Annotated in this window: 55 protein-coding genes (2 of these 55 running past the window's edge); 30 read left to right on the plus strand and 25 right to left on the minus strand. The window is 57.2% G+C overall.

Annotated features, from left to right (window positions below; all coding sequences use genetic code 11):
- A protein-coding gene (locus AABB29_RS05825; protein ID WP_373636821.1) for an acetylornithine deacetylase/succinyl-diaminopimelate desuccinylase family protein crosses the window boundary here: on the plus strand, window positions 1-597 show its final stretch. The gene continues 693 nt to the left of window position 1, outside the view; 597 of the gene's 1,290 nt are visible here — the last part of the coding sequence; its start codon lies off the left edge, out of view; it ends in the stop codon at window positions 595-597.
- Between the two features lie 102 nt (window positions 598-699).
- On the opposite strand, the gene AABB29_RS05830 is transcribed toward AABB29_RS05825, so the two are convergent.
- Complete coding sequence (locus tag AABB29_RS05830; RefSeq protein ID WP_341367833.1) at window positions 700-1,098, minus strand: Rrf2 family transcriptional regulator; 399 nt, start codon at window positions 1,096-1,098, stop codon at window positions 700-702.
- 205 nt (window positions 1,099-1,303) lie between these two features.
- On the opposite strand from AABB29_RS05830, the gene AABB29_RS05835 reads away from it, so the two are divergent.
- The 7 genes from AABB29_RS05835 to AABB29_RS05865 are packed head-to-tail and all read left to right on the plus strand — an operon-like array spanning window position 1,304 to window position 7,118.
- Window positions 1,304-1,576: a DUF6525 family protein gene (locus AABB29_RS05835; protein WP_341367832.1), complete on the plus strand. Its 273-nt coding sequence runs from the start codon at window positions 1,304-1,306 to the stop codon at window positions 1,574-1,576.
- 10 nt (window positions 1,577-1,586) lie between these two features.
- Window positions 1,587-3,110 (plus strand): ABC transporter substrate-binding protein, encoded by a 1,524-nt coding sequence (locus AABB29_RS05840; RefSeq protein ID WP_341367831.1) that lies wholly within the window; start codon window positions 1,587-1,589, stop codon window positions 3,108-3,110.
- Window positions 3,107-3,790, plus strand: a complete 684-nt coding sequence (locus AABB29_RS05845; protein ID WP_341367830.1) for an ATP-binding cassette domain-containing protein — start codon at window positions 3,107-3,109, stop codon at window positions 3,788-3,790. The genes AABB29_RS05840 and AABB29_RS05845 overlap by 4 nt, the downstream gene beginning before the upstream one ends.
- Window positions 3,784-4,509: an ATP-binding cassette domain-containing protein gene (locus AABB29_RS05850; protein ID WP_341367829.1), complete on the plus strand. Its 726-nt coding sequence runs from the start codon at window positions 3,784-3,786 to the stop codon at window positions 4,507-4,509. The genes AABB29_RS05845 and AABB29_RS05850 overlap by 7 nt, the downstream gene beginning before the upstream one ends.
- A 38-nt stretch (window positions 4,510-4,547) precedes the next feature.
- Window positions 4,548-5,444, plus strand: a complete 897-nt coding sequence (locus tag AABB29_RS05855; RefSeq protein WP_373636822.1) for an ABC transporter permease — start codon at window positions 4,548-4,550, stop codon at window positions 5,442-5,444.
- Window positions 5,437-6,231: an ABC transporter permease gene (locus AABB29_RS05860; RefSeq protein ID WP_341367827.1), complete on the plus strand. Its 795-nt coding sequence runs from the start codon at window positions 5,437-5,439 to the stop codon at window positions 6,229-6,231. Before AABB29_RS05855 ends, AABB29_RS05860 begins: the two co-directional genes overlap by 8 nt.
- Complete coding sequence (locus AABB29_RS05865) at window positions 6,228-7,118, plus strand: DMT family transporter (RefSeq protein ID WP_341367826.1); 891 nt, start codon at window positions 6,228-6,230, stop codon at window positions 7,116-7,118. Before AABB29_RS05860 ends, AABB29_RS05865 begins: the two co-directional genes overlap by 4 nt.
- Here AABB29_RS05865 and panC read toward each other — a convergent pair.
- From panC to AABB29_RS05880, 3 genes are all read right to left on the minus strand, one after another.
- Window positions 7,115-7,957 carry a pantoate--beta-alanine ligase gene (panC, locus tag AABB29_RS05870; RefSeq protein WP_341367825.1) on the minus strand — a complete coding sequence of 281 codons (843 nt, stop codon included), beginning with the start codon at window positions 7,955-7,957 and terminating at the stop codon, window positions 7,115-7,117. The genes AABB29_RS05865 and panC overlap by 4 nt on opposite strands.
- Entirely contained in the window at window positions 7,954-8,778 is an 825-nt protein-coding gene (gene panB / locus AABB29_RS05875; protein ID WP_341367824.1) for a 3-methyl-2-oxobutanoate hydroxymethyltransferase, read from the minus strand. Before panB ends, panC begins: the two co-directional genes overlap by 4 nt.
- A 174-nt stretch (window positions 8,779-8,952) precedes the next feature.
- Window positions 8,953-9,495, minus strand: a complete 543-nt coding sequence (locus AABB29_RS05880) for a hypothetical protein (protein ID WP_341367823.1) — start codon at window positions 9,493-9,495, stop codon at window positions 8,953-8,955.
- Window positions 9,496-9,681: 186 nt separating this feature from the next.
- Between AABB29_RS05880 and AABB29_RS05885 the strand changes: the two genes are divergently transcribed.
- Genes AABB29_RS05885 through AABB29_RS05920 form a run of 8 tightly spaced genes read left to right on the plus strand, consistent with a single transcriptional unit; the run spans window position 9,682 to window position 18,168 of the window.
- Window positions 9,682-11,154 (plus strand): ABC transporter substrate-binding protein, encoded by a 1,473-nt coding sequence (locus AABB29_RS05885; RefSeq protein WP_341367822.1) that lies wholly within the window; start codon window positions 9,682-9,684, stop codon window positions 11,152-11,154.
- A gap of 3 nt (window positions 11,155-11,157) precedes the next feature.
- Window positions 11,158-11,655 carry an N-acetyltransferase gene (locus tag AABB29_RS05890; RefSeq protein WP_341367821.1) on the plus strand — a complete coding sequence of 166 codons (498 nt, stop codon included), beginning with the start codon at window positions 11,158-11,160 and terminating at the stop codon, window positions 11,653-11,655.
- On the plus strand, window positions 11,655-12,599 hold the full coding sequence (locus AABB29_RS05895) for an ABC transporter permease (protein ID WP_341367820.1): 945 nt from the start codon (window positions 11,655-11,657) through the stop codon (window positions 12,597-12,599). The genes AABB29_RS05890 and AABB29_RS05895 overlap by 1 nt, the downstream gene beginning before the upstream one ends.
- Window positions 12,596-13,411, plus strand: a complete 816-nt coding sequence (locus tag AABB29_RS05900; RefSeq protein ID WP_341367819.1) for an ABC transporter permease — start codon at window positions 12,596-12,598, stop codon at window positions 13,409-13,411. Before AABB29_RS05895 ends, AABB29_RS05900 begins: the two co-directional genes overlap by 4 nt.
- Entirely contained in the window at window positions 13,408-15,003 is a 1,596-nt protein-coding gene (locus AABB29_RS05905; protein WP_341367818.1) for a dipeptide ABC transporter ATP-binding protein, read from the plus strand. Before AABB29_RS05900 ends, AABB29_RS05905 begins: the two co-directional genes overlap by 4 nt.
- A complete protein-coding gene (locus AABB29_RS05910; protein ID WP_341367817.1) occupies window positions 14,984-16,426 on the plus strand; it encodes an aldehyde dehydrogenase family protein in 1,443 nt (480 codons plus the stop codon). The genes AABB29_RS05905 and AABB29_RS05910 overlap by 20 nt, the downstream gene beginning before the upstream one ends.
- A gap of 4 nt (window positions 16,427-16,430) precedes the next feature.
- Window positions 16,431-17,168 carry a glucose 1-dehydrogenase gene (locus AABB29_RS05915; RefSeq protein WP_341368998.1) on the plus strand — a complete coding sequence of 246 codons (738 nt, stop codon included), beginning with the start codon at window positions 16,431-16,433 and terminating at the stop codon, window positions 17,166-17,168.
- The gene (locus tag AABB29_RS05920; RefSeq protein WP_341367816.1) at window positions 17,152-18,168 is read left to right on the plus strand and encodes a P1 family peptidase; all 1,017 of its coding nucleotides are present in this window, start codon (window positions 17,152-17,154) and stop codon (window positions 18,166-18,168) included. The genes AABB29_RS05915 and AABB29_RS05920 overlap by 17 nt, the downstream gene beginning before the upstream one ends.
- On the opposite strand, the gene AABB29_RS05925 is transcribed toward AABB29_RS05920, so the two are convergent.
- The 10 genes from AABB29_RS05925 to AABB29_RS05970 all read right to left on the minus strand — a co-directional run bounded on the left by AABB29_RS05925 (window position 18,153) and on the right by AABB29_RS05970 (window position 27,780).
- A complete protein-coding gene (locus tag AABB29_RS05925) occupies window positions 18,153-18,761 on the minus strand; it encodes a ferric reductase-like transmembrane domain-containing protein (protein WP_341367815.1) in 609 nt (202 codons plus the stop codon). The two genes, AABB29_RS05920 and AABB29_RS05925, sit on opposite strands and share 16 nt — an antisense overlap.
- 20 nt (window positions 18,762-18,781) lie before the next feature.
- Window positions 18,782-19,261 (minus strand): twin-arginine translocation pathway signal, encoded by a 480-nt coding sequence (locus AABB29_RS05930; protein WP_341367814.1) that lies wholly within the window; start codon window positions 19,259-19,261, stop codon window positions 18,782-18,784.
- A gap of 109 nt (window positions 19,262-19,370) precedes the next feature.
- Entirely contained in the window at window positions 19,371-20,195 is an 825-nt protein-coding gene (locus tag AABB29_RS05935; RefSeq protein ID WP_373636823.1) for a hypothetical protein, read from the minus strand.
- 180 nt (window positions 20,196-20,375) lie between these two features.
- Complete coding sequence (locus tag AABB29_RS05940) at window positions 20,376-21,368, minus strand: ABC transporter substrate-binding protein (RefSeq protein WP_341367812.1); 993 nt, start codon at window positions 21,366-21,368, stop codon at window positions 20,376-20,378.
- A 44-nt stretch (window positions 21,369-21,412) separates the two neighbouring features.
- Window positions 21,413-22,264, minus strand: a complete 852-nt coding sequence (locus AABB29_RS05945) for an ABC transporter permease (RefSeq protein WP_341367811.1) — start codon at window positions 22,262-22,264, stop codon at window positions 21,413-21,415.
- Window positions 22,261-23,181 (minus strand): ABC transporter permease, encoded by a 921-nt coding sequence (locus AABB29_RS05950; RefSeq protein ID WP_341367810.1) that lies wholly within the window; start codon window positions 23,179-23,181, stop codon window positions 22,261-22,263. Before AABB29_RS05950 ends, AABB29_RS05945 begins: the two co-directional genes overlap by 4 nt.
- Complete coding sequence (locus AABB29_RS05955) at window positions 23,178-23,609, minus strand: GNAT family N-acetyltransferase (RefSeq protein WP_341367809.1); 432 nt, start codon at window positions 23,607-23,609, stop codon at window positions 23,178-23,180. The genes AABB29_RS05950 and AABB29_RS05955 overlap by 4 nt, the downstream gene beginning before the upstream one ends.
- Window positions 23,602-24,375, minus strand: a complete 774-nt coding sequence (locus AABB29_RS05960; protein WP_373636903.1) for an ABC transporter ATP-binding protein — start codon at window positions 24,373-24,375, stop codon at window positions 23,602-23,604. The genes AABB29_RS05955 and AABB29_RS05960 overlap by 8 nt, the downstream gene beginning before the upstream one ends.
- A 372-nt stretch (window positions 24,376-24,747) precedes the next feature.
- Entirely contained in the window at window positions 24,748-26,202 is a 1,455-nt protein-coding gene (gene hydA, locus AABB29_RS05965; protein WP_341367808.1) for a dihydropyrimidinase, read from the minus strand.
- 327 nt (window positions 26,203-26,529) lie between these two features.
- A complete protein-coding gene (locus AABB29_RS05970) occupies window positions 26,530-27,780 on the minus strand; it encodes a Zn-dependent hydrolase (protein WP_341367807.1) in 1,251 nt (416 codons plus the stop codon).
- Window positions 27,781-27,951: 171 nt separating this feature from the next.
- Between AABB29_RS05970 and AABB29_RS05975 the strand changes: the two genes are divergently transcribed.
- Window positions 27,952-28,554: a TetR family transcriptional regulator C-terminal domain-containing protein gene (locus tag AABB29_RS05975; protein ID WP_341367806.1), complete on the plus strand. Its 603-nt coding sequence runs from the start codon at window positions 27,952-27,954 to the stop codon at window positions 28,552-28,554.
- A gap of 100 nt (window positions 28,555-28,654) precedes the next feature.
- On the opposite strand, the gene AABB29_RS05980 is transcribed toward AABB29_RS05975, so the two are convergent.
- Complete coding sequence (locus tag AABB29_RS05980) at window positions 28,655-29,560, minus strand: Gfo/Idh/MocA family oxidoreductase (protein ID WP_341367805.1); 906 nt, start codon at window positions 29,558-29,560, stop codon at window positions 28,655-28,657.
- Window positions 29,560-31,317: an L-arabinonate dehydratase gene (gene araD / locus AABB29_RS05985; RefSeq protein ID WP_341367804.1), complete on the minus strand. Its 1,758-nt coding sequence runs from the start codon at window positions 31,315-31,317 to the stop codon at window positions 29,560-29,562. Before araD ends, AABB29_RS05980 begins: the two co-directional genes overlap by 1 nt.
- A gap of 384 nt (window positions 31,318-31,701) precedes the next feature.
- Between araD and AABB29_RS05990 the strand changes: the two genes are divergently transcribed.
- Window positions 31,702-32,565 (plus strand): SDR family oxidoreductase, encoded by an 864-nt coding sequence (locus AABB29_RS05990; protein WP_341367803.1) that lies wholly within the window; start codon window positions 31,702-31,704, stop codon window positions 32,563-32,565.
- A 22-nt stretch (window positions 32,566-32,587) separates the two neighbouring features.
- Here the strand turns inward: AABB29_RS05990 and AABB29_RS05995 are convergent, their stop codons facing one another.
- The gene (locus tag AABB29_RS05995) at window positions 32,588-33,343 is read right to left on the minus strand and encodes an SDR family oxidoreductase (RefSeq protein WP_341367802.1); all 756 of its coding nucleotides are present in this window, start codon (window positions 33,341-33,343) and stop codon (window positions 32,588-32,590) included.
- 141 nt (window positions 33,344-33,484) lie between these two features.
- Between AABB29_RS05995 and AABB29_RS06000 the strand changes: the two genes are divergently transcribed.
- The 7 genes from AABB29_RS06000 (at window position 33,485) to AABB29_RS06030 (ending at window position 41,777) form a co-directional block, all read left to right on the plus strand.
- Window positions 33,485-34,516 carry an L-idonate 5-dehydrogenase gene (locus AABB29_RS06000; RefSeq protein WP_341367801.1) on the plus strand — a complete coding sequence of 344 codons (1,032 nt, stop codon included), beginning with the start codon at window positions 33,485-33,487 and terminating at the stop codon, window positions 34,514-34,516.
- Between the two features lie 280 nt (window positions 34,517-34,796).
- Window positions 34,797-35,810, plus strand: coding sequence for a TRAP transporter substrate-binding protein (locus AABB29_RS06005; RefSeq protein WP_341367800.1), 1,014 nt, complete (start codon window positions 34,797-34,799; stop codon window positions 35,808-35,810).
- A 97-nt stretch (window positions 35,811-35,907) separates the two neighbouring features.
- Complete coding sequence (locus AABB29_RS06010; protein WP_341367799.1) at window positions 35,908-36,756, plus strand: TRAP transporter small permease; 849 nt, start codon at window positions 35,908-35,910, stop codon at window positions 36,754-36,756.
- On the plus strand, window positions 36,756-38,384 hold the full coding sequence (locus tag AABB29_RS06015; protein ID WP_341367798.1) for a TRAP transporter large permease subunit: 1,629 nt from the start codon (window positions 36,756-36,758) through the stop codon (window positions 38,382-38,384). Before AABB29_RS06010 ends, AABB29_RS06015 begins: the two co-directional genes overlap by 1 nt.
- Before the next feature lie 25 nt (window positions 38,385-38,409).
- Entirely contained in the window at window positions 38,410-39,900 is a 1,491-nt protein-coding gene (locus AABB29_RS06020; RefSeq protein ID WP_341367797.1) for an altronate dehydratase family protein, read from the plus strand.
- A gap of 103 nt (window positions 39,901-40,003) precedes the next feature.
- Entirely contained in the window at window positions 40,004-40,882 is an 879-nt protein-coding gene (locus tag AABB29_RS06025) for an NAD(P)-dependent oxidoreductase (RefSeq protein WP_341367796.1), read from the plus strand.
- 7 nt (window positions 40,883-40,889) lie between these two features.
- Window positions 40,890-41,777 carry a DMT family transporter gene (locus AABB29_RS06030; RefSeq protein WP_341367795.1) on the plus strand — a complete coding sequence of 296 codons (888 nt, stop codon included), beginning with the start codon at window positions 40,890-40,892 and terminating at the stop codon, window positions 41,775-41,777.
- On the opposite strand, the gene AABB29_RS06035 is transcribed toward AABB29_RS06030, so the two are convergent.
- Entirely contained in the window at window positions 41,774-42,511 is a 738-nt protein-coding gene (locus AABB29_RS06035) for an SDR family oxidoreductase (RefSeq protein WP_341367794.1), read from the minus strand. The genes AABB29_RS06030 and AABB29_RS06035 overlap by 4 nt on opposite strands.
- 37 nt (window positions 42,512-42,548) lie before the next feature.
- Window positions 42,549-43,487: a 2-hydroxyacid dehydrogenase gene (locus tag AABB29_RS06040; protein ID WP_341367793.1), complete on the minus strand. Its 939-nt coding sequence runs from the start codon at window positions 43,485-43,487 to the stop codon at window positions 42,549-42,551.
- 159 nt (window positions 43,488-43,646) lie between these two features.
- On the opposite strand from AABB29_RS06040, the gene AABB29_RS06045 reads away from it, so the two are divergent.
- Together AABB29_RS06045 and AABB29_RS06050 are read left to right on the plus strand one after the other, a co-directional pair.
- Window positions 43,647-44,822 carry an L-rhamnonate dehydratase gene (locus AABB29_RS06045; RefSeq protein WP_341367792.1) on the plus strand — a complete coding sequence of 392 codons (1,176 nt, stop codon included), beginning with the start codon at window positions 43,647-43,649 and terminating at the stop codon, window positions 44,820-44,822.
- 78 nt (window positions 44,823-44,900) lie between these two features.
- Window positions 44,901-45,605 (plus strand): GntR family transcriptional regulator, encoded by a 705-nt coding sequence (locus AABB29_RS06050; RefSeq protein ID WP_341367791.1) that lies wholly within the window; start codon window positions 44,901-44,903, stop codon window positions 45,603-45,605.
- A 41-nt stretch (window positions 45,606-45,646) separates the two neighbouring features.
- Here the strand turns inward: AABB29_RS06050 and AABB29_RS06055 are convergent, their stop codons facing one another.
- The gene (locus tag AABB29_RS06055) at window positions 45,647-46,204 is read right to left on the minus strand and encodes a hypothetical protein (RefSeq protein ID WP_341367790.1); all 558 of its coding nucleotides are present in this window, start codon (window positions 46,202-46,204) and stop codon (window positions 45,647-45,649) included.
- 129 nt (window positions 46,205-46,333) lie between these two features.
- On the opposite strand from AABB29_RS06055, the gene AABB29_RS06060 reads away from it, so the two are divergent.
- Entirely contained in the window at window positions 46,334-49,675 is a 3,342-nt protein-coding gene (locus AABB29_RS06060) for a chemotaxis protein CheB (RefSeq protein ID WP_341367789.1), read from the plus strand.
- Entirely contained in the window at window positions 49,672-50,055 is a 384-nt protein-coding gene (locus AABB29_RS06065; RefSeq protein ID WP_341367788.1) for a response regulator, read from the plus strand. The genes AABB29_RS06060 and AABB29_RS06065 overlap by 4 nt, the downstream gene beginning before the upstream one ends.
- Window positions 50,056-50,063: 8 nt before the next feature.
- On the opposite strand, the gene AABB29_RS06070 is transcribed toward AABB29_RS06065, so the two are convergent.
- Entirely contained in the window at window positions 50,064-52,610 is a 2,547-nt protein-coding gene (locus tag AABB29_RS06070; protein WP_341367787.1) for an HWE histidine kinase domain-containing protein, read from the minus strand.
- Window positions 52,611-52,721: 111 nt separating this feature from the next.
- Between AABB29_RS06070 and AABB29_RS06075 the strand changes: the two genes are divergently transcribed.
- A complete protein-coding gene (locus AABB29_RS06075) occupies window positions 52,722-53,144 on the plus strand; it encodes a response regulator (RefSeq protein ID WP_341367786.1) in 423 nt (140 codons plus the stop codon).
- Between the two features lie 52 nt (window positions 53,145-53,196).
- On the opposite strand, the gene gspD is transcribed toward AABB29_RS06075, so the two are convergent.
- The 4 genes from gspD to AABB29_RS06095 all read right to left on the minus strand — a co-directional run.
- Window positions 53,197-55,551: a type II secretion system secretin GspD gene (gene gspD, locus AABB29_RS06080; RefSeq protein WP_373636824.1), complete on the minus strand. Its 2,355-nt coding sequence runs from the start codon at window positions 55,549-55,551 to the stop codon at window positions 53,197-53,199.
- An 83-nt stretch (window positions 55,552-55,634) separates the two neighbouring features.
- Window positions 55,635-56,267, minus strand: coding sequence for a prepilin peptidase (locus AABB29_RS06085; protein WP_341367783.1), 633 nt, complete (start codon window positions 56,265-56,267; stop codon window positions 55,635-55,637).
- Window positions 56,267-57,118, minus strand: a complete 852-nt coding sequence (locus AABB29_RS06090) for a hypothetical protein (protein ID WP_341367782.1) — start codon at window positions 57,116-57,118, stop codon at window positions 56,267-56,269. Before AABB29_RS06090 ends, AABB29_RS06085 begins: the two co-directional genes overlap by 1 nt.
- On the minus strand, window positions 57,103-57,671 hold the 3' portion of the coding sequence (locus tag AABB29_RS06095) for a hypothetical protein (RefSeq protein WP_341367781.1). The gene runs 100 nt beyond the window's last position; 569 of the gene's 669 nt are visible here — the last part of the coding sequence; the start codon falls outside the window, past its right edge; its stop codon occupies window positions 57,103-57,105. Before AABB29_RS06095 ends, AABB29_RS06090 begins: the two co-directional genes overlap by 16 nt.

Below are 57,671 nucleotides of genomic sequence, written 5' to 3' on the forward strand. Positions count from 1 at the left end.
ATGGGGGCGGTGCTGAACGAATTTGAAGATAAGCTCTTTCCGGCCATGGCAGCACGGACAACGGATATGCCCGTCGTACCCGAGGGGGCGCGGTCTTCGACGATGAACATCAATTCGGTGCATGGCGGCCAACCCGAACAGGACGAAGACTATACCGGCCTGCCGGCGCATTGCGTCCCCGATAGCTGCCGGATCGTGATCGACCGGCGCTTTCTGGCAGAAGAAAATATCGAAGATGTCCGGGGCGAGGTGACAGCCCTGCTCGACGGTCTCAAGGCCGAACGGGCCAAGTTCAACTACGACTTGCGCGAAATTAACCTGGTGCTGCCCAGCATGACAGACCGGGACGCGCCCGTGGTGCAAACCATCGCCGCGCAGATTGAGTCTGTCCTGGGCAAACCCGCCGAATTCGTCGCCTCACCCGGGACGTATGACCAAAAACACATCGACCGGATCGGCAAGCTGAAAAACTGCATTGCCTATGGGCCAGGGATTTTAGAACTGGCGCATAAACCCGACGAATATGTCGGGGTTGAAGACATGTTGGACAGCGCCAAGGTGATGGCTGGTGGGCTAAGGGATATTTTGTTGCCCTAGGACGATCCAGCTTTCAACGCAACGTAGGGTGGGTAAAACCCACGCGTCTCAACGCTGCCGCGCGAAACATGCGATCCCGTCCAATTTGCAAAAGCTGCGCCCTTACTGGACCTCGGCGATCGTTGTGGATGACAGGCGGTCAATCAGGCTTTGCTCAATTTCATCCATCACAGACTTCACCCTGCGGTGCAGCCGGTGTTCAACGGCGCAGGTTGGGACGTCTTCATCGGCGCGGCCAGCCACAAGCTGTTCGTCAAGCGCCAGATAGACATCCGCCAGCGTAATATCTTTCGGAGAACGGGCCAGGCGCCAGCCGCCCGCATGCCCCTTTTCCGAAATCAAAAGCCCCGCATTGCGCAATTTTCCCAAGACCCGGCGCACAACAACGGGGTTGGTGCCCGCATGATCAGCGATGTCGCTTGAGGTCCGCAGCTCGCCGGGGTTTCCTGCCATGTGACCAAGCGTATGCAAGGCCAGTGACAAGCGCGAATTTCGTTTCATAGGCGCTCTTCCTTCATCACAATGCAACTTGTAACTGCAACTGTTGCATTTATCTAGTAACTACGTATGTTACGTCTCTTGAGTAACACCGGTTGGGGTCAAACATGTCGGATCAGCGTCTTCTTGTCACTGTTCTTTCCGGCTTACGTGGCAGCATAACAGCGACCTTTGCACCTGAGCGGCCGCACAATCCGGAGGATACGAGATGAGCGGAAATCTCGGGGCCACATCATTGCGGCGCAAACGGCGCGCGTCCGATCCGATGCGCAGCTATGATGCTTTGCCAACACCGTTGCGGCATTGGCTGGCCAATGCAGCGCTGCCCTGGTCGCCAAGTTCGGCACGCAAGCTTTGGAAACAGGCACAGGCGCGCGGGCTCAGCACCGAAGACGCCCTTTCGCTTTTATCCCAGGCCGAGGCCAAGACACTCGCCCGCGACACCCAAACAAAACCAAATACGATCCATCCAAACCACTAAAGGACCCTTTATGTCACGCTTCATTCGTTTGGCAGCGACTGCTTCCATCCTGCTTTGTGCTGCTCTGCCGGCGGCCGCACAGGACGATACCCTGACGATCGCTGTCACTTTCGGCCCAAATGCCGAGATCCCAGACCCACGCGTTGGGTATAATGGCTGGATGTCCAACCAAACCGGCGTCACCGAAACGCTGATGGGAATTGACTACGATCTGAACCTCTATCCGCGTTTGGCCGAAAGCATCGCGCAGACCGCGCCAACGACTTGGCAAGTAACGTTGCGCGAGGGCCTGCGCTTTCATGACGGGTCCCCCGTGACGGCACAATCAGTGGTCGATGCAATTACGCCGATCTCGGACGAAGACCATCCAGCCTATAACGCACGTCTGGCAGGGCTGCTTCACCTGGCCGGGATCACAGCTGATGGCGATCAAACGGTGATCTTTGAAACAAATAGCCCCAATGCGGCGTTCCAATGGACACTTTCCGCACCTGGCGTGGCGATCCTTGGCGATGCGTCCGCGGATTTCCCGATCAACGCAACCGGCCCATATGTCTTCCGCGAAGCGATCCCTGATCAGCTTTATCGGGTCGAAGACAATGCTGATTATCGCCTTGGCATACCCGGGTTTGATGAAATTCACGTGCGCGCCGCTGCCGATCCGGCAACCGCCGCGCTGGCCTTTGAAGCAGGCGAGGTGGATATGGTGATCAACTACCCCGAAACCGATTTTGAGCGCATTCAGGAAACTGGCGCCTTGGGTTTTGCCTCACCAACCTCGCGGCTTTATTTCTATGCGCTCAACGCTGATAGCGGCCCCTTGGCCAATCCGCTGATCCGCAGGGCGGTTTCGATGGCGATTGACCGTCAGGGGATCGTGGATGCGGTTCTGTCGGGGGTCGGCGGTGTGCCTGCTGGCGCGATGTATCCGCAAAGCAGTGTCTGGGCGGTTGAAACCGATGTGACCTATGATCCGGTCAAAGCCGAGGAACTGCTGGCCGAAGCTGGCGCCGTCAAAGAAGGTGGGCGCTGGATGTTGGACGGGGCACCGATTGAGCTTGATATCGTGACTTACGCTTCGCGGGCGCCTTTGCCACCCTCGGCCGAGCTGACCCAGGCCTTCCTGCAGGCAATCGGCATCACATCGACCATCAGCATCGGCGAATATGGGGCCAGCCGGGACGCATTGGCCGCAGGCGAGGCCGACATGTTCTTGCAAGCCTGGGTGACCCTGCCACAGGGTGATCCCAGCGCGATCATGGAACTGCTATTGGCGTCCGAGGGCACATCAAATGCCGGGCAATACGCGAATGCAGCGCTTGATCAATTGCTTGCCGAAGGGCGCACCACATTCGACAGCGCCGCGCGGCAGGACATCTATGCGCAAGTACAGCAGATCGTGGCCGCCGAGGCGCCAATCATCCCGGTGTTTCATGTGGCCCAAGTTGTCGTGGCGCGTGACGGGCTGACTGGTTATCAGGTGCATCCAATTGAAAACTACTGGATTACACACGAGACCCGCTTCGCCGAATGACCATTATCGCGACTGGCCTGCGCTATGACTGCGCGGGCCGGACCATTCTACATCCGACCACTTTCAAGGCCACGCGTGGTGAACGTGTTGGTCTTGTTGGTGCGTCGGGGTCTGGAAAATCCACCTTGGGACATATCTTGGTCGACGCGTTGCAAGCAACCGGCAAAAGGGTGGCACATGTCCCGCAAAGCCCGGACGAAGCGCTCGACCCGCTGCGCAGCATGGCGTTTCACTGGCGCGAAGCAGAAAAGGCGCTGGGTCAGCCACCAAACCCGCTGCGCCAATCGGCACTGTTCACGGCGCTACGCATCACAGGCGGTGATCTGCGCAAACGCCCCTGGGGCTGGAGCCGCGGGATGCAACAGCGCTTTGTCATCGCCATGGCATTGCTGGGCACACCGGATCTTTTGGTCATGGATGAACCCACATCAGCGCTGGATCCGGTTGTCGCGGCACAGACGATGGGCCTTTTGGATCAAACGCTAGATGGGACTGATACGGCGCTGCTGTTGATCACACATGATCTTGGTCTCGCAGCCAGCCGGGTCACGCGGCTGATGGTGATGGATCAAGGCAGGATTGTTGAGGATGCGCCGACATCAACATTGCTCTCGGCACCGCAATCACAAGCCGCACGGGCGCTCTGCGCACATCGCAATTGGCTGGCCTTGCCATGTTAAGTGTCGATAACATCACCGTCATGCGGGGTCAGTCCGCAGTGTTGCAAGGGATCTCCCTGTCGCTTGCTGCGGGTAAAACACTGGCCGTTGTCGGGGAAAGCGGCGCGGGTAAATCAACACTGATCCAGGCCGTTTTGGGGCTTATTAGACCCACAACCGGGCACATTACCTGGCAAGGCACGCAGGTTCGAAACTGCCGGCCCGCCTTGGTCATGCAAGAGCCGCGCAGCGCGCTCAACCCCACGCTTTCGCTTTACCGGTCAGTCTGCGAACCGCTGGCGGCGCAACGAAAGCCTGTCGATGCAGACTGGCTTGAACGCCTGTGCAAGGGTCTTGAAATTGCGCCGGATTTGCTCAAACGCAAACCAACCGACGTGTCCATTGGGCAGGCCCAACGGGTTGGCATTTTGCGCGCATTGATCGCTGCTGCGCCACTGGTGCTTTTTGACGAGCCGCTCTCTGCACTTGATGCAGTGACCCAAAAACATACCGCCCGCCTCATCGCCGAGCTGCAAGCAGAAGAAGGGTTTGCCGCCCTGATCGTCACCCATGATCTGGGCTATGCAGCCGCCTATGCTGACGACATCGCCGTGCTGAAATCGGGGCGGCTCGAAGAGACGGGCAGCGCCAAAGCCTTCATCAGCGCGCCCCAAACCGCCTATGGCACAACATTGCGCGACGCCGCCTTTGCCCTTGGCGCATTGGAGCGGGTTGCGTGATAGGTCTGTTACTCAGCCTGATTTTACGGGCAGTGACCGTGTTAACCGGAACCGCGCTGGCCACATTTACGCTGCTATGGCACGCGCCCGGTGACCCGGCGCTCACCATCGCACTTGCGCGGTTCCAGGCCCAGGTTCCAGATGCCGTGATCGAACAGGTCCGGGCCGAGGCTGGTTTTGACGCAGGGTTTTGGCCTGCGTTCTTAAATTGGTTCGGGCCACTTCTGCGGGGCGATCTTGGGCAATCATCGGTGACAGGGCGGGACGTTTGGCCGGACCTGCTAACCGCAATGTTCTACACGATGCCGCTGGCACTGACGGCGTTGATCATCGGCATCTGCGCCGCGATCCCTCTGGCGCTATTGGCGACCCGCCATCCCGGGGGATGGCTTGACCGTTTTGCCATTGCGATTGCCTCTGTCGGCGCAGCCATCCCGCAATACTGGCTGGGTCTTCTGCTGATTCTGCTATTCGCAGTGCAATTGCAATGGCTGCCCGCCATCGGGGCCCGGACGACGGCGCATCTGGTCCTGCCTGCACTGACCCTTGGATTAACAGTGGCAGCCTCGTTGACGCGGATCATGCGCTCAGGCATTCTTGAGGCGCGCGGCCAGCCTTTTTTGCCCGCATTGGAACGCCGCGGCATCACCCAGCGGGGGATCGGGCGGGACCATATCGCACCACATGCAGCAATTCCGGTGATGACAGTGCTTGGCCTTGAGCTGGCCTTTCTTCTGGAAGGGGCCGTTCTGGTTGAGATCATCTTTGCCCGGCCGGGTCTCGGCAGCTTTCTTGTGCAAGCCATCCTGACACGGGATTTTCCCAAAGTGCAGGCGGTTGTGATCGTGGCTGCTTTGCTTTTCGTGATCATCAACCTGCTGATCGATCTGATCTACGCCCTGCTTGATCCCCGGATCGGGGAAACGCATGCGTAGCGTCGTCATTCTGGCAATTGTCTTGGCGGCGTTTGCGGGGCTGGGACCCATGCTCGCGCCTTATGATCCAACGGCGATCGACATTCCACACAGGCTCAGCGGCCCGCATGGCGCACACCCTTTGGGGACGGATGCGCTGGGGCGGGATATCCTGTCGCGATTGCTTTACGGGGCACGTTGGTCACTGGGTCTGGCCTTTTTCATTTCCGTGATGGGTCTGACAATCGGGACCATCATGGGGCTTGTGGCAGCGCAAGGCGGCAGGCTGGCTGATTGGATCGTCATGCGAACAACCGATACATTTCTCGCCTTCCCCGAGCTTGTTGCGGCCGTGGTCATCGCAGGGGTACTGGGCGCAGGCACAGGCAGCCTGATCTTTGCGCTGACAGTCACAGGCTGGATGCGCTACGCCCGGGTGGCACGGGGGATTGGCCTGTCGTTGCAAACGCGCGGCTATGTGGTGCAGGCAAAACTGGCAGGAATGTCCGCAATCGCGATCGCACGCTGGCATTATCTGCCTGCGCTGCTGCCATCTTGGGCGGTGGTGTGGACGGGCATGTTCGCGCGGGCCATCTTGGGGATCTCGGCATTGGGGTTTTTGGGCTTCGGGATGCAACCGCCACTGCCCGAATGGGGCACAATGCTGCTGGACGCACGCATCCACATGCGCTCCACCCCGTTACAAATGATCTGGCCGGGACTTGCGGTGGTGATCTGCGTGCTTGCAATCAACCTGACCGGAGACGCGCTCCGCGACGCGCTTGCAAAGGAAGACCAACAAGGATGAGCATCTCTGACCGCCCCAGCCTGGGCATCGGCCTGCGGGTTCTGTCGGGCATCCTTTTCACCGCGATGGTAGTTTGCGTCAAAGCGGTCAGCGACAGCGTGCCCGTGGGGCAAACCGTCTTTTTCCGATCATTCTTTGCACTGATCCCATTGGTGATCTTTCTGGCACTGCGGCAGGAATTTCCAAGTGGGCTTGCAACCCAAAGACCCGTTGGGCACCTGATAAGGTCTGGTTTCGGGGCAGCGGCAATGTTTGCATCCTTCGCATCCGTCGCGCGATTGCCCGTGGCCGAGGCCATCCTGATCGCGCAACTCGCGCCGCTCTTTACAGCAATCGCAGCTGTCGTGTTCCTGTCGGAAAAATTGACAGACTGGCGCATCGCGGGATTGGCGCTTGGGTTCACCGGGGTGATCGTCTTGGTCTGGCCAGAGCTTGGGGGCGGCACGCTGGATGGACGCCGCTTGTTTGGGATCGGGTTTGGGCTGCTGACGGCGGTTTTAACCGCATTTGCATTGATCATGGTGCGAAGCCTCAATCGTACCGAAAGCCCCGGCGCCATCGCATTTTACTTTGTTGTCGTCGCAATGATCGGCGGGCTGCTGAGCCTGCCATGGGGATGGGTGCTGCCGGATATGCAAACCATTCTGCTGCTGGTCCTGGCCGGGCTTTTCGGGGGGTTCGCGCATATCGCAATGACATTGTCATTCCGCTACGCCGAAGCATCCCGGCTGGCGCCGTTCGAATATATCACCCTCCTTTGGCCGGTCCTGGCTGACCTGTTGATATTTGGACTGACCTTAAGCAGCAGCTTTCTGTTCGCGCTTCCGCTTGTGCTAGGCGGGGCCGCCGTTGCTGCGGCCGAAAAACGACCTGCGAAAGCGCCCTAAACGGCAATATTGTCGATCAACCGGACCCCAGCCAACCAGGCGGCCGCGAATAGGCGCGCATCAGGTTTGGCATGCGGCAGCAGTGACAAATCTGTGCCATCGCGTAGTTCCAGATAATCAATGTCGGTAAAACCAGCGGCCTGAATGCGGGCCGTGGCATCTGCGATGATACCCGTCATCGCCGCCCCGCCGCGCAGCGCGTCGCGCATGTCGGTCATCACCTCGGCCAAGACAGGGGCGTGAATGCGCGAACGATCCGATAACAGCAGATTGCGCGATGACATGGCCAAACCATCCTCTTCGCGGATCGTGGGGCAGCCGATGACCTCTATCGGGATGTCCAGATCAGCGGCCAGGCGGCGGACCACCTGCAATTGCTGGTAGTCCTTTTCACCAAAGAATGCGTAATCAGCCGATGTTTGCAAGAACAGCTTTGGCACCACAGTCGCCACGCCATCAAAGTGGCCCGGGCGTGTGGCACCGCAGAGCATATCCGTCAAACCCGCAACCGTGACCGTCGTCGCGAACCCATCAGGATAGATCTGATCGGGTCCGGGGACATAGATCAGATCCACGCCGATGCTTTCCAGCTTGCGGGCGTCATCCTCTTCGGTGCGCGGATAGTTTTCCAGATCATCGGGATTATTGAACTGCTTGGGATTCACGAAAATCGTGACAATGACGCGGTCACATTTTTCCCGCGCCGCCCGGGCGAGCGACAAATGCCCCTGATGCAGCGCGCCCATCGTGGGCACCACGCCAATGGTCTGCCCAGCCTTGCGCCAGCCGGCGGTCACCGCACGCAGCCCGGCAAGCTGCCGTTCAATCGGGGCGATCACTTTGGGGCCTCATCGGCAAAGATATGTTCCGCGGCCGGAAAGGTGCGGGCGCGCACCTCGGCAGCATAGGCGGCAATCGCGGCAGCCCCCTCATCGCCCAGATGGGCATAGCGCTTGACGAATTTCGCCTTGAACGCCGTGAACAGGCCCAACATGTCATCGACAACCAAAATCTGACCGTCACAGCCTGCGCTGGCCCCAATACCAATGGTCGGAATGGGCAAAAGCGCCGTGATCTCATCGGCAAGGCTGGCCGGGACCTTCTCCAAAACGACCGCAAAAGCACCTGCGTCACTGACCGCCTGCGCATCGGCGATCAAAGCATCACGGGCGGCACCGCGCCCCTGCACCTTATAGCCGCCCAGCGTATTCACAGATTGCGGGGTCAGACCCACATGAGCCATCACCGGAATGCCGCGGGCCACCAGAAAGGCGATGGTGTCGGCCATCGCGACACCGCCCTCCAGCTTCACAGCACCCGCCCCCGTCTCGGCCATCAGGTGGGCCGCATTGCGAAACGCATGTTCGCGGCTTTCCTCATAAGACCCAAAGGGCATGTCGATGACCATCATAGCACTGGACAGGCCGCGGGCGACGGCCTGTCCATGCATGATCATCATCTCCATGGTCACACCCAGGGTCGAGGGCAGCCCATGCAGCACCATCCCCACGCTATCGCCCACCAGAACAAAATCGCAATGGTCATCCATCATCTGGGCCATGGGCGTTGTATAGGCGGTCAAACTGACCAACGGAGTCCCACCCTTCGCGGCCCGAATATCATCCGGCAGCGGGGCACGTTTCTTGGCTGTGGCGCTCATCTGAGGATCCCTCTTTTTGGCTGCGGGTCAGATAACAGGCAATCTGCGGGCTTGCTAGGCGGAAGCGGAAAAGCACCTTGGCGAACGTGGCGTCGGTGTTGCCGACAAAGCCACCGTCGGGAAAATGTCGTCCTAGTACTGTGAACCTGATCGACACCGATCAGCAACGCAGCTTTAGGCCTCGCGGGATAAGTCAGAGTGTCGGGGTGCGCTCGATTGAAACGTGAGACGAAAACCGTTGTCAAAGAGAGATTTTGCCTCCTGCCCCAAGTAATAAGAACCGGTCCGTTTGAACTGTTTCTTTGTCATCCTAGAAAGCGCACTAAAGACCGACTTCGACCAGTCATCCGTGAACGTGTTGGCCAATCGCCCTGAGATTAGACAGTCTTCTTGAGCAAAAATTCCACCTTCCTGCAGAACAACACATCTATCAACGTCCATAGGGGACAAGTCATACCTAATGCCGCCAGCTTTCAGCTTTATCGGCCGTGAGTTAGGCTCGTCTCCTTTTGGCACTAGTAGAATTGAACGACCTAAAAAGCCGCTTGGAGAAGTCCAGAAAAGGTCTATTTCAGAAGCTTCTGCACATACTTTGACTTTAGGACAATCGTAGCTCTCTAAGAAGGCATAGTTGTACTCGAAACTCTCTTCGAACTCTTTGCAAAGCTGTAGCATGTCGGTTGAGGTTGCATAAACCTCTACGGTTTGTCCGCGCATTCTTCGAATTCTCTCGGTTAAGAGTTTGATCCAATTGCTTTAGCCTTTTGGTCACCCTCACTCAATCGTCAAGGAGACCGTGGGCTCAAACCCAACTGCAGACCAAAACGCCTCTTCCTACCACCCCACTTGATTTGCCGCACGCTTCCGTCAAGACTGATCCCCGACAACCGGGGATGATTAACAATGACCTACGCACGCACTGGCCTGACAGCCGCACTCGCCCTTTGCGCCACAACGGCGCTGGCGCAAGACAGCATTACCGTGGCCATTCAGCTCGAGCCACCGAACCTCGACCCCACGGGCGGGGCGGCGCAGGCAATCGACAGTGTGCTTTATGCCAATGTCTTCGAAGGTCTGACCCGGTTTGATGCCAACGGGGCCATTCTGCCCGCGCTGGCGCGCAGCTGGGATATATCCGAGGAAGGTCTGGTCTACACCTTCACGCTTGCCGATGGGGTCAGCTTCCATGACGGCACCACCATGGACGCCGAAGACGTCAAATTCAGCCTTGATCGCGCCCGGGCCGAAGATAGCACCAACGCGCAAAAGGGCCTGTTTGAAGGGATCACCGATGTAACGGTCATCGACCCACAAACGGTGCAGGTCACGCTTGCCCAGCCGAATGGGAATTTCCTGTTTAACCTCGCATGGGGTGACGCGGTGATCGTGGCGCCGGAAAGCATTGCCGATATTGCCAGCAGTCCCATCGGGACCGGCCCGTTCACCTTCGCCGATTGGGTACAAGGCGACCGGATCGAACTGACGCGCAACGCCGATTACTGGGGTGCTGCCCCTGCACTGGAAAGCGCCACCTTCCGGTTCATCGCCGACCCGACCGCCGCCTTTGCCGCCGTGATGGCCGAGGACGTGGACGCCTTCATCGGTTTCCCCGCCCCCGAAAACCTGCCGCAATTCGAGGCAGACCCCCGGTTCCAGGTCCTCGTTGGGAACACCGAGGGCGAAACGATTCTGTCCACCAACAACAAGATGCCGCCCTTCGACAACGTATTGGTCCGACAAGCCGTGGCGCACGCCATAGACCGGCAAGCGATCATCGACGGGGCGATGTTCGGGCTCGGCACGCCCATCGGCACGCATTTCGCACCGCACAACCCCGACTATGTCGATCTGCTGGGCAACTCCCCCTACGACCCCGAACGGGCCAAGGAACTGCTGGCCGAAGCAGGCTTCGCCGACGGCTTCACCACCACCCTGAAACTGCCCCCACCCTCCTACGCACGGCGCGGGGGCGAGATTATCGCGAGCCAATTGCGCGCGGTCGGGATCGAAACCGAAATCAGCAACGTCGAATGGGCGCAATGGATCGAGGACGTCTTCACCAACAAGGACTTCGGCCTGTCCATCGTCAGCCATACCGAACCCATGGATATCGGGATCTACGCCAACCCGGACTACTATTTCCAATACGATAACCCGGATTTCCAGACCCTGATGGAGACACTCAACGCCACAACAGACCCTGCAACGCGCAGCGATCTGCTGAAACAAGCGCAAACCATCATCTCAGAAGATTACGTCAACGGCTACCTCTTCGAACTAGCGGTCGCCACTGTTGCTAAGGCAGAAATCCAAGGGCTCTGGGTCAATCAACCCACCGCAGCGGTTGACCTGACCGGCGTCAGTTGGGCGAATTAAACCTTGCTGATCCGCCCCGAAACGCCCGCCAACATCGATGTGATCCATGACCTGACCCAAGCGGCCTTTGCCCCAAAGGCGTTCAGCGACGGCACCGAAGGGCCGATCATCAACGCCATGCGCGACGCAGGTGATCTGACGCTGTCACTGGTGGCAGAAGACGCCGGCACCATCATCGGCCATGTGGCCTTCTCGCCCGCCCACATCAGCGAGGCGGCGGGTGACTGGTACGGGCTTGGCCCGATCTCCGTCCGCGAAGACCGACAGGGGCAAGGCATCGGGCGCGCGCTGATCGAGGCAGGCATCGCCACGCTTGCGGAACAAGGTGCCGCCGGATGCGTGTTAACCGGGAACCCGAATATCTACCAACGCATCGGCTTCCGCTCTGATGGGAACTTGCATCACGCAGGCACCGAAGACCGGCACGTCCATTGGCGGCTGATCAACGGTGCCGCACCCAAAGGGCAGCTTCGCTTTGCCCCAGCCCTAGACGCGGCCTGATGATCCGCTACGCCGCAGGCCGCCTGACATCGCTTGTGATCAGCCTCTTCGTGGCCTCCATCGTTATTTTCGCCGTGATCGAGGTGATCCCCGGCGACCCCGCGGCCTTCATGCTGGGGGTGAACGCACGGCCCGATACCATCGCGGCACTCCGGGCCGAAATGGGGCTGGATCAGTCTCTAACACGGCGATATTTCGATTGGATCACGGGATTACTGCAAGGCGACTTCGGCCAATCCTGGACCTATAAAACCCCCGTCGCGGACCTGATCAGCGACCGGATCTGGGTCTCGCTCCCCCTCGCTGTCTACGCCCTGATCCTGTCCACACTCATCGCCTTCCCTGCCGGAATCTACGCGGCCAGCCGCCGTGGGGGCGCAGGCGATGTGACCATCATGGGGGCCACACAACTAGGCGTCGCCATCCCCAATTTCTGGTTTGCGATGATCCTTGTGCTAATTTTCGCCATCAACCTGCGCTGGTTCAGCGCGGGCGGCTTCCCCGGCTGGGACAACCCCGTTCAAGCGCTGAAATCCCTGACCCTCCCCGCCATCGCCTTGGCGCTACCGCAAGCCGCGATCCTTGCACGGGTCATGCGCTCATCCCTCCTGGATATGCTGGGCGAAGACTTCATCCGCACCGCCCGCGCCAAGGGGCTGTCCCGCCGCCAAGCCCTCTGGAAACATGCGGTACGCAACGCGCTGATCCCGGTGCTGACCATCATCGGATTGCAATTCTCATTCCTGCTGGCAGGCGGGATCATCATCGAACAAATCTTCTTCCTCCCGGGCCTCGGACGGCTGATTTTCCAATCCATCAGCGCGCGTGACCTGATCGTGGTGGAAAGCGTGGTGATGCTGCTGGTCTTCACCGTGATCATGGTGAATTTCCTGGTCGATCTGGCCTATGCGGCCGTTGATCCGCGCTTGCGATCCAAAGCATGAACCGCAATCTGATCATCGGCACGGCCCTGACGGCGGTCTTCATCACGCTGGCGATGCTGTCGTTCATCTGGACGCCTTACAACATCGAAACCCTCGACATCGCAAACAAACTACAATCGCCAAACAGCGCCTATCTGCTTGGCACCGATCACTTTGGGCGGGACATCCTGTCGATGATCATGATGGGCGCGCGCACCTCGCTGGCTGTGGCCTTTGTGGCCGTGGGCATCGGCATCGGGCTCGGCGTCCCGTTGGGACTTCTCGCGGCGGCACGGCATGGATCACTGTTGGACGAGATCATCATGCGCGGCAATGACCTTGTCTTTGCCTTCCCGTCACTGGTCATCGCGATCCTGATTACCGCCGTCTTCGGGGCCTCGGCAACCAACGCCATCATCGCCATCGGCATCTTCAATATCCCCGTTTTCGCGCGGCTGACACGCGGGGCGGCACTGCCTTTGTGGGAGCGTGACTTCATCCTCGCCGCCCGCGTCTGCGGCAAGTCCGCTACGCGCATATCGGTGGAACATATCATGCCGAACATCACGAACCTGATGATCGTCCAAGGGACCATCCAATTCTCGCTGGGCATCCTGGCCGAGGCCGCCCTGTCCTACATCGGCCTTGGCGCGCAACCCCCCACCGCCAGTTGGGGGCGGATGCTGGCCGACGCACAAACCTTGGTCAGCATCGCGCCCCACACAGCCCTCGTGCCCGGCTTTGCGATCCTGCTGATGGTGTTGGGGCTGAACCTGATGGGCGACGGTCTGCGCGACTGGCTCGACCCGCGCCTCCGGGTGATGCGGACATGAGCCTGCTGAGCATCAAAGACCTGTCCCTGTCCATCAGCGACACCGATATCCTGCATGACGTGGATATCGCCATGGCCGCCGGAGACATCGTGGCGATCACCGGCGAAAGCGGCTCTGGCAAATCCATGACCGCGCTCAGCGTGATGGGCCTGCTGCCGCGCGCGGCCAAAACCGGCGGCAGTGTCGTGCTGGATGGTGTCGATATCCTGCAAACGTCCGAACCCGATCTGTGCCAGATGCGCGGGAACACCATGGGGATGGTGTTCCAAGAACCCATGACCGCCCTGAACCCGGTGCAAACCATCGGCGCGCAGGTGGCCGAAACGATCCTGATCCACGAAAAGACAAGCAAGGCTGCCGCGCACGAACGCGCGGCGCAAATGCTGGAACGGGTCGGGCTGAAAGTCCCATCCAGCCGCTACCCGCACGAACTCTCCGGTGGACAACGCCAGCGGGTCGTCATCGCCATGGCTATCGCACTGCGGCCCAAACTGCTGATCGCGGATGAGCCGACAACCGCGCTTGATGTGACCACCCAGGCCCGCATCCTCGACCTGCTCCGCGACCTCGTGCGTGAATTTGACATGGGGCTGCTGATCATCACCCACGATCTGGCCGTGGTGGCCGATATCGCTGACACAATCGTCGTGATGCAAAACGGGCGCGTGGTCGAAAGCGGCCCGACGGCGCATTTGCTGCAAAATATGCAGCATCCCTACACGAAAGCGCTGTTTGCCGCCTCAACCCATCAGGTTTCGCTGTCTGTACGTACAGATTCTGTACAGCTTTTGTACGCCAAAAATATCGTCCGGGATTATCCGTTGCCACGGCAAAATATCCTCGGAGAACGCCCTAAATTTCGGGCGCTGGACGATGTCAGCTTCCACATCGCACACGGCGAACGGGTGGGTCTTGTCGGCGAAAGCGGATGCGGAAAATCGACACTCACACGGGCTATTTTAGGGTTAGAAGACGTCCAAGACGGCGAAATCCGACTGGACGGCGTACCCGTGTTCACCGGCAAAAAGCCCAACCTCTCGGTCCGCCGCAAAATGCAAGTCGTCTTCCAAGACCCCTACAGCAGCTTCAACCCCCGCCACAAGGTCGACCGACTGATCACAGAACCCTTCCACCTGCTGGAAAATCCACCCACAGGTAAGGCGCGTGAGACCGCGATTTCCAAAGCATTACAAGACGTTGGCCTGTCTTCTGACGACGCGGGAAAGTACATCCACGAATTCTCGGGCGGCCAACGACAGCGCATCGCCATCGCGCGCGCATTGATCATAGAGCCTGCGTTGATCATCTTCGACGAAGCCGTCAGCGCGCTGGATGTCTCCGTTCGGGCACAAGTGCTTGATCTAATTGCAGATATCTGCGGAAAACGGCAATTGGCCTATCTGTTTATCAGCCATGATCTGTCGGTAGTGCGCAGTGTCACAGACCGCGTCCTGGTCATGAAATCAGGGAAGATCGTGGAGCAAGGCGACACCGAAATCGTCTTTTCCAACCCGCAACATGCCTACACAAAATCGCTTATCGCAGCGGCACCGCAACTGCCAGAGGTCACCCATGCCACTGAAAATGTTTGATATTCCAGAGGTCTCGCATTTGATCGGCGGGGCTTGGATTCGTGGCGAGGCCCCGATCCAAGTCATGGATCCATCAACCTCTGTGCCCATATCCACCATTGCCCGGGGTACTGCGCAAGACATCGACGCAGCCGTGCAGGCCGCGCAAGATGCATTGGCGTCCGATTGGGGCCGCATGACCGCACGTGATCGGGGGCGGATATTGACCAGGATCGGACAGGCCGTGCTGGAACATATTGAAACCCTTGCCGAAGTTGAGGCACGGGACGTTGGTAAACCCCTGACACAGGCCCGCGCCGATGCGGTCGCTTTGGCCCGTTACATGGAATTTTACGGCGGCTCGACCGATAAAATCACAGGCGAAACAATACCTTATCTGGATGGCTATACCGTTTACACCCTGCGCGAGCCGCATGGTGTGACCGGCCATATCATCCCATGGAACTATCCGATGCAGATCATCGGGCGCTCGGTCGGGGCGGCGCTGGCCATGGGCAACGCCTGCGTGCTGAAACCGGCCGAAGACGCCTGTTTAACAGCGCTCGCCTTCGCCCAAATCGCCTTGGATGCAGGCCTACCGCCCGGTGCGTTGAATGTGGTTACGGGGCTGGGGTCCGAGGCTGGTGCTGCCCTCGCCGCGCATCCCGGCATCGCGCATATGTCCTTCACCGGATCGGTGCGCACCGGTGAGATGATACAGGCAGCTGCCGCCAAAAATGTGATCCCCGTCACGCTGGAATTGGGCGGGAAATCCCCGCAGTTGGTCTTTGATGACGCAGACCTTGATCGGGCGCTCCCGTTCCTTGTGAGTGCCGGCATTCAGAATGCGGGGCAGACCTGTTCGGCCTCCAGCCGTATTCTGGTGCAGCGCGGGGTCTATGACGACGTGGTCGCCCGTATGTCTGAGGCATATCAATCGCTTAAGGTTGGACCCGCCATAGATGATCTGGATGTCGGCCCGCTGATTTCGGCCCGGCAAAAAGAGATCGTGACCGGCTTTTTGGCGCAAGGCCGCGACCGGACGATGGCCGCCCAGGGGCAGATCGTGACGGATGCCAAAGGGCACTATGTCGCGCCGACTTTGTTCAAAGACGTACCCTATGATCATCCGCTCGCCCGTGACGAAATCTTTGGTCCGATCCAGGTGATCATCCCCTTTGAGGATGAGGAAGACGCGTTGCGGATCGCCAACAGCACCGATTACGGCCTTGTCGCTGCGGTCTGGACCAAAGACGGCGGGCGGCAGATGCGGCTGGCGAAGGCGTTGAAATCGGGACAGGTCTTTATCAACAATTATGGCGCAGGCGGCGGGGTAGAGCTGCCCTTTGGCGGGGTCGGGAAATCGGGCCATGGGCGCGAAAAAGGGTTTGAGGCGCTTTATGGCTTCTCTACCCTAAAAACCGTGGCGGCATGGCATGGGTGATAATATGAGGCTGGCAGACAAAACAGCACTCGTGACCGGTGGCGGGTCGGGGTTTGGCGCGGGTATTGCCCGGAAATTCGCGGCCGAAGGGGCCAAGGTTTATGTGGTGGATATTGACGCCGATGCGGCGCAGACTATCGCGACCGAGATCGATAGCGCGGCGATTGCCTGCGATGTCTCAGACGCGAAATCAGTCTCTAACATGGCCAAAACCGTATTGCAGACAGGCAATCTGGATATCCTAGTGAACAACGCGGGCGTCACCCATTTACCCAGTGCGTTAGAGGATGTTAGCGAAGCGGACTTTGATCGGGTTTGCAATGTGAACATGAAATCCGTCTACCTGACCGCCCGTGCCTTTGTGCCGCATTTCAAAGCGCGCAAATCGGGTGCGATCCTGAATATCGCTTCAACGGCCGGGGTGTCGCCGCGTCCGCGATTGAATTGGTATAACGCCTCCAAGGGCTGGATGATCACGGCGACCAAGACAATGGCGGTGGAACTGGCCCCCGATGGCATCCGCGTCAACGCGTTGAATCCGGTCGCGGGCGAAACGCCGTTACTGAAATCTTTCATGGGCGAGGATACCCCTGACATGCGCGCCAAGTTCATATCGACCATCCCCATCGGGCGGTTTTCAACACCGGAAGACATGGGTAATGCGGCCTGTTTTCTCTGCTCGGATGAGGCCAGCATGATCACAGGCGTGGCAATGGAGGTAGACGGTGGACGCTGCATATAAAACGGGCCCAAAGAACCTGATCACAGATGTCGCCCGCCTGAAGGTCGGCAATGCGCAGGATGATCTGCTGAAATCTGGCACGACGGTGCTGACAGCGGACGCTCCGTTTACGGCCAGCGTGCATGTGATGGGCGGTGCGCCCGGCACGCGCGAGACGGATCTTCTGGCCCCCGATCGGACAGTCACCCGAGTGGATGCACTGGTGTTGTCGGGTGGCTCCGGCTTTGGGCTTGATGCGGGGTCTGGTGTGGCGGATGGGTTACGCGATATGGGGCGCGGATATCAGATTGGTGACATGCATGTGCCGATTGTACCGGGGGCGATTATCTTTGATCTGATCAATGGCGGCGACAAAGGCTGGACCGAAAACCCCTATCGCGCGCTGGGAAAAGCGGCCTTGGCAGATGCTTCATCGGACTTTCCGCTCGGCACCACTGGCGCAGGCACCGGCGCGCTTTGCGCGATGCAGAAGGGCGGGCTGGGATCGGCCTCAATGGTGTTGCCGGATGGGGTGACCGTTGGCGCGTTGGTTGTGACCAACCCGCTTGGCAGCGTGACCACGCCCGGTGATCGGCATTTCTGGGGTGCTGCCTTTGAAATGGATGGCGAATTTGGCGGCGTTGGCCCGGACACCGCCAGCGGGCTTGTCGCGCAGGAGCCCAGCCGGAAAAACGCGGCCATGATGCAGGCCGTCACCGAGCGGATGAACACGACCATTGCCATCGTCGCCACCGATGCCCCGCTGAGCAAGGCGCAATGCCATCGCTTTGCCGTTACTGCCCATGACGGGATCGCCCGTGCGGTGGTCCCAGCCCATACCCCGCATGACGGGGATCTGGTGTTTGGCGTGGCAACCGGGGTGCCTGAGGGCGTTGATCGGGATGTGATGCGCGCGGTAGGTGCTGCCGGGGCGGTCTGCCTGACCCGCGCGATCTGCCGGGCCGTGTATGAGGCGACACCGGCCAAGGGGGACATCCTGCCTACCTATCGCGAGGTCTGACGCGCCCTGATCCGCCAGGCTTTTCGCGTGATGATGACTTTGACGGTTGCGGCGATAACCGCTGCGCAAAGCAGGGTCTTTGTGACCGTCTCCATCGTGCCGTAGATCAAGACCGCATGCGGTACGGTACCGACAATGGCCAAGCTGACCAAAACCGTATGCCCAAAGCGCCAATACCTGAGCGGGATACGTTTACGCATTGCAGCCCAAAGCGCCGCCACAAACACCGCCCACATCGCCAGCAGCCCCCAAACTGCAAACGGTGTCGGGGATCGCATAAGCAAGACGTCAATCACATCTGGGGGGCTGGTGATCCAAAGACCCACGACATGCAAAATGACAGCCCCCACCAGCAAAACGCCGCCCCACCGGTGCAGCATACGCCCGCGTGAAGGCGGCAAGCCTGGCAATAGCCCTGCCACCAAAAGCGGCTGGGCCAGCATGATCGCCAACCCGATAATGCCCGCAAAGCCCGCCATGATATAGACCGGGTCCCGCCATTCCAGCAAAGGGCTGAAAGCGGCAAATACCAGCGGTACGATCATAAGCACGGCGAACACCGCCCAAATCAAAAGCGCCTTTGGGCGAAACATCTAGCGCAGTTCCAGCTATGTTAGGCGGGTTGCAACACAAAATCCGCGTTCAGCGTCGTATCGCGGGGGCTGTTCAAGAGCGGGCGCAAAAACACTGTTTCGAATTCCGGGCTGTCATAAGCCAGATGCGCATGTGCTTGACCAAAGGCGGCCACGATTTGCGGCATCTCAAGCCGGTATTCGCCATTTGCGTCGGTCAGTGTTGCACCGTGGCTGTGGGCATCGCGTTCATGCCCTTCGGTCGTGTGCGCCCAGACCTGGATGCGCTGTCCCGGCAATGGCGCACCGTCGCCCGCACGGCGCACCGTGCCGGTCATCCAGAAACCGCCGCCGCCGATCCTTTCAACCACCGGCGCGCCGGGCCGGTAGTTATTCGCACCGCCCCGCATTGTTTGGGTCGGTGCAAGACCCGCTGCCTGCGCGGGCGTCAGAAGCCCGGTGGACAGCGCTGCACCAGAGGCTGCGATCATGGTACGGCGGGTAATCAGGGAATTCGGCATGTGACATCTCCGTGGTAGAGGCTGACTTTCCCCTTATTTAGCACATCGCCCAAAGATTCCGAGTCCGCCGCACCCCCCACCTGCCTCAATCATTTGTGAGGAAGCGATCTTACGGCCGCTTCCCGCCGGTTTTTTGCATACGCGCATGGCGCAGCGCCCGGATGTCATCGGTATGAACAGCCGGGGCAGGGGTGGTTTGCGCTTTGCGCTGGCCTGAGGATTTTCCTGCGTAATGTTCCCATGTCAGCACAGCGGTTGCGAAATACCAACTTGAGGCCCAGGCCATGATCAGTGTGCCCCGCAGAGCGGTCCAGGGGGCCAGATCGGTCTGGAATGGAAGCGCTTCGCCTTCTTTCAGGGCGATAACCAAGGCAGCCATGAGGCCAAGCAGTGTCCAGATTTCACCAAAGAATGAGAACATGTGCCCGCTGAACATCCATATCGCCATGATGATGCTAAGCCCGATAATGCCGCGCCCAAAGCCAAAGAAGGCCCTATAGTCCCAGCCGCCTGGGCCCGTGGATGCCGCAGCCGCAGCAAGCGGCACAGCAAAGGCGGCAGAGGTCAACGCAACAGGTGCCAAAAAGCCCATCAAGATCGCGCTACGGTAGGGCGATGTCCCAAAGACACCAGCAAATAGCGCCAATGGATCAATAGGCATGCCCGCCGCTGTCGCAGCCCAGACAATGCCGGTCATGACGGCGTTCACCAATACACCAACGATCAGAAAGATGACGCTGAAGTAAAGACAGACGGTCAACAAGGTGCCGCCGCTGATCGGCTGCGTATAGCCACGCGCGAAAAGCGCACAGCGCAGCCCCATGAGGCTAAGCCAGACACTGATCATGCCAGGCACCAGCCAGCCCACGAAGGGGAAGATGCTAAAGATTGAAAGGACCACCGCGCCGATCCCCAAAAAGGGAAGTAAAATCAAGTAACGCCAGAAGGTGGATAATGAAAGTGGAAGTGCTTTGATAAATATAAACATGTTATATAGGTAAGTATTACTGACTTAAATTCAAGACCCGCGTCTGAACGTTCATCAACCTTTACCACAAACGAAAACGGGCGCTGACCCGCGTCAGCGCCCGTTCTTGGGTCTATAGAACCTGTTTTAGTTCAGCGCTTGATCCGTGATCACGCTGGTCCACGCGCCTTCGGGCTGCGCTGTAATCACCGGATCAGACCCGCCCGCCAGCAGCGTATCAACGGTGCGCTGGAAATCAGCTTCGGCCAGTGAACCGTCAGATCCTGCCGTCAGTTTAGCAATCTCGCCCATCATGCGGATCTGTGCGGCCTCGGACTGGGCGCCAGTTTCATCATATTCAATGATGATCCCTGCGGCCTCTTCTGGGTTTTCCTCGGCCCATTTCCAGCCTTCCATCGACGCGCGCACAAAGCGAACCATCTTGTCGACGAACACCGGATCTTCCAGGTTTTCCTCAAGCGCATAGATGCCGTCTTCCAATGTCGCAACACCCTGGTCTTCGTATTTAAAGGTGATCAGCTCGTCCTCAGAGACACCTGCATCCAGTACCTGACCATATTCATTGTAAGTCATGGTTGAGATGCAATCAGCCTGGCGCTGCAACAGCGGGTCGACGTTGAAGCCCTGTTTCAGAACAGTCACGCCCTCTTCCCCGCCATCCGTTGGAATGCCCACCTGGCTCATCCACGACAGGAACGGATATTCATTGCCGAAGAACCAAACGCCGATGGTCTTGCCGCGGAAATCCTCGACAGTCTCAATCCCGGTGTCTTTCCAGCAGGTCAGCATCAGACCAGAGGTCTTGAACGGCTGGGCGATATTGACCACAGGCAGACCCTTTTCGCGGGCGGCCAATGCCGAAGGCATCCAGTTCAGCATCACATCCGCACCACCACCGGCAAGCACTTGGGGCGGGGCAATATCAGGGCCACCGGGCAGGATGGTGACGTTCAGCCCTTCTGCCTCATAGAACCCTTGATCCAGCGCTACATAGTAGCCCGCGAACTGGGCTTGCGTGACCCATTGCAGCTGCAGTGTCACATCATTGGCATGGCCATCGGCTTGCGCCATCCCACCCAAACCGGTGGCAAGTGCCGCCGCTAACATTAACTTTTTCATTTTTGACCTCCAAGTCAGTTACACCCTCGTCCCGGGGCTTTTGGTTATTTGCGTTGCGATGGGTGCCAAAAGGTCACCCGCCCCTCAATCCATGCCATCAATCCGTAGAATGCACTGCCAGCCAGTGCGGCGACGACAATCTCGGCCCAGACCATATCAAGCGCAAGCTGCCCGACGCTGGTCGATATCCGAAAGCCCATGCCCACAGTGGGAGAGCCGAAAAATTCAGCAACAATCGCCCCGATCAGCGCCAAAGTTGTCGCGATCTTAAGTCCATTGAAAATGAATGGCATCGCGGCGGGCAGGCGCAGTTTGAACAGCGTTGGCCAATAGCCCGCCCCATAGGTGCGCATCAGGTCCCGTTGCATTGCAGTCGTGTCCCGTAGCCCGGCCACGGTGTTCACCAGGATCGGGAAAAACACCATCACAGCGACAACGGCCGCCTTGGATTCCCAATCACTGCCGAGCCATTTCACGAAAATTGGTGCGGTACCTACGATAGGCAACGCGGCCATAAATCCGCCAACGGGCAGAATGCCGCGGGTTAAAAAGTCAGACCTGTCCGCGATGATCGCCACGACAAAGGCCGCAAAGGCCCCGATGACGTAGCCGGTCATCGCCCCCTTGATGATGGTCTGTTCAAAATCCACCCAGAGCGTTGGCAGCTCTCGCGCGAACCGGCTGGCAATGGCCGTGGGCGCGGGCAGGATGATGGGGCTGATCTCAAGCAAGCGCACCAGCAATTCCCACATGATCAGCAGGGTCAGACCAAAGATCGCAGGGACCAATAGCTGCACTGCGCGGGTTTTTGCAGCCGGGCTGGCCGCAAGCCGGGCGTTGATGAACCACCCCGTTCCCCAAACGGCCAATGCGCTGATGATCGCTGTTCCGGTCATGCGGCTTGCATCCCCATCCGGCGGAGCGTTAGCCGCTCCAACAAGCTGAACAATCCGACCAAAGCCGCCGCCGTGATGGCTGCGGCAAACAAGGCCGCCCAGGTCACCATCGGCTGCCCATATTGATCCCCGACCAACATCCGCGCACCAAAGCCCGCACGGGCACCTGTTGGCAGCTCAGCCACAATCGCCCCAACAAGCGAGGCGGATATCCCGATCTTCAACGAAGCAAACAGATAAGGGACCGAAGCAGGCAAACGCAGCTTCCAAAACCCCTGCGCCGCACTGGCGTGATAGGTGCGCAGCAGGTCCAACTGCATCCCATCAGGACTACGTAGCCCTTTGACCATGCCGACAACTACGGGAAAGAAGCTCAGATAAGCGCTGATAATCGCCTTGGGCAGCAGGCCTTGGATGCCGATGGACCCGAGCATCACGATGATCATCGGGGCGAGCGCCAGAATAGGGATGGTCTGGCTGGCAATGGCCCAAGGCATCACACTCATATCCATGGCGCGATTATAGACAATGCCCACAGCTAACAGGATGCCTAGCGACGTCCCAATCGCAAAACCCAGTAGTGTTGCCGAAAGCGTCACCCAGCCATGATAGACCAGTGACCGGCGCGATGTGACGTTCTGCAAGACAATCGTCTTCCACATCTCAGCGCCGACTTGATGGGGCGACGGCAGGCGGGGGCGCTCCAACGTATAGGTCATGCCAAACAGATGGGTATTGCGCAGGGCGAGTCCGATACCCGACATCTCTTGCCGCGCGGCGGGCGTGTCGGGGCTGACGGTGATGTCCTGACGCTGGGCCAAATCTGCGGTCAGATGCATGTTCATTGGCACCACAGCGACGATCCAGGACACAAGGATCGCACCGACCACTGTCAGGACAGGCAGCACAGACTTCATGCGCGCCACTCCATCTTGATTTCAACGACACCATCTTCGCCGCACCAAGGCTCACCCACTTGTTGAAACCCTTCGCGAGCGTAAAACGCATGCGCGCGCTTATTTGGCAAATGTGTATGTAGCTGAAGGCGTGGGCGGCCCTGCTTGGCCTGCGTGAGCAATCGGGCGCCAAGCCCGGCGCCAGGTTGGCCCACATAAAACCCCCATATGTGGTTTTCTTCTGGATCGAGCGATAGATACCCCAGGACTGGGTCGCCAATCACGTAAGCCTCGCGGGTTGGCAAACCCTCGGTCAGCAGCGTTTCAAGATCCGCGCGCGTTATGCTGCGCGGCATCCATGTGGTGTTGTCAATCCAAGCATCCACGATCCCTGCACAAGCCGGACCGTCTTGCGCTGTTGCCCGGCGAATTGGGGCCACGTTAATCATCCACATGCCCCGCGCGCAGCCCGTCGCGGACGCGGTGTGCAATCTCAATGAATTCCTTGCTGTCCCGAATATCCAGCGGACGCTCTTTGGGCAGTGGGCTGTCGATCACATCCGTGATGCGGCCCGGGCGCGGGGACATGACGACAATCTTGGTCGAGAGATAAACAGCCTCGGGGATAGAGTGGGTCACAAAGCCGATGGTCTTTTCGGTGCGCGCCCAAAGCTGCAACAACTGCTCATTCAAGTGATCGCGGACGATCTCATCAAGCGCACCAAAGGGTTCATCCATCAGCAGGATATCCGCGTCAAAGGCCAGAGCACGCGCTATCGAGGCCCGCTGCTGCATCCCCCCCGACAATTGCCAAGGAAATTTCTTCTCAAACCCGGCCAAATCGACCAGCTCCAGGACGCGCTTAACCCGTTCAGCCTGATCGCCCTTTGCAAAGCCCATGATTTCAAGTGGCAGCCGGATATTGCCGCCAATCGTGCGCCATGGATACAGGCCAGCGGCCTGAAACACATAGCCATAAGCACGGGCGCGGCGGGCCTGATCAGGGGTCATGCCATTCACGGTCAATTCGCCCCCAGTTGGCGTTTCCAGCCCAGCGATGCAGCGCAGGAACGTGGTCTTACCACAGCCTGAGGGGCCGATAAAACTGACGAAGTCGCCTTTGTTAATATCCAAATTTACGCCTTTCAGCGCATGGACTGGCCCGTCATTCGTTTCGAATGTAAGATCGACGTTGGTTGCAATTACCACATTCATGATTTGCGATTCAGCTTCGTAGTGTTCATTCAAGACAGCTCACATATGCAGTGGTAGATGCGCGGTCTGTAGCATCCCTAAATCGCGAAAATAGCACTGTGATTTCGGAACGGTCCAAACCAGTCCATTCAACCAATTCGGCATACATTTTGTGCGGGTACCCAAGAAGGTTATTCATAGAATTATTGGCTAAGTGTAGATATTTACCTTGTCGATCCGTTGCGTGTTGTTGAAAAGTAGCACGCGCGTCATCACGCCACATTCCGATCAGTGTGTGAAACACCTTCTCTTGAATAAATGGTCCTTCAATCGCTGCATTCACACACCTAGCAACCGAGTCCCATTCTTCCGAAGTTAATTGGAGACTTTTCATCAAACGCCCGTCGCCGGAATACCCGTCCGCTCAACCGGCCTAGGCGCCGTCAGTTCTTTCCATGTGCTCAGCGCCTTATTCGTGGGCGTATTCCCTTCGCGTTTCACGAAATCGCCGTGCCCTTCTTCAGTCCGCACCTCCCCGTCGTGGATCGCGACCTTGCCGCGTGTCAGGGTGAAGCGGGGCAGGCCTGTGACCTCCTTGCCTTCAAACACATTGTAGTCGATGGCCGATTGCTGGCTGTCCGCTGTGATCGTCTTGGATTTCTTCGGATCCCAGACCACCAGATCGGCATCCGCCCCGACCAGCACCGCACCCTTTTTCGGATAGCAGTTCAAAATCTTCGCGATATTCGTCGAGGTCACAGCGACGAATTCATTCATCGTCAGTCGCCCGGTCATCACGCCGTGGGTCCAGAGCATCGGTAGCCGATCCTCTAGCCCGCCGGTCCCGTTCGGGATCTTGGTGAAATCGCCCACGCCATAGCGCTTTTGTTCGGTGCTGAACGCGCAGTGATCGGTCGCGACAACCGACAGCGTCCCGCTTTGCAGCCCGGCCCAGAGGCTATCCTGATGCTGCTTGTTCCGGAACGGAGGCGACATGACACGGCGGGCGGCGTGATCCCAATCTTTGTTGAAATACTCGGATTCATCCAAGGTCAAATGCTGGATCAACGGCTCACCCCAGACGCGTTTACCCTGCATCTTGGCGCGGCGGATTGCTTCGTGCGCCTCTTCACAAGAGGTATGGACGACATACAAAGGCACGCCCGCCATATCGGCGATCATGATGGCGCGGTTGGTGGCTTCGCCCTCAACCTGGCTGGGGCGGGAATAGGCGTGGGCCTCGGGGCCGGTGTTACCCTCGGCCAGCAGTTTTGCTGAAAGCTCCGCCACCACATCGCCATTCTCGGCATGGACCATCGCGATGCCGCCCAGTTCGGCCAGACGGTTAAAGCTGGAAAACAGCTCATCATCATTGACCATCAGCGCGCCTTTATAGGCGAGGAAGTGCTTGAACGTGTTGATCCCGCGCTCCTCGATCACGGTTTTCATGTCGTTGAACACCTGCTCGCCCCACCAGGTGACGGCCATGTGGAAAGAATAATCGCAATTGGCGCGGGTCGATTTGTTGTCCCAGCGTTTGATGGCATCCAGCAGGCTTTCGCCTTGGTTGGGAAGGCAGAAATCCACGACCATCGTGGTGCCACCAGCCAAGGCCGCACGGGTACCGCTTTCAAAATCATCGCTGGAATAAGTGCCCATAAAAGGCATTTCCAAATGCACATGGGGGTCGATGCCACCGGGCATGACATAGCAGCCCGTGGCGTCGAGCTGTTCGTCGCCTTTCAGGTCGGGGCCGATTTCGATGATCTTGCCGCCGTCGATCAGGACGTCCGCCTTATAGGTCAGATCGGCGGTGACGATTGTGCCGTTTTTGATGACTTTGGTCATGACTTCATTTGTCCTCTACTTTTCGGAAACCAGAAATGGCCCATAGCGACGCCAGTCCCAGTATGAAGGTTAATATCGGCGGCCCAAACATAAGCCGAAGCAAGCCCGAAACCCTTAGCCAGGTTCGTCTATTCATCTCAGTGACGAGTCGTTCTAGAGCCGCTTGTCTGGCCTGATCGGCCCCAGCGTCGCCCGTAACTTTTGCTGTTGGCGGTCCTTCTATAAGACGCATGATATCTTTAGAATTTAAATTGGCAGACATTGAGACAGTTATCATCCAAATGACACTTAAGACGAGCCAAGTACGAAACAGTCCTCGCCGCCAATTCACCCCACAATCTCCGCCGTCTCAACCACCGCATGGAACAGCACATCTGTCCCTGCCGCAGCCCATTCCGGTGAGATCTCTTCCGCCTCATTATGGCTCAGCCCGTCGACGCAGGGGCACATGACCATCGCCGTTGGGTAGAGATCGTTGATCCAGCAGGCGTCATGCCCCGCGCCGGATACGATATCCATGTGGGAATAGCCCAATCGCTCGGCCGCGTTCCGCACGGCTGCAACACAGCCCTCATCAAAGGCAGGCGGGTCGAATTGGCCGACGATTTCGGCCTCAAACGTGACGCCGATGTCTTCACACAGCTTGGGAGCGCGCTCCATCAGCTCAGCCACCATCCCATTCAGCTTATCCAGCAGATGGGTGCGCATATCGACGGTGAAGACCACCTTGCCGGGGATGATGTTCCGGCTGTTGGGGTAGACGTCGATATGGCCGATGGCCCCCACCGCACCCGGTTGGTTCTTCATCGCGATTTCATGCACCAGCTCGGTGATCAGCGCGAGGCCACGGCCGGCATTCTTGCGCATATGCATCGGGGTAGAGCCCGTGTGGCTTTCCTTGCCGATCACTGTAATTTCGATCCAGCGCAGGCCCTGACCGTGGGTGACCACGCCAATATCTTTGCCTTCGGCTTCAAGGATCGGGCCTTGTTCGATATGCAGCTCAAACATGGCATGCATCTTGCGGTCACCGACCTTTTCGGTGCCTTTCCAGCCGATCCGTTCCAGCTCATCCCCGAAACGCTTGCCCTCGGCATCGACCTTATCCAGCGCCCAGTCCAACGTGTGTTTGCCCGCAAAAACGCCAGAGGCGAGCATGGCCGGGGCGTAGCGGGTGCCCTCTTCATTGGTCCAGTTGGTGACGACAATCGGATGCTTGGTTTTGATATCCAGATCATTCAGGGTGCGGACGACCTCAAGCCCGCCAAGCACCCCCAAGACGCCATCATATTTCCCGCCCGTGGGCTGGGTATCAAGGTGCGAGCCCACATAGACCGGCAGCGCATCGGGGTCAGTGCCTTCGCGGCGGGCGAACATGTTGCCGATCTCATCCACGCCCATGGTCATACCTGCGGCTTCGCACCACCTTTGAAACAAATGGCGGCCTTCGCTGTCTTCGTCAGTCAGAGTCTGGCGGTTATTACCTCCGGCAATACCGGGGCCGATCTTGGCCATTTCCATCAGGCTATCCCACAGGCGTTCGCCATTGATGCGCAGGTTCTCTCCGGGGGCGGCCATCGCTTTCTCCTTCAGCTCGGGCATTCTTGATTTGACCAAGTGGTCAAACGGACGCTAACAGAGGGAGGGCACCAGTCAAGTTATCGGCGTGATTTTAAAGCATGTGCCAATAAAGCCCGCAAATAGACCCAAAAACAGGTGCAAACGCCTGCAAATTAAGCAAAGTTACTTATGGAAAAACCTTTAACCCGGATTCAGCAACGCAACCAAACCGCGATTTTGTCAGCAGGTCTGGATATCTTTTCACAGTTCGGTTTCCGCGGATCGACCCTGGATCAGATCGCTGATGCGGCCGGGTTGTCCAAGCCGAATTTGCTGTATTATTTTCCTTCAAAGGACGCGATCCACGAAGTCCTGCTTGCGCGTTTGCTTGAAACCTGGCTCGATCCGCTTCGGGCGCTTGACGGCAACGGTGATCCAATCGCCGAGATCATGGGATACGCCCAGCGCAAGCTGGCACTTAGCCGCGACTTTCCCCGCGAAAGCCGGCTTTTTGCCAATGAGATATTACAAGGTGCCCCCCGCATCTTGGACATTTTGCGGACTGAGCTGAAGGATATGGTCGACGAAAAAGCCGCCATTATTCAGGCATGGGCAGATGCGGGTAAAATCGCGCAGGTCGATCCACATCATCTGATCTTTTCGGTCTGGGCGCTGACGCAGCATTATGCCGATTTCGATGTGCAGGTGCGCGCCGTTATGGGGGATCGCGACCCGCATGATGGGGTCGCCGGGTTTTTGAACACGCTTTACGAAAAGCTGCTGCGTCCCTGAATCGGACCGTATGCATCGTGTACAGATCCCGTACATATGCTGTACATACAACGCGGCGGATTGTGGCTGACGACGGCACGGTTAGAGCGTTTCGCTTTATCTAAAGATAAAACGCTTCGCCGGTCACCCGCTGGCCCAATGCCATCGCGTCCGCAACGTGGATCATCGGCCCGATATCTACGTCTGACACCCCATCCTTGACCAAATCCGCCATCCGGTCGTAAAGCGCCGGGTATTCCCGTTCGGGCCCGACATCTTGCGGCGCACCATCAATCACCAAGCGCGATCCCCCATCGTGCAAGCTGATCCCGCCTGCATCTGTTTGAACGGTGATATCCCAGCTTTGGGGGCCTTCTTGTCGCCAATCAAACTCGGCGATCACGTTTTCGGTCCAGCGCATCTGTGCTGCGATTGGCGTGTCGCAATTGGACGGGAAAAGCAGCTCTGCCGCTTGCAGATGGATTGGCATTGGCAGGATTTCGGTAATTATAGACAGGGCATTAATGCCGGGGTCAAAAACGCCCATACCGGCCGGCGCGAACACCCAGTCTTGGCCCGGGTGCCAGCGGCGCACGTCTTCTTTCCAGGTAATCTGGACCCCAGTCACTTGCTTGTCTGCAAGCCAGGCTTTCGCCGGTGCCACGCCGGGCGCCATCCGGCTGTGCCAGGTCGTGAACAGGGTCACGCCTGCGGCGCGTGCCATATCAGCAAGCGCGTGAACTTCTGCCAAGGTTGCCCCGGGTGGTTTTTCCAGCATCACATGACGGCCCGCCGCGATGGCTTTGGCCGCATAGGCGTAGCGAGGCACAGGCGGAAGGCAGAGCGAGATCACTGGGATATCGGTTTCCGCCAACATCTGGTCGAAATCGGTGAAGGCTTGCACCCCGTCGATAGTGCCCGTCCGGCTGACCGTTGCCGCGAGGTCCCAATCGGGGCTGGCGTTGATCGCGGGCACATGCTGGTCGGTGGCGATTTTGCCGATGCCGACGAGGCAAATCGGCGTCATTAGTGCGCTTCCTTTCCGACGGCATTGCCCCGGTGCCCCACAAGGAAATCGAAATCCGCCCCGGTATCTGCGCCCATGACCCGATCATGATAGAGCATTGCATAGCCGCTTTCGGGCCGGGGGTTTGCGCCGGATTTTTCGGCTGTCCAAGCCTCTAGCCGCGCTGCGAGTTCCGCATCCGTGATATCCAGATGCAAACGGCGTCCGGCCACGTCGAGTTCGATGATATCCCCGTTTTGCACCACAGCGAGCGGCCCGCCAACGGCGGCTTCGGGTGAGGTATGCAGGACCACGGTGCCAAAGGCTGTGCCCGACATCCGCGCATCGGAAATCCGCACCATATCGGTGATCCCTTTTTTCAGGATCTTGGGCGGCAGGCCCATATTCCCGACCTCGGCCATGCCCGGATAGCCGCGCGGGCCGCAGTTTTTCAGGACCATGATGCAGGTTTCGTCAATATCCAGATCGTCGTCATTGATGCGGGCTTTGTAGTCGTCGATATCCTCAAACACGACGGCGCGCCCGGTGTGTTGCATCAGTTCCGCCGTGGCGGCGGATGGTTTCACAACCGCGCCGCCGGGGGCGAGATTGCCGCGCAACACGGCGATGCCACCGGATTGGGTCAACGCCTTTTCGACGGGTAGGATCACGTCCTCATTCCAGTTTTTCACATGTTTGACCTCGTCCCACATGGACCCGCCCGAGACCGTTAGCGCGTCTTTGTTCAAAAGCCCCGCTTCGCCCAACCGTTTGATGACGACTGGCAGGCCGCCTGCGTAGAAAAATTCCTCCATCAGGTATTTGCCCGACGGCATCAGGTTGACGATTGTGGGTACATCGCGGCCCAGACGGTCCCAATCGTCCAAGGTCAGTTCAACGCCTTTGGTCCGCCCGGCCATGGCCAGCAAGTGGATCACCGCGTTGGTGGAGCCGCCGATGGCCGCGTTGGTGCGGATTGCGTTATCAAACGCTTGTTTGGTCATCACATCGGATGGTTTCAGATCGTCCTTCACCATATCCACGATCCGACGCCCGGTCAGATGTGCCATGACCCGGCGGCGGCTGTCGACAGCGGGGATTGCGGCGTTACCGGACAGCGCCATGCCCAGCGCCTCGGCCATCGACGCCATTGTACTGGCGGTGCCCATGGTGTTGCAGGAGCCGGGAGAGCGGGACATGGAGGCCTCCGCCTCAACAAATTCTTCCGCTGTCATTTCGCCCGCGCGGACGGCTTCGGAAAATTTCCAAAGATGCGTGCCAGAGCCCACACGTTCGCCCCGGAAATGCCCGTTCAACATGGGCCCGCCCGACACGACAATCGCGGGCAGATCGACTGATGCCGCGCCCATCAGCAGTGCGGGTGTGGTTTTGTCACAGCCGGCCAACAGCACGACGCCGTCGATGCATTTGCCCCTGATCGCCTCTTCCACATCCATGGCGCAAAGGTTGCGGTACATCATGGCGGTGGGGCGCAGGGTGCTTTCGGACGGGGAAAAGACGGGGAATTCGACGGGGAAACCGCCTGCTTCATAGACCCCGAATTTCACCTTTTCAGCCAGATCGCGCAGGTGGGCGTTACAGGGGGTCAGCTCGGACCATGTGTTGCAAATGCCCACGACGGGCCGCCCATCCAGAAGGTCCGCTGGCAGCCCTTGATTTTTCATCCAGGACCGGTGATAAATCGCGTCTTTAGAACTGCCCCCGAACCATTCTTGCGAGCGCAGTTTGCGGGGCCACTTGGCGGGCTGAAAGGCCATGATACTCTCGTGCTTTGCTGGAATGTGAAGATTATCATTTCAGGTCTGACCGGCCCTGGCAAATCAATAGTGAAAGGGTCTCACTATGCGGAACAACTTCCTAAACGGATACGACGTCTGTCGCCGCTGAGAGGTTTTTTGCCTCCGGCGGGGATATTTTTGGCCAAAAGAAATAACGCTCTGTTAACCATCTCGAGTGAAGATGGGTGGGCGGTACAGGCGGGGACGCCGATGACCGCGCCATGAGAAACCCCTCTTTGTCCTTTGTGATAAAGAGGGGCCCATATTTTCTTTTGGCTAAAAATATCCCCGCCGGAGGCTTTGGAAGGGTAGACGCCGGTTGGGTGGCTTGCGCATCGCGTGTTCCTCGGCAACAAGAGCCTTATGGAAAAAACACTGCTTTCATTTGGCCATGGCTTTAGCGCCCGCGCCCTGTCGCGCCTTTTGTTGCCGCAGGATTGGCGCATCATTGGCACCACGCGGTCAGAGGATAAGGCATCAGCCCTTATGGCCGAAGGTATTGAGCCGCGTATTTGGCCGGGCGCGGATATGGTCCCAGCGCTGGATGCAGCGACGCATCTACTGATTTCCGCCGCGCCGGGCGCAGAGGCCGATCCTGTTTTGGCAGAATTGCGCGATGAGATCGCCACCCGCGCCAGCCAGTTTGAGTGGGTTGGTTATTTGTCCACCACTGGCGTTTACGGGGATCATCAGGGCAATTGGGTGGACGAGACCACCCCGCTGACCCCTGCCACCAAGCGCGGGATTGCCCGGGTTGCGGCCGAGGCCGCCTGGGCCGATATCCCCGGCTTGCCTTTGCATATTTTCCGGCTTGCGGGCATTTACGGCCCCGGACGCGGCCCGTTTTCAAAGGTCCGTAATGGCACCGCCCGCCGTATCATCAAGCCGGGCCAGATCTTTAGCCGGACCCATGTGGCCGATATTGCACGCGTTTTGGCCGCTTCGATTGCGCGCCCCAACCCCGGCGCGGCCTATAATGTTTGCGATGATGATCCCGCCCCACCTGAGGATGTGATCGGCTATGCCGCTGAGTTGCTGGGTCTGCCGATCCCGGCTGCTGAGGATTTCGAGACCGCTGAAATGACCCCGATGGCCCGTAGCTTTTACGCTGAAAGCAAGAAGGTGCGGAATGATCGGATCAAGGATGAGCTGGGCGTTGAGTTGCTTTATCCCGATTATAAAACCGGATTAAAGGCGCTACTGGCCCAAGAGATCGGCGGTGCTTAGCCCATTCCGATATTTGCCGGAATCATAGGCTGGCCGTGATCCCACCGTCCACGAAAAGCGTGTGCCCATTGACGAAACTTGACGCATCTGACGCCAAAAAGATCGCCGCGCCAACCAGTTCTTCGACCTGCCCCCATCGCCCTGCGGGGGTTCGTTTTTCCAGCCATGCGCTGAAATCAGCGTCCGCCACAAGTGCCGCATTCAGCGGGGTATCGAAATAGCCCGGCGCGATGGCGTTGCATTGCAATCCCTTGGCCGCCCAATCGGTCGCCATACCCTTGGTCAGGTTTGCAACCGCCCCCTTGGTAGCAGTGTAAGGTGCAATGCCGGGCCGCGCCAATGCCGTTTGCACGCTGGCGATATTGATGATCTTACCCGCCCCCCGTTCGATCATATGCCGTGCACAGGCCTGCCCGACATGAAAAACGCTGGCAATATTGGTCTGCAAAAGCCGCTCAAACGCATCTGCCGGAAAATCCTCGAGCGCGGTCCGGTGTTGCATGCCGGCATTGTTGATCAGGATGTCGATCGGCCCGGTTGCGCCCTCAAATCTGTTGATCGCCTCTTTGACCGCCGCATGATCTGTCGCATCAAAAGCCAGTGTTTCGGCGCCCCCCAGCGTGTCTGCCGCTGCCGCCAATTTGCCGGTGTCCCGCCCGTTCAGCACTACCTGCGCCCCTGCCGTCTGAAGCCCTTGCGCCAGCGCAAAACCGATCCCTTGCGATGAGCCGGTGATCAACGCCCGTTTTCCCGAGAGCGCAAACAAACTGAGGTCCATGGGCTGTCTTCCTTTGTCTTTTTTGCGTGCTGATCAAGATACTTGATCCGTTAAATTGGTCTGTTTAGCATTTCGAGGATCGTTTTCTCTGTCAACTTGCATGGCCGCCCCCGGGTTGCCCCGATACCGGAAAGCCCTGAAATGAAGGCCATTGTCATCCACGCCGCAAAAGATCTTCGGATTGAACATCGCCCCACGCCCACGCCTGGACCGGGCGAAGTGCTGGTCCGCATGGCCCGTGGCGGCGTCTGTGGTTCGGATCTGCATTACTATAACCATGGTGGCTTTGGCAGCATTCGTCTGCGCGAGCCGATGATCCTGGGTCATGAAGTGTCCGGCCATGTCGCGGCGATGGGTCCCGATGTCAGTGGTCTGAGCAAAGGCGATCTGGTTGCCGTTTCACCCTCGCGTCCGTGTTATGAATGTTCTTACTGTTTGGAGGGCGCCCATCAGCACTGCATGAAGATGCGGTTTTATGGCTCTGCGATGCCGTTTCCGCATATTCAGGGCGCGTTCAGCGAATACATCGTCGCCGATGCCCGCCAATGTGCCCAAGCCGAAGGTCTGACTGCCGAACAGGCCGCCGTCGCCGAGCCACTGGCTGTGGTTTTGCATGCCGCAAAGCGCGCTGGGAGCCTTTTGGGAAAGACTGTTCTGGTCACCGGTTGCGGGCCTATCGGTCAGCTGAGTGTCCTTGTCGCCCGCGCGGCTGGTGCCGCCAAGATCGTCGCGACAGATGTTACACCCTTCACCCTGCGCAAGGCGCAGGCTGTCGGTGCCGATCAGGTTCTGAACGTCGCCGAATGCCCCGATGCCCTGCGCGATTACGATACAGATAAGGGCCAGTTTGATGTCCTTTTTGAATGCTCGGGCCTCGCGGTGGCCCTTGCAGATGCCATCCCCGCGATGCGCCCGGGCGCGGTGATCATGCAATTGGGTTTGGGCGGTGACATGCAATTACCCATGCAAGCGATCACGACCAAGGAAATCGAGTTGCGTGGATCGTTCCGCTTTCATGATGCGTTCTTTACCGCTGTCACGATGATGCAGGCCGGCCGGTTGGATGTGACCCCGTTGGTGACCCATCAAATGCCGCTTGATCAGGCCAGTGCCGCCTTTGAGTTGGCTGCTGATCGCCATCAGGCCATCAAAGTGCAGATCGCGTTTTCCTGAAAAGCCCTGTGTGTTTTTCCGCCAAGGCTTGACAGGTGCAAGAATTCGGCATTTGGTATTCCAAATAACGCTTGGTCCAAGATTCAAGGGCCGGGCATATCATGGGAGGAACGCGGGGCTCTCGCCCCGAAACTGGCGCTTTGCCGGGGCTATTGGATCATCCAATTGCGACAATCTAGCCGCCAGATTTCAAAAAAGACCACGTCGCATTTTATCACCCAAAATATCGTTTTCGGGTGCCCGGCACATCGATTGTAAGGGCTATAAGGGAGGAACCAATATGCTCAACACTATCACAAGGACCGTGACCGCTGGTCTGGCCGCGCTGACGCTGACAACAGCCGCTGCTGCCCAACAAACGAACCTGCGTATTCAAACACATTTCTCGACCGAAACCCTGTCTGGCCAGATGGCTGCCGAGTTTGTCGATGATGTGCAGACCATGTCGAATGGCGAAATCCAGATTGAAATGTTCTATTCCGGCTCGGTTGTGAACGCGACCGAGACGTTTGATGCCGCTGTGACCGGTATTCTTGATTGCGACATGACTGGCGGTGCCTATCAGGTTGGCAAAAACCCCGCATTCCAGTTTGCAGGTGATCTGAACGGCGCCTATTCCAACCCCTATCAGATGTATGCCTGGATGCTGCATGGCGGCGGTTATGACGCTATTAACGCCCTTTATAATCCCCAAGGCATGGAGTTCGTCGGTTGGTGGATTCCGGGGCCTGAATCGCTTTCATCAACAGCGCCCCTTGGCGGTGTTTCTGATCTGGAGGGCTGGAAGTTTCGTGCCCCTCCGGGTGTGATTACGATGATCTTTGAAAAGCTGGGTGCCTCGCCCATCGTGATGGATTTCAACGAGATCTTCACCGCCCTGGAAACAGGTATCATTGATGGTGCCGATGCATCCAACCTGCCCAACAATGTTGGTCTGGGTCTGTATGATATCGCCACCCATGCCAATTATCCCGGCTTCCATTCCATGCCTGCAGATCACCTTGCCTGCCGCAAGGATGTTTGGGACGGCATGCCAGAGCATCACCGTGCCATCATGCGTGTGGCCATGCAGGCCCTTGGTCTGAAAAACACCACTGTTCAGGAAATCGCATCTGCCGAAGCTGCCAATGATTTACGTAATCAAGGCGTGACCCTGCACACTTGGTCGGATGCCGATATGCAGACCTACCGCAATGCGGTCGCCGAATCTTGGGATGAATACGCCACCACCCCCGAGTCCAAATCATTGCTGGAAAGCCATCTGTCCTTCTTGCAAAGCATTGGCGCCCTGTAGCGTTGCATTGATCTGGTGATCCAATGAAGGCGGCGGTTCATTCCGCCGCCATTCTTCAACGGACGGCCCGCAGCAAATCGCCGGTTGGGAGAGGAACATGAGCAGACAGTCAGGCCATTTGTTGGATTGGATCGTTCCCGTCTTTTTTGTCATTTGCGCAGGCTGGACCGTATGGCACCTGCCCGCCTTTCTGCTGGATTTCGTCAGCTACGAAAACGAAAGCAAGGCCATCCAGATCCAGGATTATTTTGATCGCAAACAGATCACGCCGGGCATTGCCGGTCTGGGCGGCGGCAATGTTGATGTTGTCGACTGGATCGCCCTGATCCTGATGCCCATCACCTTTGTCATCGGCGTTTGCACGGTTGTTCCCAATCAGATGGAATTTCAGCAACACAGCAAGTTTGACCAGATCGCCATGTTCATCGGCCGTATCACCATGATCCTGATCATCCTGATGACCGGTGTCATGCTATATGAGGTCTTTGTCCGCTATGCCATCGAGGCCCCCACCCTATGGGCCAATGAGCTGACGCTTTGGATTGCGGGGTTCATTTTCATGCTGTCGGGTGTCTATGGCATGCAGCAACGCTCGCATATCCGCATATTCATTCTGTACGAAGTATTGCCCCGCTGGGGCCAGCATATCTGCGATGTCTTATCCGTTTTGCTGTTATGGTTCTTCACCGCCTGCCTGCTTTATGGCAGTTACCATCAGGTTTTTGTCGGCAAGTTCTATAATTGGCAGACCTTTGGCACCGCCTTTGACCCGCCGCTACCTGCCACTATTCAACCGATCATCCTGATCTCAATCACGCTGGTCAGCATTCAAGCCTTCATAAACCTGATTGCCGACTGGAATCGCGATCCATCCGCATTGGCCGACAAGGATGTCGTTGACGCGGAAGAGCTTGAAGCCCTCAAGAAAAGCGTAGGAGACAGCTGATGGATCCCGCAACTATTTCGATTGTTCTTGTCTTGGGTCTGATTGTCCTTTTGGCGATTGGTATGCCGCTGGGCATCGCTTCGGCGGTCATGGCTGCCGTTGTCATGATCATGAAATTCGAGCCCACGCTTTTGACCAACCCCATGAACTTTGGCGAGGGTATGTTAACCAGCAGACCCGGCACGGGGCCGCTATACATTCTAACCCAGAAGGTCTTTGACCTAATCACCGCCTATGTGCTGATTTCCGTGCCTTTATTTATTTTCATGGCCGCCTTGCTGGAGCGCTCGGGCATTGCAAAACAGATGTATGACAGTCTGGATTTCTGGCTAAGCCGCGTGCGCGGCGGTGTTGCCATTGTCACCTCGCTGATGGCTGTTTTGATGGCCGCAATGTCCGGTATCATTGGCGGCGAAGTTGTTCTGCTTGGCCTGATTGCCCTGCCGCAGATGCTGCGCCTTGGCTATAATCAGAACCTTGCGATCGGAACGATTTGCGCGTCAGGCTCGCTTGGTACGATGATCCCCCCTTCTATTGTGCTGATCATCTATGGTCTGATCACTGAGACATCGATCAAGGCCCTTTTTACAGGCGCGTTCCTGCCCGGCTTTATGCTGGCCAGTTTCATCATCATTTATATCATCATCCGCACCCAGCTTGACCCATCGCAGGCCCCGCTGCCCGAACCCGCTGATGATGATCCGCCCAATGGTCAAAAGATCATGATGTTCGTCGGCTTCATCGCCACCCTTGTGGCAGGGATCACGGGCATCCTGCTGCTGCGTTTGGGGTTTCTGAGCCTGACCGGCCGGAATGTGCCCGGCGGCAACAGGTTTGAGCCCCCAAGTTTGGGTATGCCCGAGGATTTACCGATGCTTATCGGCATTCTGGCTGGCTGTCTGATCGTCATGTTTGTTCTGATCGGCAAACATCGCACCAAAGAGGGCTGGCGCCACGGCAAGGGGCTGGTCCCGCCATTTTCGGTTATCGGCATTGTTCTTGGCTCAATCTATGGCGGCGTCACGGGTATCACCGAAGCGGCTGGCCTGGGCGCACTGGCGGTCTTTGTCATTGCCGTTTTCCGCGGCACGGCATCGGTTGAACTGGTCTGGACCAGCCTGATGCGTACCTTGCGGTCAACCGGCACCATCATTTGGGTCACCGTCGGCGCCGCTGCCTTGGCCGGCGCTTATACGTTGGCGGGCGGTCCAGCCTATATCGCCCAGACGATTGTTGGCGCAGAGATGCATGCCATGGTCGTCATCTTGATCATGATGCTCATCCTGCTTTTCATGGGTGCTTTTATGGATTGGGTTGGGATTGTTCTGCTGATTATCCCGGTCTTTCTGCCCATCGTTCAGAACCTCCCGATTGAGGATATCGGGTTCATCGGTCAGCTTGATCCCCGCCATGTCGCGATTTGGTTTGGTGTCCTGTTCTGCATGAATATGCAGGTCAGTTTCCTGTCCCCCCCATTTGGTCCGGCGGCATTCTATCTGAAATCAGTCGCCCCCGCCCATATTTCGCTAACCGATATTTTCCGCGGCTTTCTGCCCTTCATTGGTGTCCAGCTGCTTGCCCTGTCGGTATTGCTGATCTGGCCGAATATCGTGACTATCCTGCTATGATCCGCCGCGCCAAGGATAGGCCCGCATGAAGACCGTCCGGCTTGCAGCTGCGGATAATGTCGTCACGGCTATCCAACCGCTTGAGAAAGGCGAGGCGGGCGCGATCCAATTGGTCCCGCGCGGTCACAAGATGGCCACCCAGTCGATCCCAAAGGGCACCCCAGTGCGGAAATATGCGCAGATCATTGGCTATGCTGCGCAGGATATCCCCGAGGGCGCGCATGTGCATTCCCATAACCTGGCCTTCCGTGCCGTCGATGTGGCCTATGAATTTGCCACCAACCTAAAGCCGCCCCCCGCGCCCAGCGCCACCCGCAGCTTTCGGGGGTACAAGCGCCCCACCGGCCGTGTCGGCACCCGGAATTATCTGGCCATTCTGACCAGCGTGAACTGCTCGGCCACAGCCGCCCGCATGATTGCGGCCCATTTCACACCCGCGCTGCTGGCCGCCTACCCAAATGTTGATGGCGTTGTGGCCTTTGTCCACGGAACCGGTTGCGGCATGGCCAGTGCTGGTGATGGGTTTGAGGCTTTGCAGCGCGTTATGTGGGGCTATGCCCGCAACCCTAATGTCGGCGGCGTGCTGATGGCTGGCCTTGGTTGCGAAGTAAACCAGATTGATTGGCTGATCGAAGCCTATGGCCTTGAACCTGGACCCCTGTTTCAATCGATGAATATCCAGGATGTTGGCGGGCTTGAGAAAACCATTGCGCTGGGCATTCGCAAGGTCAAAGAGATGTTGCCTCATGTGAACGCCTTCCACCGCGAAGAGGCCTCTGCCGCGGAGCTGATGGTCGCATTGCAATGTGGCGGCTCGGATGCTTGGTCGGGTGTCACTGCGAACCCTGCTGTTGGCTATGCTTGTGATCTATTGGTCGCCCAGGGTGGCACCGGCGTGCTGGCCGAGACCCCGGAAATCTATGGTGCCGAGCATCTTTTGACCGCGCGCGCCATCAACCGGCAGACCGGCGAAAAACTGTTAGGTTTGATTGATTGGTGGGAGGACTATGTCGCCCGCAATCATGGCAGCATGGACAACAACCCATCACATGGCAACAAGAAGGGCGGTCTGACGACGATCCTGGAAAAGTCATTGGGTGCTGCGGCCAAAGGTGGCACGACCCCGTTGACCGGTGTTTACAAATACGCCGAGCCCGTCACGGCAAAGGGCTTTACCTTTATGGACAGCCCCGGCTTTGACGCCGTTTCGGTCACCGGTCAAATCGCCAGCGGCTGCAATCTGGTCTGTTTTACCACCGGTCGCGGGTCCGCCTTTGGTGCCAAGCCCAGCCCATCGATGAAAGTGGCCACCAATACACAGATGTATAACCGTCTGGCCGCTGACATGGATATCAATGCCGGTACGATCCTGTCAGACGGTCAAAGCGTTGAAGAGGTTGGTCATCAGATCTTTGAGATGTGGCTGGACATGGCATCTGGCGCGATGTCCAAATCCGAGGCACAAGGATTGGGCGATTTTGAGTTTGTGCCCTGGCAAATCGGGGCGGTCATGTGATGTTGCAGCATCTGATCATTCGCATTGCACATCATGCGCGCATTCGCGTATGCGGCCCAATGCGCCGGGCAGATTGCGGCGAAACAGAAAGGGAAATTTCAGAATGAAAATCGGATTTATCGGCCTGGGTCTTATGGGCCGCGCCATGGTCGAATGTTTGCAAAAAGCAGGTCACGACCTTGTTGTTATGGGTAACCGGGATCGCACCGGTGTCGAACAGGCGCTTGCACGCGGTGCCGAAGAAGCAACATCCCTGACTGCGCTGACCCAAAATGTTGAAACCGTCATGATCTGCGTCAGCAATTCGGACCAGGTGGAGACCCTTGTTTTGGGTGATGGCGGTATCTTATCTGCCGTATCAGCGGGCCAAGTTGTTTTGGATTTCGGCACTTCATTGCCTGCATCCACAAAGAAAATCGGTGCCGCCCTGGCAGAAAAAGGCGCCCATTACATGGATTGCCCTTTGGGCCGCACCCCAGCCCAGGCTGTTGATGGCCTTTTGAATATCATGGTTGGCGGGACCGATGAAAGCTTTGCCAAAGCAAAACCCTTGCTTGAGCAGTTGGGCGAGAATGTTTTTCACCTTGGTCCTTTGGGCGCGGGCAACACCATCAAGCTGCTGAATAACTATATCGGCATGACCTTTGTGGCCACCGTAGCCGAGGCCTATGTCGCGGCTGATGCTGCCGGTCTTTCCCGCAAGTCGGTTTACGACGTTGTCGGCTCTGGCCCGATCCATTCGACCATGCTGGATATGGTCAGCGCTTATATGGTCGATGGCAAAAAGACGATGGAATTCTCTGTTGCCAATGCCAGCAAAGACCTTGGTTATTTCCGGCAGATGGCCAGTGATCTGGGGCTGGAAAATCGGATGTCCGCCCCTTCGGCTGCGATGTTTGCCGCCGCCACCGAAAGTGGGACAGGCGACGAGCTGGTGCCCCAGCTTATCGATTGGGTCAGCGCGCAGGTCAAAGACGCCTGATCTGACCGTGGCTGCTATTCTGCCACGCGAGGAAAAAACGGCGGCGGGGGTGATCCTGATGATCATTGCTGTCGCCTTATTCATTTGCGTCGATACATCGGCGAAATGGTTGATCCTAGGGGGCATGGCCCCGATACAGGCAGCCTTTGCCCGTTATGCCGGGCATTTTGTTTATGCAGTGCTGTTCTTTTGGCCCAGTGAGGGCCGATCAGTCTTTTCCACCGCACGCCCTTTTGTTCAAATAGCGCGATCATTGGCGCTGCTTGGTTCAACTGTTTTGAATTTCTTTGCGTTGAGCCAATTACCTATCACCGTCACCACGACAATTATGTTTTCGATGCCCATCATCATCACTGTTCTGGCCATCCCGATATTGGGTGAGCGCGTGGGTCTACGCCGCTTTAGTGCCGTTTGCGTGGGCTTTTGTGGCGTGATTGTTGTCACCCAGCCATGGGGCGCCCAATGGCATCCTGCCATGCTATATTCGCTGGGAGCCGTCAGCTCTGCTGCGATCTATTTCATAATGACGCGCTTGTTGGCCGGGCAAGCCAGTAATGCGACGATGCAAATCTGGTCATCGGGCATTCCGACCGCTTTGTTGCTGCCCTTTGCAACCGCCCAGTGGGTTTGGCCCGAAACCGCGCTGGGGTGGTCCGTTTTCTTGGGCATCGGGATGTTTGGGCTTATCAGCCATATGCTGGCAACGATGGCCCACCGCTATGCCGAGGCTGCGTTGCTGTCACCTGTCGTGTATTGCCAGATCCTATTTGCCGCTGTCGCTGGGATCGTTGCATTTGATACGTGGCCCACGGTCTATACCTTGCTGGGCGGCCTGATCATCATTGGATCAGGCCTTTACATCTGGTTGCGCGAGCGCAAATTGGCCGCTCTCTAGCCCCGGCCGATATAGGGCATCGCGCTGGCCATGACGGTCATGAATTGCACATTCGCCTCAAGCGGCAATTCGGCCATATGCAGCACTGATGACGCGACATGATCGGCGTCCATCACGGGTTCCACCGCGATGGCCCCATCTGCCTGCGGCACCCCTTGTGTCATCTTCACCGCCATATCCGTGAGCGCGTTGCCAATATCGATCTGCCCACATGCGATATTATAGGCTCGCCCATCGAGTGAAAGTGACCGGGTCAGCCCCGTGATCGCGTGTTTAGACGCCGTATAGGCCGCCGATCCATATCGCGGCATATGTGCCGAGATTGAGCCGTTATTGATGATCCGTCCCCCTTGCGGATCTTGCGCGCGCATCAGCCCAAACGCCGTTCGCGCACAGATGAACGACCCGGTCACGTTGATATCGATCAGGTTCCGCCAGGCAGCAACATCAATGTCATCAACTGTTGCCGTATCCAGTGTCACCCCGGCGTTGTTAAAAAGCACATCAAGCCGCCCCCAATCCTGCACTGCCGCTGCAAAAACCGTGTCGATCTGCTTTTCATCCGTCACGTCACAAGGCATCGCCCGCGCGTTTACATATGTCGCCGCCATTTCTTCGAGCGGTTCAACTTTCCGCCCTACAAGCCCGACTTTCCACCCTGCGTTCAGAAAAGCCTCTGCCGTCTTTTTGCCGATCCCACGGCCCGCGCCGGTGATGATAATCGTCTTTTTCATTGCCTTCTCCTGCTTGGTTGGCCTGCGCGTTTTGCACCTAGTTAACCGGGGTAACCAGCGGTGCCCCATTTAGGAATGCGCTGATATTGTCCCGTTGCAAAGCCGCCATCGCCGCCCGTGTTTCGACCGTTCCTGAGCCTTGATGTGGTTGCAGCACGACATTGTCCAATGCGTAAAACCGCGGGTCTATCTGCGGTTCGTTGTCAAAGACATCCAGCGCCGCCCCGTTGATCGTGCCGGTCTCTAACGCCGTAAAAAGCGCGGCTTCGTCAACAGTACTGCCCCGCGAGATATTGACCAGCACACCGTTTTCGCCAAGCGCAGACAGCACGTCGGCCGAGACCATCCTTTGGGTTTCCGCCCCCCCGACCAGTGCCACCACAAGGTAGTCAACCGCACCTGCCAAAGCGACCGGGTCATCGTGGTAGATGTAGCCTAGCGTATCTTTTTCACTGCGCGACCAGTAGTGGATATCCATCTTGAACGCCTCCAGTCGCACCGCGATTTCACGCCCGATCCGCCCCAATCCAAGGATACCGGCGGTGCTGCCGCTGACTTTGCGGTTCAGCGCGAAGGCCCCTTTCCCCGCCCAATGCCCCGACCGCATCCAGCTGCTTGCCTGCGCCATCTGCCGTCCATGCATCAGGATCATGCCGACCGCCAGATCAGCCACATCATCATTGAGTACATCGGGCGTATTCGTGATCTTGATCCCATTATGCGTCGCCACCGCCACATCAATCGCATCGTAGCCGACACCGTAATTTGCAATGATCCCAAGCGCGGGCAGTTGCGCCATCGCATCTGGTCCAAAGGGGTGATGACCCTTATAGGCCACCGCCTTGATCTGGTCGCGCAAGGCCGCGTCCAATGTCCCGATCTGGGTCGGGTCGTCCAGAAAAAGTGGTGCAAATTCGCTTTCAAGCTTTTGCGTTTCATCAGGCGTGTAGTTCCCGATGGCAAGCGTTTGGGTCATTTTTCCCTCATGTCAGCATCATGGTTTCATTCAGCGCGACCCTAGCCAGTGGCCGCGCCAATAGGAACTTCAAAATTTGGTATTCCAAAAATGCGGTCCCTCTGGTAGCGTTTCTTGCATCTTGATCGCAGTTCAATGCGGCGGGTTTGGGAGGAATGCGTGCCAAAGATCAAATCAATCCGCACCCGCGTATGGCATTGGACCGGACCTGTCGTCCCCCCGCAAGGGAATTTCTGCACAAATGCGTCAGATGCTTTGTGGATGAAGGGCGATGCGATGGCCTCATTTCGGTTTCACCAATGGCTTACCTGTGAGATCGAGACAGACGACGGCACAATCGGCATCGGCAATGCCGCGCTGGCACCGACCGTCATCAAACAGGCCATCGATGAATGGTTGGCGCCGTTGATCATCGGCGAAGACCCGTTTGATTATGCCTATCTGTGGGAAAAAATGTATCGTCGCACCCATGCCTGGGGCCGCAAAGGTATTGGCATGACCGCCATCAGTGCCATTGATATAGCTATCTGGGATCTGATGGGCAAACTGGTGAACAAGCCCGTCTTCAAATTGCTGGGTGGCCGCACAAAAGAAACGATCCCGGTTTACTATTCCAAGCTTTATTCCGGCCCTATCGACGAAATGCAGGCCGAGGCCGAGGCTGCCATGAACGCCGGCCATACCGCCTTTAAAATGCGTTTTGGCTGGGGCCCCAAAGATGGCATGGCCGGGATGCGCGAGAACCTCAAACGTGTCGCCGGTGTCCGGGAGGTCATTGGTGATGACACCGATCTCATGGCCGATGCCTATATGGGTTGGAACCTGGATTACACCAAACGCATCCTGCCCAAATTGGCCCCGTTTGAGCTGCGTTGGCTTGAAGAGCCGGTGATCGCTGACGACATTGCCGGATATGCCGAGCTGAATGCCATGAATATCGTGCCAATCTCTGGTGGTGAGCATGAATTCTCGATCATGGGCTGCAAAGACCTGATCAACAACCGTGCAGTCAGTGTTTTGCAATATGATACCAATCGCGTTGGCGGGATCACCGCAGCGCAGAAGATCAACGCGATTGCAGAGGCAAGTCAGATCCCCGTCATCCCCCATGCTGGGCAGATGCATAATTATCACCTGACCATGGCCAACACGAATTGTCCGATGGCCGAATATTTCCCGGTCTTTGATGTCGAGGTGGGCAATGAGCTGTTTTACTACATTTTTGAGGGCGATCCGGCTGCCAGTGATGGCCGATTGCAGTTGGATGATGACGCGCCCGGTTTGGGTATCTCAATCACAGACAAGTATCTTGCGCATTTCGATATTGCCGGGTGACATCACCTTTGGTCCATCTTGATGACAGGGCAAGACACGCTAATACAAACCCAACAACCTTCCTGATCGGATAAGAAATTGACCAAAAGCAACTGGACAGACGAGCTGAAGGATTTTGCCGATCTCAAGCCGCGCCGTTCCCTTGCGATGGAAGCGGCCGATACGCTGCGCGAATTCATCTTGCTGGGCAAGCTCGCCCCGGGGGTTCCGGTTCGCGAACGTGATTTGGCGGATGCTTTTGGCATTAGCCGCACACCCCTAAAAGAGGCCTTGCGCATTCTGGAAGGGGAAGGGTTGATTGATTACGGCCCGACCCGGCGTCCGCGCGTGGCAGATCCGTCGCTGGTCCAAATTCTTGACTGGCTTCGTGTTCAAGGTGCGTTGGAAGGTTTGGGCGGAGAGCTTTGTTGTCAGTTGGCCACGGAGCATGAGATCAAAAATATCGCCGCCCTGAACGCCGCTATCGTCAAGGCCAGAGATGCTGGAAATGCACTGGAGGCATTCCGAAAGGATATGGCCTTTCATGCCGCGATCGTTGCCGCCTCGCGCAATGCGGCTTTGATCGAAACCCATACCACATACAACGCCCGGCTGTGGCGTGTACGTTACCTGTCATCCCAACGCAGCGTCGGGATCGAGACGACCAAACAGCAGCATCTGGATATTGTTGCCGCCTTAGAGACCCGGGACGCTGTTGCCGCCCGCAAGGCGTTACGTACCCATCTCCAAACGGCCGAGATCAATATTGCTGCCGTGTTGGCCGATGACACCCCTGCGTCGTAACATGGGTGAGGCTGCCTTGCGCGGGGCCGTTTATGGGACCTTCATTTACAAGCCGCCAGATAGTCAAAAACTGCCTTGGCCCCCGCTGCCATGTCGCTGGTAGCAGCATCTGCTTGATCAAGTTGTCCAAAGAATGATTTGAGCTGCCCGGAGGATGCAAACCCTTGCATCACGCGTAGATAGGATGTTGGCCAGCCATCCTGTATTGAATTTGATTTCAATAACATACTGGCCCCAAGCGCCGACCCGTTCAGCACGTAAAGTACCCCCCAAGCCCAGCCATCTGACGGGGGATCGCCCCGCTTGGTCGCCTGATCATCGCATCCAAGATCTGCGCAAAGTGCCGTCTGGCGCGCGTTCTCAATCTTCTGGTAGTGGCCCAATTGCGTGGATGTCACCGCCCTTGCGCCAAAAGTCTGATGCGTCTTGAGCAGCGCCTTGAGCCAATGATCATAGCTGTCCCGGCTTGCAAAGCGTCCATCCGAAAACCATCGGCTTTCAGCCCCTTCATGGGCCGCACGTGTGGACATTTTCAGCACAGCCCGATTGCCGACTGGCGCACGCGATTGCATTTCGATGGATGGCGACAGGTCTGTCAACGGATTGCGTTTCCCATTTGCGCTGGCTTGGACGCTTTTCTAACCCATGTTTGCAGCCAGCGCTTCCCAATGCAACCATAGGAAGGTAGCATTGGCCAACTTTAAAGCGCATTCACGACAGGTAAATTCATGGATCAGCCCGCCAAGACGGACACCGAAGCTAATCCCCGGCAGATGGGGAAGGTCGATGAGAGCTTTTATCTGATTGGTGTGGGTGCCTCAGCAGGTGGGCTGGACGCCATCAAGCAATTGCTGAGCCAGATCCAACCCGGCTTTCCCCACAGTCTGGTGATCGTGCAGCATATTTCGCCCGATTATAAATCGCTTATGTCCGAAATTCTGGGTCGCGAGACGACATTGCCGGTGCAAGAAGTCACCGACAACATGGCTGTAGAGGCCGGCCAAATCTATCTGATCCCGCCTCGCTCCAACATTTTGATCCAAGGCACCAAGGGCGATAGCGGTTCGCAAGTCGCAGCGGGCACAAATGGCAAGGTGCATTCAGGCCTGCGTTTTTCGCTAGCCGAACCAACACCCCGCCCCGGGCTGAACCTGCCGATTGACGTGTTCTTCCATTCGCTGGCCGAGGCCGTACAAGACCGCGCTATCGCCGTCATTCTATCAGGCAGCGGGTCTGATGGCAGCCGCGGGATGCGCGCGATCAAGGATCATGAAGGCTTTGTCCTGGTCCAAGATCCCGACATGGCCGCGTTTGACGGGATGCCCCGATCAGCCATTGCCACCGGCATTGTTGATATTGTCCTAGCCCCTGACCTGATGGTTGGTGAGATCAACCGCTATATCGAAATGCGCGTGCGCGGCATCGACAATGTCGACCGTCTTTTTGCAAAGGCCGGGGATAGTTTCACCAAACTGCTTGAACGCGTCAGCGAAACCGCCGAAATCGATTTTAGCCTTTACAAAGAACCGACGCTGAAGCGCCGTGTTGCAAGGCGCATGGCCCTAAAGGGCTTTACCGATCTTGAGGAATATCTGGACTATCTCAAGCGCGACGCCGCTGAAGCCAATGTGCTTTACCGCGAATTCCTGGTTGGCGTGACCAATTTCTTTCGTGATTTGCCAGTTTGGCGAAATCTGCAGCAAACTATCCTGCCTGAACTGTTTGCGCATGGCCATGAAGATGAGCCGTTACGCATTTGGTCCGTTGGCTGTTCGACCGGCGAAGAGGCCTACACGATTGCTATGCTGATGGAAGAGTACCGTTCCGAGAACGACGTCAGTCGCGAGTACCGTATCTTTGCAACAGATGTGAATGAACGCGCCATTCAAACCGCCAAACAAGGCGTCTATCCTGACAGTGTCCGCGAGGAAATTCCCGCTGAATATCTCAATCGGGGCTTTTTGACATTTCAGAGCGGAACATTTTCGGTTGCTCCGATGATCCGGAACCGCGTCGTCTTTTCGGTACATAATGCTATCGAAGACCCACCCTTTACCCGCACTGATTTGATCGTCTGTCGCAACCTGCTGATTTATCTCAGCCCAGAGGTGCAGGCGAAGATCATGACCCATTTCTCATTCTCGCTGCGCAAAGGTGGGATTTTGCAGTTGGGCGCCGCCGAAACAACCGGGCCGCATGGCGCGATGTTTGACGCGCTGATGCATAAAAGCCGTATCTACCGCAACACGAGGCAGGTTGATTTTACCGGCCGGCGCGGCACACGACCGTCGGATTTCGCCGCTACCCGCTTTTTACCCCGTTCCCACAGTCTGTCGGGCCGAAGCCATATCCCCGGTGATGACGTTGCGACGCTGTTGCAATTTACCATGGATGACGAACGCACCTGCATTTGCATTGCTGACGAGAATGGCAAGATCACCCGGACTTTTGGCAATCACACGGGTCTTTTGGACATTCCGACAAGCGGCTTTTCAGCCAACCTGCTGGATTTGGTCGATGAACGCCTGCGCAGTTCCGTTGCGCTGGTTCTGCGCCGCTCGGAGATGGAAGGATTTGCCGACAAAAAGGGTGTCCGTCTGATCCATGATGACCAGATCGAGGTTCTTGATATCTCAAGCCGGAAAATTTCGTGGGAGGCAAAGGCCGTCGCCTTTGCGATCACATTCCGCCGCCGCGATGAAACGGCGATTTCGCTGGGCCCTGCCCCGCAGACCGAAAGCACAACGGATATGCCCACACAGGCCTATATCCAGCATTTGGAAAATGAAGTGCAGTCTTTGCAGGATATGCTCAGCGCGACAGCCGAGGATCTGGGTGCCTCGAATGAGGAACTGCAAACAACCAATGAAGAGCTGATCGCCTCAAACGAGGAATTGCAGGCCAATAACGAAGAAACCCAAAGTATCAACGAAGAGCTGCATACGCTGAATGCTGAGAATGCTGATAAGATCGCCGATCTTGAAGCGGCGACTGCGGATATCAACAACCTTCTGGAAACGGCCGAGCTGGGCGTTTTGGTGCTTGGCGAAGATCTGACCATTCGCCAGTTCAGCACGGGCCTGCGCCCCTATATCGCGCTGGAGCAGACCGATATCGGTCGCCCCCTTGAGAATTTTGCCATCCAGTTTGAGCATGATTCAATCCAGAAATTCCTGCGCGATATCCGCCAATCCCAGGAACATGGCTCTGAAAGCTCGCGTGAGTTGATGACCTATGACGAAAAATATGCCTTTTGCCGGATCAGGCCCTATCGCAATGTTCATGGCGAACGCAGCGGTGTTGTTGTGACCTTGCAGGACAACACAGAAGTCCGCCGTCTTGCCGAAGAGGTCAGCGAAAGTATCAAGCTGCGCGAGTTAGAGGTGCGTCGCCGGTCCGAAGAAATTCGCCGCTTTGCGTTGGCTGCCGCGCATGATCTGATCCAGCCGATCAACACAATCGACAGCAGCCTTTCTGTTTTGAAAGAATCCCTGCCAGAGGACGTCAGCGATGAGTTGAATACTGTCGTCGGGTTCCTTGGGTCATCGGCTGGCCGTATGCGTACCCGGGTTGAGAGTATCCTGGATTTCGCCCGCTTGCAGGAAAGCGAGTTGGAACTGCGCCCCCTCAGCCTGACCGAAATTGCCAAAAACGCCCTGCAAGATCTGGATGCGCAGGTCAAGGATACTGGGGCCAAGATCACCCTTGGTGATCTTCCCGATGCCATGGGCGCCGAACGCATGATCATGCATGTTTTCCAGAACCTGATTAGCAATGCGCTGAAATTCCGCGACCTCGAAAAGGACTGCTTGATCGACATTCAGAAAGTCGATGCCCCGGACGACATGGTGGCCTTTCGCGTCGCAGACAATGGGATCGGCATACCGCAGGAGTTCCGCGAGAAAGTGTTTGAGCCCTTTGCCCGCCTCAATACCAAAGAACGTTTCCCAGGCGATGGGATGGGTCTGACCTTGATCATGCAGATCCTGCAACATATCGGCGGCAGTATTAAGATCACCGATGGAATCGATGGTGGTGCAGCCTTTATTGTGACGCTTCAGTCCGCATGAAGGCCCCGACCGATATCATGATCGTAGATGATTTCCTGGAAGATCGTTTCTTCCTTAGTCATTTGCTGTCATCACTGTTCGACAATCCGCAAATTACTGAATTTGCTTACGCCGAAGATGCTTTGGACCATTTGAAAACGAACCCGACGGCCGCTTATGATCTGCTTTTTGTTGATATCAACATGCTGCGCATGAACGGGTTTGAATTTGCGGATACGTATTTGAGCTTACTGCCCGAGGGTCAGCCCGCCGGTAAGTTGTTTTTGGTTTCGGGCACGTTTGATCCCAATGATGAGGCCCGCGCCCACGATCGCGAAGGCGTTGCAGGTTTTATCAAGAAACCCGTCACCCGCGAGACATTAGCTGCGATCATAGGCTAGGTCGTGTTTTAATTTGCGCCAGACGGTTTCAGTTTGGCAACGGCATGGTTGAATTCTGACACGGTAATCGGTTTGAGCAGGCGCGGCGCATCGCTGAACATCTCGTCCAGCTCTAGTTCATCGCCATAGCCCGTCACGAAGAGAAAGGGGATGTCCAATTCGTGCAAACGCGCGGCCACGCCGCTGCTGGTCACCCCATTACTCAGGTTCACATCCAGCACCACAAGTGAGGGCACAACCCTATCGAGTTCCTCAAAAACCGCATCTGGAGTTGCAAAGATCCGGATATCCGATGCACCGGAATCGCGGATTTGGTCGGCCATTTCTTTGGCGACAATAAAGTTGTCTTCCAGAATAATGACACATCCTTTATGCAGGTAGGCCGGTACTTCGGGCATTGGTTCCAGCTCGATTGGCGTGCGCCGACTGAGTTTAGCAACGACCTGATGACGCCCAGAGACCAAATGCTTCTTAGGGATCGTGAATTCTGCACATAGGCCCGATTCTTCGAAACGGACCTCTGCTGTTCCGCCAAGTTCATGCGGGATGGCCTGTTCGATCATTGCCATCCCAAATCCCAACTCATTGGGATGATTGACCCTTGGTCCACCAGTTTCCTGCCAGACAATCGAGAGGTCTTTTTCCAGCTCTTCAAATGTGATTTGGACGTGGCCTGCAGCCGTTAACAAGGCCCCATATTTTGCTGCATTGGTCGTCAATTCATGAAAAACGAGTGACATAATCGGCGCAACTTCGGGTTTGATAAATGCGTCACTGCCGGAAATCGCCGTCTGACTATCGGTGATGGTTTTGAATGGTTCAAATTCCAATTGTGTCAGCGCATATATCGACACCGGATCAGTTGATCGTCCATTGCTTATGTCATGCGCCGCTGCCAGCGCCCGAATACGGTTTTCTATCGCATTAGCATAGCTATCAAGCGACCCATAGCGCCGCCGCGCCTGACGCGAGACCGAGCGCACCAACGCGAGGATATTGCGTACCCGGTGGTTCAGTTCACCGATCATCAGCGCTTGCTGTCTGTTCAGCATATCCATCATCGTTTGCCGCTCTGCGGCTTGTAGCAATGTGCGCAGATGCTCGATCAGGTAAATCTCGCCGGGGGACCAAGGTTCGCACCGCCCTTCGACCTGTTCAAGAAAGGTTGAAAACGACCCACGCGGCGACAGACGTGCATTGCCTTCGTGAAATTCGATCGTCTTTTCGGGATTACCTGCCCAGTTGATAGCCCGTGCCCTTTCATTGCGGAAGAGCGCAATCGAGCGGTCAGGCAGCACCCCAACCACCAAAGCCCCGGCGCACTGGTTCAAACTATCTGTTTTCTCGGGAAATTGTTCCTCAAGCGCGTCGATCACAAGAGTATCGTGATTTTCAGTCGAGAGCTCAGTCAATGCCTCTAATACATCTTCATCAGGTGTATCGCCGAATGTGAACGCCCCGTCCGTTGTTAGTGCAGACATCCCGTCTGCATTGGTCATCTCTAGAATCATCGGCGCTGCGGCCGGGATGAGATCTGCCAGCGATGTTTCCTGATCCGAATTGGTAACAAACCCTTGGTCCAGTGACCGAATACGATCGAGTGCATCCTGCTGGCGTAGCGCCAAAAGCTTGCCTTCGAAAACGCTGAGAAAGCTGATGAGGATAGATCGCAACCCGGCCGGTGGCACCTTGGGGCGCCGGTGGTGGAACGAAATCACCCCCCAGAGCGTATCTTCGATCATCACACTTAGCGTCAGGGTCGCGGCAGAGCCCATGTTGCGCAGATATTCCATGTGAATTGACGAAACGCCCCGCACTGTGGCCAATGTGATGTCCAGCGGCGGCAAATCTGACTGCGCCAGTAATGGCACAGGTGTCTGTTCAACGTCCTGAATAAACCGCAAGGGGATCTTGCCCATAACCGCCCGTGCCTGCGCAGGAATGTCCCAATGTGGAAAATGCAGGCCCTGGTAGCTTTCCATACCCGATCTGATCACCTCGGCCCGGACTTGCCCGTTATAGTTGCGGTCAAACTGGTAAATCAGCACACGATCATAGCCGCTGAGGTGCTGCATCAATTCGACGGTGTGTTCAAAGAGCTGCTGTTCGTTCGCCGCCTTCTGAATTTCACCCATCAGGTAGGTCAGCGTCTTGAGCGCATCGGAGCCGCCAAGCGCATCCTCTTGCTCTGCTTCGATCTCAACCACGAGATTGCCGTCACTTTTGAAGATGCGCAGATCAAAGAACCCATCGCCGATCTGTGCTGTGCCGGCATCGATGGATTTTTGCCCATCTTTTATACGCGAAAGGCCGTTTCTAATGACATGCCATGCGTCTTTTCCCAGCACATCACGAAGGGTCTGACCCAGTACCTTATCGACCGGAATACCGACAAATTCAGCCGCATTTTCACTGGCATAACCAATGATACTGTTTTGTTCATTCGCGGCGATCAAGCATCCGAACGGCTGAATGATGCCTGGAATATGGATCGGTTCATCCGCGCATTGCTGAAGCGCCTGTTCGACGTCAGACTGTGATGCGTATGTTGTCATGTTCACCCCAATTGTACATCCACCGGGATGCCGTTAACATCATGCCTGATGATCGTGTGTCACTCAACCTGCATGATCTGTCACTCAGAAAGACGATCGAATGGATTCACTGTGCCGCGCATACTATTGATGGATGATGATATGCCCTTGGCGCTTGAGGTTGCGGGCGCCCTGCGCAAAGAGGGTCACGAAGTTGTCGTCACCAATACCGCCACCGACGCCAGAGACGAGCTATGGCATTGGGATTTCGATCTGTTGATCACTGATATTGTTGTCCGTAAGAGCGGGCGGCCTGTCGCAGATGGCGGCTTTGGCCTGATCAGTTGGGTCCGCCAACAACAAATCGCGACGCCCGAATTGACCCATTTGCCAATCATCGCGATTTCGGGTGCCGCTTCCCATCCTGCGTTGCAATTCATTTTGCCAACCGCAGATCGTATTGGTGCCGATGTCGTTTTGGAAAAGCCATTCGACATGGTCCAAATCATTGCTGAGATTGATCGCCTGTGCAGCGTACCCAAAGCGCAGGGCTAGGGTCAGGACCCACTAAGAAAAAGCCCCGGCTGATAAACCGGGGCTTTTTGCGTTATTGCGTTGCGGTAAAGCAGTCAGTTTTGACATCGATACAGACCTGACTTGCTGCATCGCGTGGCATTGGCCCCACCGTTACCATGACCAACCCGCTGGATTGCCGGAAGCTTGGCGTGAAGCCCCCCAGCGCGCTGCTGTTTTGCGCCACAAGGGTCTGCCAATGGCGCTGCGCGTTCTCTGCCGTGCTGAACGAGCCAAGCACGGCGATGTGACGCCCGCTTGGCGTGGTCGCAGCTGCTGCCTGTGCTGGTGCAGCGACTGTGTTTGCAGTGGCCACCGCCTGCTGAATACGGCTGGTATCCGCGATCAGGTCAGAGTTTTGTGTCCGCGTTGATGGGATGCTCATCTGCGTGCTGAGCGACGCACTGCCCGGCCGGAGCGATTGCACCCGGTTGCGCAGCTGCTCGGTTACCCGGCGCGCGTCCATCTGGTTGTTCACAATACGCGGTGTAATCAGGACCAGCAATTCTGTCTGCGCCCGGCTTGTTGACGTGTTCCCAAAGAGGTTGCCCGCAACAGGCAGATCCTTGAGGATCGGAATGCCGCCATTCGCCCCCGACCGCCGGTCAGAGAACAAGCCGCCCAGAACAATCGTCTCGCCACTGTTCACGGATACAGAGCTGTTGATCAAACGCTGTGAGATCACGGGGTTGCCTGTCGCCGCGTCGGTTTCGCCGACCAGGCTGACCTCTTGCCCGATATTCAGGATCACAGAGCCGGATGAGTTGATCCGCGGAGTTACCTCAAAGATCACACCGGTGTCGCGATATTCGACCGTTGATACAAAGACGGAATCGTCTGCGTCATTGGCATCGGTTGCTGTCCGCACTGCTGTCGGCACCTGATCGCCCACAACAAGCCGCGCGGATTCATTGTTCAGGATCATCAGGTTCGGCGATGACACCACGTTGATCCGTGTAATTGAATCAAGCGCATCCACGATCATATTTGCCGGTGTTCCGCCCAATGACAGGCTAAAGCCCGGCGACGTGGGCGAGATATTAACGGTGTCCCCAGATGTCAGACCCAACTGCGCCCCGCCATCTTCAAGGAAGTATTGGACCCCGTAACGCAAGTCTTCATTCAACGAGACTTCAACAATTGTCGCCTCAACCAGCACCTGCCGTTGGGGCACATCGAGCCGGTGCAGTATCCCCAGAACCCGCTGATATTCGTCGGGTGTCGCATGGATCAGCAAGGTATTTGTTGCTTCGCTGGCTACGATCCGCGTCTCATTCAATGATCCTTGGCTGGCAAAGAAGACGCCTTCGGTATCCATGACTTCGGTGGATTCTTCTGTTGTTTCAACCGACACGCCCAGGATCTGGGACATCGTTGGGGCAATATCGCTCGCCCGTGCATAGCGCATATCGTAGGAGTACACCTGCGCGTCATTTGCCCCGTCGCGGGTCAAACGGTTGATCCAGACCGAGACGTTTTCCAAAGCCCGGGGTGTTTTGGCCACTGCCAGGATCGAATTGTTTTCGGGGATGACTTCGAAAACCACAAGTGGCTCAAAGCTCTCGTCGGTTTCCACAACCCGTTCCAGCCCGTTCACGATGGACTGCGCCGAACGCCCGCTGATCGGGAAAATACCGACCGAACGGTTGGCCAGCCAGTCAACATCAAAGCTTTGGATTGTGTCAGCCCAGGATTGCTGATCAACGGAGGTACCGGCCAGCACCAGGATGTTACGCTGTGCATCGATCCCGACAATGCCCTCGCCCGCGAAAGGCTGCAGGATCGCAGCCATTTCCTGTGCCCCGATATTGCGCAATGGCACAACGCGCAGAGTGTAGCCTGGCAAGACATCCCGCGCCGTGGTTGGCGCGATGGACAGGTCTGCGGAAAGCGGCGCGATGGCAAAGATATCGCCCCGCCGGATCAGAACGGCGTTGTTTTGTTTCAGCGCCAATTCGAACACTTCGATCGCGGTTGTCCGTGTCACCGGCTGCGATGACCGGATATTCACCGTCCCCTGTACACCCGGATCAATCACATAGTTGACCTGAAGCAGTTCGCCCAAAATCGCGGCCGCAGCAGATTCAATATCCACGTCCACCAGATTGAGCGATACTGTCCGTTCGCCATTTTCATTCACAAAATCACTGTCGACCAAAAGCGGTTGGCGTCCTGGGAAAATTGTCCCTTGTCCCGCCTCAACCCGCTGGCCACCAACCACACGGCCCTGTTGCCGCTGGGTTGTTGTGCCCTCTCCGCCTGATCCAAATATGTTAGCGAGTTGCCAGCCTTTATACCCAGTATCGTCTTGGGTCCGGTCAACTTGTGGCACATCACCACAAGAGCCAAGAATCGCGGCGCAAGCCGCGAGTGCCATAAATCTATACATGCTCTGCCTCATCAGCAGCGCCCCAGATCTTGTGTCCAGGTGCGCAATTTTTTTATCATTGGTCTTAGCTTAGCAGGCTAACTTCATAGAATTTGTGGGAAATATTGGAAAACGGCAAAAACGATGCAAAGGTGTGTCCCGTATGACACGCCGGTCAAATTCCGCTTACTGCTGGACAGGTATCGCCGGATCACGACTTCGAACAGGCCCAAAATCGCTGCAAGCCCCACCAATAAGAAGGTTTCAAACACGGGCAGGAAGCCACCCAGACCAAGCAAAAGCCAGATATCGCCGAGGCCCAGCGCCTCTTTTCCCAAGGCCCAGCTCATCAATTGGCGGAAGATCAGCAATGCCGCACTGGGCACCAGCATTTGCATCAGGGTGATTGTAATTTCGCCAGTGAGGAACCCATTCAGTAACGCAAGCGCCGCGATCCCCAAGGTCCATTCAATCGGAAGCCATCGCCATTGCCAATCAATCGCAGCCAAAAGAAAGAGCAGGGCAAAAAGTGCGATAGCTAATGCTTGATCGTACCAAAGCACTGCTGCAGCAAGCGCCCCACATGCAAAACCGATCTGCCCGGGTATGAACCACCTGTGAACGTGGTGTGGTCCCGCAAATCCCCGCAGGAAACCTCGTATCACGATTGGCAAGGGTCCAAACCAGAATGCTGCGATCATAACCATCAAAGGCAGCCCGTGTAGCACTGTTTCCATCAGCGCAGAATTTCCATCGTCAGAATTTCATAGCGCATTTTGCCGCCCCGAAAGCTGAGCCCGATGGGTACAACCGTCGCGATCACATCAACTGATGCGCCACTTGCAAGCGTGCCTGTTGCCTCGATTGTATAAACCGGGCCTTCGGTGCCGCTGAGCCATACAGATGCCGTTCCAAGCCGCGGCATCGAAAGACCAGCGCTGCGTCTTTCAACGATCGTTGCTACATCCCCCGGCCCAAGACCGGGGATTGCCGCAAGTAAAACCGGTGATGCCGTGGCCGGGTTCACTTGGTTTGTGCCGTTATATGTTGTCAGGATTTGACGTGCGCGCAGGCTGGCCGCTTGTGGTAGTCCGAGATCGGCCAATAATTGCGGTAGCGGTGTGTTGAAGGGGCGCTGTTGCAACCCGTCACGCTGGATGACCAGAGCTTGTGCAATTGTCGTCGCATCAAACGCGTCAAGGCCACTATCATCGCCCAATTGTTGCAACGCTGGTCCAAGCAATTGCTGCGGTGCGAAATTGATATCCAGTTTGCCAGCTTCATCCCATATCCGGTAGGTGGCCTGGCCTTCGGCCATCCGGACCGTGGTAGGTGAGCCATCGCGTAAGCTGCGTGGGTCATCTTCACGTACACGGCCAAGGTCTGCGAGCGCGATATTCACAGCGCTTCTGGCCAGTTCAACCGCGCGAGTCGTTTCGACCTCGGCCCGGGTCGATAACGCTGCTTGCCGTTGCGTTGCCAAATAGGTTGACGCCGCAAGCAAAAGCCCGAGCCCCATCCACAACACCGTCAAAAGGACGAAACCGCGTTGCCCTTTGCGGCTTGAAAGTCTTATCGCAATTCGCAATCTCGGTCCTCCAACCCGGCCGGGCCAAGCCGGGCTACGCATATCGCGCTGATCGTGGTCGGCATCTGCGCGACGATCATCCGCTCGGCACCTTGTTCGATAGCGACCGCAAATGGTAGCCCCTGCTCAGGCCTTGGTTCATAGGTCCAGACGCCTTGCCGCGCGACAGATGTCGCCCCGGCCCGATATACAAGGCTAAGCGGGCTTTCAGAGACAATCATCGTACTGGTTTGCGCGTTATCACCGGCTAGCCTGACGTCACGCACATCGAAATTCCGTGACGCGACCAATCGGTAGAGCCCGTCTTCCTGCGTGATGGTCAACCCGACCATCATTGGCCTGCTATCACCACTTGTCCCGTCGTCCAGGATCATGCGCATTTGCGTCGGAGACCCAAAAAAACGCCCTTCGGTCATGTCCCGCCCAGCCAAACTGGCAGAGGCCGCCCATGATTGCAGCACGCGCCGCGCCGTGAGCCAATCTGTCGCCTCTTGTTGTAGTTCTGTGGGTTGCAATGTCGTCTGACGCAGACCCCAGGTCGCGCTGGTCAAAA

Origin of the sequence: Yoonia sp. BS5-3, assembly GCF_038069655.2 — a bacterium.
In the GTDB taxonomy this organism is placed as follows: Bacteria; Pseudomonadota; Alphaproteobacteria; order Rhodobacterales; family Rhodobacteraceae; genus Yoonia; species Yoonia phaeophyticola.

Coding starts and splice junctions, on each gene's coding strand:
- AABB29_RS05830 (WP_341367833.1), bottom strand. CDS start 1,098: ATGAAACGAAATTCGCGCTTGTCACTGGCCTTGCATACGCTTGGTCAC.
- AABB29_RS05835 (WP_341367832.1), top strand. CDS start 1,304: ATGAGCGGAAATCTCGGGGCCACATCATTGCGGCGCAAACGGCGCGCG.
- AABB29_RS05840 (WP_341367831.1), top strand. CDS start 1,587: ATGTCACGCTTCATTCGTTTGGCAGCGACTGCTTCCATCCTGCTTTGT.
- AABB29_RS05845 (WP_341367830.1), top strand. CDS start 3,107: ATGACCATTATCGCGACTGGCCTGCGCTATGACTGCGCGGGCCGGACC.
- AABB29_RS05850 (WP_341367829.1), top strand. CDS start 3,784: ATGTTAAGTGTCGATAACATCACCGTCATGCGGGGTCAGTCCGCAGTG.
- AABB29_RS05860 (WP_341367827.1), top strand. CDS start 5,437: ATGCGTAGCGTCGTCATTCTGGCAATTGTCTTGGCGGCGTTTGCGGGG.
- AABB29_RS05865 (WP_341367826.1), top strand. CDS start 6,228: ATGAGCATCTCTGACCGCCCCAGCCTGGGCATCGGCCTGCGGGTTCTG.
- panB (WP_341367824.1), bottom strand. CDS start 8,778: ATGAGCGCCACAGCCAAGAAACGTGCCCCGCTGCCGGATGATATTCGG.
- AABB29_RS05880 (WP_341367823.1), bottom strand. CDS start 9,495: ATGCGCGGACAAACCGTAGAGGTTTATGCAACCTCAACCGACATGCTA.
- AABB29_RS05885 (WP_341367822.1), top strand. CDS start 9,682: ATGACCTACGCACGCACTGGCCTGACAGCCGCACTCGCCCTTTGCGCC.
- AABB29_RS05895 (WP_341367820.1), top strand. CDS start 11,655: ATGATCCGCTACGCCGCAGGCCGCCTGACATCGCTTGTGATCAGCCTC.
- AABB29_RS05900 (WP_341367819.1), top strand. CDS start 12,596: ATGAACCGCAATCTGATCATCGGCACGGCCCTGACGGCGGTCTTCATC.
- AABB29_RS05905 (WP_341367818.1), top strand. CDS start 13,408: ATGAGCCTGCTGAGCATCAAAGACCTGTCCCTGTCCATCAGCGACACC.
- AABB29_RS05910 (WP_341367817.1), top strand. CDS start 14,984: ATGCCACTGAAAATGTTTGATATTCCAGAGGTCTCGCATTTGATCGGC.
- AABB29_RS05915 (WP_341368998.1), top strand. CDS start 16,431: ATGAGGCTGGCAGACAAAACAGCACTCGTGACCGGTGGCGGGTCGGGG.
- AABB29_RS05925 (WP_341367815.1), bottom strand. CDS start 18,761: ATGTTTCGCCCAAAGGCGCTTTTGATTTGGGCGGTGTTCGCCGTGCTT.
- AABB29_RS05930 (WP_341367814.1), bottom strand. CDS start 19,261: ATGCCGAATTCCCTGATTACCCGCCGTACCATGATCGCAGCCTCTGGT.
- AABB29_RS05940 (WP_341367812.1), bottom strand. CDS start 21,368: ATGAAAAAGTTAATGTTAGCGGCGGCACTTGCCACCGGTTTGGGTGGG.
- AABB29_RS05945 (WP_341367811.1), bottom strand. CDS start 22,264: ATGACCGGAACAGCGATCATCAGCGCATTGGCCGTTTGGGGAACGGGG.
- AABB29_RS05950 (WP_341367810.1), bottom strand. CDS start 23,181: ATGAAGTCTGTGCTGCCTGTCCTGACAGTGGTCGGTGCGATCCTTGTG.
- AABB29_RS05955 (WP_341367809.1), bottom strand. CDS start 23,609: ATGATTAACGTGGCCCCAATTCGCCGGGCAACAGCGCAAGACGGTCCG.
- AABB29_RS05960 (WP_373636903.1), bottom strand. CDS start 24,375: ATGAATGTGGTAATTGCAACCAACGTCGATCTTACATTCGAAACGAAT.
- hydA (WP_341367808.1), bottom strand. CDS start 26,202: ATGACCAAAGTCATCAAAAACGGCACAATCGTCACCGCCGATCTGACC.
- AABB29_RS05970 (WP_341367807.1), bottom strand. CDS start 27,780: ATGGCCGCCCCCGGAGAGAACCTGCGCATCAATGGCGAACGCCTGTGG.
- AABB29_RS05975 (WP_341367806.1), top strand. CDS start 27,952: ATGGAAAAACCTTTAACCCGGATTCAGCAACGCAACCAAACCGCGATT.
- AABB29_RS05980 (WP_341367805.1), bottom strand. CDS start 29,560: ATGACGCCGATTTGCCTCGTCGGCATCGGCAAAATCGCCACCGACCAG.
- araD (WP_341367804.1), bottom strand. CDS start 31,317: ATGGCCTTTCAGCCCGCCAAGTGGCCCCGCAAACTGCGCTCGCAAGAA.
- AABB29_RS05990 (WP_341367803.1), top strand. CDS start 31,702: ATGGAAAAAACACTGCTTTCATTTGGCCATGGCTTTAGCGCCCGCGCC.
- AABB29_RS05995 (WP_341367802.1), bottom strand. CDS start 33,343: ATGGACCTCAGTTTGTTTGCGCTCTCGGGAAAACGGGCGTTGATCACC.
- AABB29_RS06000 (WP_341367801.1), top strand. CDS start 33,485: ATGAAGGCCATTGTCATCCACGCCGCAAAAGATCTTCGGATTGAACAT.
- AABB29_RS06005 (WP_341367800.1), top strand. CDS start 34,797: ATGCTCAACACTATCACAAGGACCGTGACCGCTGGTCTGGCCGCGCTG.
- AABB29_RS06010 (WP_341367799.1), top strand. CDS start 35,908: ATGAGCAGACAGTCAGGCCATTTGTTGGATTGGATCGTTCCCGTCTTT.
- AABB29_RS06015 (WP_341367798.1), top strand. CDS start 36,756: ATGGATCCCGCAACTATTTCGATTGTTCTTGTCTTGGGTCTGATTGTC.
- AABB29_RS06020 (WP_341367797.1), top strand. CDS start 38,410: ATGAAGACCGTCCGGCTTGCAGCTGCGGATAATGTCGTCACGGCTATC.
- AABB29_RS06025 (WP_341367796.1), top strand. CDS start 40,004: ATGAAAATCGGATTTATCGGCCTGGGTCTTATGGGCCGCGCCATGGTC.
- AABB29_RS06035 (WP_341367794.1), bottom strand. CDS start 42,511: ATGAAAAAGACGATTATCATCACCGGCGCGGGCCGTGGGATCGGCAAA.
- AABB29_RS06040 (WP_341367793.1), bottom strand. CDS start 43,487: ATGACCCAAACGCTTGCCATCGGGAACTACACGCCTGATGAAACGCAA.
- AABB29_RS06060 (WP_341367789.1), top strand. CDS start 46,334: ATGGATCAGCCCGCCAAGACGGACACCGAAGCTAATCCCCGGCAGATG.
- AABB29_RS06065 (WP_341367788.1), top strand. CDS start 49,672: ATGAAGGCCCCGACCGATATCATGATCGTAGATGATTTCCTGGAAGAT.
- AABB29_RS06070 (WP_341367787.1), bottom strand. CDS start 52,610: ATGACAACATACGCATCACAGTCTGACGTCGAACAGGCGCTTCAGCAA.
- gspD (WP_373636824.1), bottom strand. CDS start 55,551: ATGTATAGATTTATGGCACTCGCGGCTTGCGCCGCGATTCTTGGCTCT.
- AABB29_RS06085 (WP_341367783.1), bottom strand. CDS start 56,267: ATGGAAACAGTGCTACACGGGCTGCCTTTGATGGTTATGATCGCAGCA.